Raw genomic sequence first — 55795 nt, forward strand, 5'->3', positions numbered from 1 at the left:
GCCGCGGTGTTTCAGGAAGATCGCGGTGTCTGGGTTTAGGGCGGCTTCGCCACCCAGCGCGGGGCAAGCCCGCTCACTACACGTTGAGTTCTACCTCACCCAGCCGCCCACCATGGGGCCCAAAACTACGCTCCACCATCCGCCGAGTCCCGTCGGCATTCACAATCAACGCCGTACTCGCCCGCGTCCCATAACTGGGGCTGGCGATAAACACGCTGGATAAAAGACTCTCCGTCGCCAACCCCACGCCGGTATCGGGCAAGTCTGCAAACGGCGCTGTCTGCGGATCACTTAAAAGCCCCAGCAACGCCTCCGGTTGCGGGTCATCCAGCACCGCACTCAACGCCGCCTTGGCCTTGAGCAACTTGGGCCACGGCGTATCCAGCCCAGCGTTGGATAACCCATACACCCCGGCCTGCAACCGCGTCGGCTGGGTGTGATTGGCGTTGTAGTGCCACAACTCCTCCCGTGTGCCCAGCAGCAGGTTAAACCCGGCATATTCGATCGAACGGCCGTTAACGTCGGCCAAGTAGTCGTCAATCGGCAGGTTTCCATTGAGAAAGCGCGCCACCAGTTCCCCGCGGGACTTGCGCGCCGGTGGCTGGTGCGGATCGCGGATATTGGTCAGGGCGGCAAACCGCCCGTCGGCATTCACGCCCAGCCAGGTGCCGCCGGCTTCCTGATCGCGGCCGGCGTAGACCTCGGGTGCATCCGGCCACTGGGCCAGCGGCAGGCTGGGGCGGGCGTAGAACTCATCACGGTTGGCCGCGACGATCAGTGGCTGGGCATGGCCCGGCCGCCAGGCGAAGACAATCAGGCACATCAGGCGATCCCTTTTGTGTTTTTTGCCACTCTACGCACTCAAGCGCGGGCGTTCCATCGTCTCCAGTTGGGTCGCATGCCTTCCATCCGTTAACATGCCGGACTTGATTTGGGGGCTCCCATGGAATTTTTGCTGTATTTGGCGCTGGGCGCCTGTGCGGGTGTGCTGGCCGGGCTGTTCGGGGTGGGCGGCGGGATTATCATCGTGCCGGTGCTGGTGTTCAGCTTCACCTTGCAGGGCTTCGACCCCCAGGTGCTGACCCACCTGGCCGTGGGCACCTCACTGGCGACCATCATTTTTACCTCGATCAACGCCGTGCGTGAGCACCACCGGCGTGGCGCGGTGCGCTGGCCGATCTTTGTGTGGATGACCGTGGGCATCCTGATCGGCGCCGGTTTTGGCGCACTGACCGCCGAAGCCATCTCCGGCCCGCACTTGCAGAAGGTCATCGGTGTGTTCGCCTTGGTGATCGCGCTGCAACTGGCCCTGGAGGTCAAGCCCAAGGCCAGTCGCACGGTGCCGGGCAAACTCGGCCTGACCCTGGCCGGCACGGTGATCGGCTGGGCGTCGGCGATTTTCGGCATCGGCGGCGGCTCGTTGACCGTACCGTTCTTGACCTGGCGCAGCGTGCCGATGCAGCAGGCGGTGGCCACCTCATCGGCGTGCGGCCTGCCGATTGCCCTGGCCAGTGCATTAAGTTTCATGATTCTGGGCTGGCATGACCCGCTGCTGCCCGCTCATAGTCTAGGGTTCGTGTATTTGCCGGCGCTGTTGGCATTGCCCTGACCAGCATGGTGTTTGCCCGTTTCGGCGCGCGCCTGGCGCACAAGCTGTCGCCGCGCTTGCTCAAGCGCCTGTTTGCCGGGTTGCTGTTTTGCGTCGGTTTGAATTTCTTGCTGTAACGCAGCCTTAATCGCGCCCCGGCATGGTCCGGGCGCTATAACGAATGATTTAACGAGGAGTCGCAATGCTGCCTTACCCGCAGATCGACCCGGTGGCCCTGGCCATCGGTCCGCTGAAAATCCACTGGTACGGGTTGATGTACCTGATCGGTATCGGCGGCGCCTGGCTGCTGGCTTCCCGGCGCCTGAACCGTTTCGACCCGACCTGGACCAAGGAGAAGCTCTCCGACATGGTCTTCTGGCTGTCGATGGGGGTGATCGTCGGCGGGCGCCTGGGCTACGTGTTGTTCTACGATCTGTCGGCGTACATCGCCAATCCGACGCTGATCTTCGAAGTGTGGAAGGGCGGCATGGCGTTCCACGGTGGGTTTGTCGGCGTGATGATCGCTGCCTGGTGGTTCGGCCGTCGCAACGGCAAGTCGTTCTTCGAACTGATGGACTTCGTCGCGCCGCTGGTACCGATTGGCCTGGGGGCCGGGCGCATCGGCAACTTCATCAACGCCGAGCTCTGGGGCAAGCCGACCGACGTGCCGTGGGCGATGGTGTTCCCGCCATTCAGCGACCCGGCGCAACTGCCGCGCCATCCGTCGCAGCTCTACCAGTTCGCGCTGGAAGGCGTGGCACTGTTCCTGATTCTCTACCTGTTCTCGCGCAAGCCGCGCCCAACCATGGCTGTGTCGGGCATGTTCGCGTTGTTCTACGGGATCTTCCGGTTCATCGTCGAATTCGTGCGCGTGCCGGATGCACAGTTGGGCTACCTGGCGTGGGGCTGGGTGACCATGGGTCAGATCCTCAGCCTGCCGATGATCCTCGCCGGCCTGGGCCTGCTGTGGTGGGCGTACAATCGCCCGCAGCCGCTGAAGAACACTGCGCTTTAAATTCGAATGCCGAGGCGGTTGCCCTGCCTCGGCTTCAACGATACGGGTAAAAAAATGAAGCAATATCTCGAACTACTGAACGACGTCGTGACCAATGGATTGACCAAGGGCGATCGCACCGGCACCGGCACCAAGGCCGTGTTTGCCCGTCAGTATCGGCATAACTTGGCCGACGGCTTTCCGCTGCTGACCACCAAGAAGCTTCACTTCAAAAGCATCGCCAACGAACTGATCTGGATGTTGAGCGGCAACACCAACATCAAGTGGCTGAATGAAAACGGCGTGAAGATCTGGGACGAATGGGCCACCGAAGACGGTGACCTGGGCCCGGTGTACGGCGAGCAGTGGACCGCCTGGCCGACCAAGGACGGTGGCACGATCAACCAGATCGACTACATGGTGCATACGCTCAAGACCAACCCCAACAGCCGCCGCATCCTGTTCCACGGTTGGAACGTCGAGTACCTGCCCGACGAGACCCTGAGCCCCCAGGAAAACGCGCGCAACGGCAAGCAAGCCCTGCCACCGTGCCACCTGCTGTACCAGGCCTTCGTGCATGACGGTCACCTGTCGATGCAGTTGTATATCCGCAGCTCCGACGTGTTCCTCGGCCTGCCGTACAACACCGCGGCGCTGGCGCTGCTCACCCATATGCTGGCGCAGCAGTGCGACCTGATCCCCCACGAGATCATCGTCACCACTGGCGACACCCATGCGTACAGTAACCATATGGAACAGATCCAGACCCAGCTGGCGCGTACGCCGAAGAAGCTGCCGGAGTTGGTGATCAAGCGTAAGCCTGCGTCGATCTATGACTACAAGTTCGAAGACTTTGAAATTGTGGGTTACGACGCCGATCCGAGCATCAAGGCTGATGTCGCCATCTGATCAATGTGGGATCTAGCTTGTGTGGGAGCGGGCTTGCTCGCGAAAGCGGTGGATCAGCTTGCAGATGTGTTAGCTGACACACCGCATTCGCGAGCAAGCCCGCTCCCACATTTAGTCCGTATTCACTTGAGTTAGTGGCCGTGGCTTCTGCCCACATGGGAAGGCTCAGCCTCACTGGCCGCCACACTTCCGCTGACTTCAAGCCGCTGCAAAATCCCGCACTGCTCCCCACCGCCACAACGCTGGCGCAGGTCCAGCAACTGTTCCTGCAACGCCAACAGCCCGTCGATCCGCGCTTTCACATGGTGGATATGCTCGTCGATCAACGCATTCACGCTTTCGCACTGGTCCTGCGGACTGTCGCGCAAATCCAGCAGGCTGCGGATCTCCTCCAGGGTCATGTCCAGGCTGCGGCAATTGCGGATAAAGATCAGCCGCTCGGTGTGCGCCTGGGTGTACACGCGGTAATTGGCCTCGGTGCGCGCCGGCGGTGGCAGCAGGCCTTCCTTCTCGTAATAGCGGATGGTTTCCACGGGGCAGTCGGTCAGTTTCGCCAGTTCGCCGATCTTCATCGCAGCAATCTCCAAATGGGTGCTTGACCCTATAGTGGCTACAGGGTCTTTACTTGGCAACAGGCACCTTACGGACGCGACCTGATGAGCGATTCCATCCACACCCCGCATAAACACAAGCACGACCATGATCATGGCGAGCATAAACTCACGCCTGTGCATAACCACGGCCACGGCGATTCCTGCTGTTCCGCCAGCTCGGCTGCGGCAAAGGTGACGCTGAACGAGGCGCCCACCGCCGGCTCGCGCTTGAGCACGTTCCGCATCGAAGCCATGGACTGCCCCACCGAGCAGACGCTGATCCAGAACAAACTGGGCAAGCTCGCCGGCATCCAGCAGTTGGAATTCAACCTGATCAACCGCATCCTCGGCGTCACCCACGACCTGCCGAGCACCGCGCCGATCATCGCCGCGATCAAATCCATCGGCATGCAGGCCGACCCCATCGAGGAAGGCACCCCGGCTGCCGCACCACCCGCCAAGAAACACTGGTGGCCGCTGGCATTGTCCGGCGTCGGTGCATTGGGCGCTGAAGTGCTGCACTTCACTAACGCCGCGCCGACCTGGGTGATTGCCCTGGTGGCGCTGGTGTCGATCCTCAGCGGCGGCCTTACCACCTACAAAAAGGGCTGGATCGCCCTGAAAAACCTCAACCTGAACATCAACGCGCTGATGAGCATCGCGGTGACCGGCGCAATCCTGATCGGCCAGTGGCCGGAAGCGGCCATGGTGATGTTCCTGTTTACCGTCGCCGAACTGATCGAAGCCAAATCCCTGGACCGTGCGCGCAACGCTATCAGCGGCCTGATGCAGATGACCCCCGAACAGGCCACGGTGCGGCAGGCCGACGGTTCGTGGGCTGAACAAGAGGTCAAAAGCATCGATCTTGGGGCTATCGTGCGGGTCAAGCCTGGCGAGCGCATCGGCCTGGACGGCGAAGTCACTGCGGGCCAATCGACCATTGACCAAGCGCCGATCACCGGCGAAAGCCTGCCCATTGAAAAGACCGTGGGCGACAAGGTCTTCGCCGGCACCATCAACCAGGCCGGCGCTCTGGAATACAAAGTCACCGCAGCGGCCAACAACTCCACCTTGGCGCGGATCATTCACGCCGTGGAACAGGCCCAAGGCGCCCGCGCGCCGACCCAGCGCTTTGTCGACAGTTTCTCCAGGGTCTACACCCCGGCGGTATTCCTGTTTGCCCTCGGCGTAGCCCTGATCCCGCCGCTGTTCATGGCCGGCGTGTGGTTCGACTGGATCTACCGCGCCCTCGTGCTGCTGGTGGTGGCGTGCCCGTGTGCGCTGGTGATCTCCACGCCCGTGACCATCGTCAGCGGCCTCGCGGCGGCGGCGCGCAAAGGCATCCTGATCAAGGGTGGCGTCTACCTGGAGGGCGGCTACAAACTCGACTACCTGGCCCTCGACAAGACCGGCACCATCACCCACGGCAAGCCGGTGCAAACCGATTACCTGGCGCTGTTCCCCAACGTCGAAGCCAGCGCACCGGCGTTAGCCGCGAGTTTGGCCGGGCGTTCCGACCACCCGGTGTCCCTCGCCATCGCCAATGCGGCTGTGGATAAAAACCTGGCGCTGCACGCTGTGGATAACTTTGCGGCGCTGGCGGGCCGTGGCGTGCGCGGCGACATCAACGGCGAAACCTATCACCTGGGCAACCACCGCCTGGTGGAGGACCTTGGCCTGTGCTCGCCGGAGCTGGAAGAAAAACTCTTCGCCCTGGAAAAACAAGGCAAGTCCGTGGTGCTGCTGCTCGACAAGTCCGGCCCGCTGGCGCTGTTTGCCGTGGCCGACACGGTCAAGGACAGCAGCCGTGAAGCCATCCAGCAACTGCACGCGCTGGGCATCAAGACCCTGATGCTCACCGGCGACAACACCCACACCGCCCAGGCGATTGGCGCCCAGGTCGGCATCGATCAGGCCCGTGGCGACCTGCTGCCCACCGATAAACTGCAAGCCATCGAAACCCTCTATGGCCAAGGCCATCGCGTCGGCATGGTCGGCGACGGCATCAACGATGCCCCGGCCCTGGCCCGTGCCGAGATCGGTTTCGCCATGGCCGCAGCCGGCACCGACACCGCCATCGAGACGGCCGACGTGGCCCTGATGGACGATGATCTGCGCAAGATTCCCGCATTCATTCGGTTGTCGCGGCAAACCTCGAGTATCCTGCGGCAGAACATCGCCCTGGCGCTGGTGATCAAGGCGATCTTCCTCGCAGTCACGTTCCTGGGCATGGCCACCATGTGGATGGCGGTGTTTGCCGACATGGGCGTCAGCCTGCTGGTGGTGTTCAATGGCCTGCGCCTGTTGCGCAAATAATGGATGTGAGGGTGGCGTGCTGAGTGCCGAGTTGAAGGCTTTTTATATGGTCGCGCGCCTGGGCAGCATTACCCAGGCGGCGAAAAAACTCGGCCTCAGCCAGCCCACGGTCACCACCCAGATCCGCAACCTCGAAAGCCAATACGGTGTTGAGTTGTTCTACCGTGGCGGCCGGCGTCTGACCGTCAGCGATGAAGGCGCGCGGCTGCTGCCGATGGTCAAGGCGCTGTTGCAGCAAGAAGCGGACATCGAGTTTTTCCTGCGCAACAACGGCCAGGTCCAGGGCGCATTGCGGATTGCCGCGACGGCGCCGTATTACATCCTCGACCTGGTCAAAGCCTTTCGCGAACGCCTGCCGCAGGTGGACGTGTCGGTGGAAATCGGCAACTCCCAACAGGTGCTCGAAGCGCTGGACGATTACCGCGTCGATGTCGCCGCGTCCTCGCAGTTGGTGGAAGACCCACGCCTGATCCGCCGGGTATTGGGCACCGACCCGCTGGTGCTGGCGGTGCATCGCGACCATCCCCTGGCCAAGCTCGACCATGTACCCCTCAGTGCCCTGGCCGGGCATACTTTGTTGATGCGTGAAGCGGGCTCGACCACACGGCGGCTGACGGAAGAGATGTTGCAGGGCGCTAGCGTGAGCTACGGGCCGCTGCTGGAAATCGGCAGCCGCGAGTCGATCCGCGAGGCGGTGTTGCGCAATATCGGCATCAGCATCATTGCGCGCCAGGAAGTGCCCCATGACCCGCAACTGCGGGTGCTGACCATCGAGCATGCGCCGCAGATTCCGGAGTATTTGTACTGCCTCAAGGAAAGAAAAAGCGCACGGTTGCCAGCGGCGTTTCTGGGCTTGGCGCAGGAAATGTCGCCCCTCTGAGTTCTATGGTGGTCTTGAGGGCCTCTTCGCGGGCAAGCCCGCTCCCACATTTTGACCGTGTGAACCCGATCAAGTGTGGGAGCGGGCTTGCCCGCGAAAGCGGCAGTGCAGGCACCACACCCCTTTGACCCCTACCCAAATCCACCAATACCACTATCACCACCTTTTGCCTTCCTGCCACACGCGCGACGCATTGCCTACCTAGCATGACCCTCATCCGTTTGATGAGGTGCCACGCATGAACACTGCCCTGAGCCAACCCGGCGCGCCGATGAAGGTGCGCAATATCCAGAAACGCTTCGGCGCCTTCACTGCGCTCGACAACGTATCCCTGGACGTCGCCGCCGGTGAGTTGGTGTGCCTGTTGGGCCCGTCCGGCTGTGGCAAGACCACCTTGCTGCGCTGCATCGCCGGGCTCGAGCGCCAGGACAGCGGCGAACTTTACCTGGGCAACCGCGACGTTTCCCTGCTGCCACCCCAGGCACGGGACTACGGCATTCTGTTCCAGTCCTACGCCCTGTTTCCCAACCTGACCGTCGAAGCGAACATCGGCTACGGCCTCACCGGCAGCGGCCGCGATGAAGTGCGCAAGCGTGTCGCTCAGATGTTGGAACTGGTCGGCCTGGTCGGCAGTGAAAAGAAATACCCCGGCCAACTCTCCGGCGGCCAGCAACAACGCGTGGCTCTAGCCCGGGCGCTGGCGCCTGCGCCGTCGTTATTGCTGCTGGATGAGCCGATGTCCGCCCTCGACGCCCGTGTGCGCGAGCATCTGTGCACCGAACTGCGCCAACTGCAACGGCGCCTGGGCATCACCACGCTGATGGTCACCCACAACCAGGACGAAGCCATGCTGATGGCCGACCGCATCGCCGTGATGAACAACGGCAAGGTCGAGCAGTACGCCACGCCCCAGGAAATCTACGACCGCCCGGCCACGTCGTTCGTGGCGGAATTTGTCGGCCAGGGCAATTGGCTGCCATTCAGCCGCAACAGCGCCAGCCACGCCCAGGTCGGCGGGATGAACATGCGCTTGGCCGATGATGCCGGCGTGGCCAAGTCCGGCCGCCTGTTCTGCCGCCCGGAAGCCATCAGCGTCAACCCGCCGGTGCATGAAGAAAACCTGTTCCCGGCCAAGGTCCGCGAGGTCACGTTCCTCGGCAACCGCTGCCGCATGAGCTTTGAGCTCGAGCAGTTACCCGGCCATGCGCTGCTCGCCGAACTGGCCCCGGAAGCCATGCCGCGCCTGGGCGCCCAGGACATCTGGGTGGCCTTGCCGCCGCGCAGCCTGCAGGTGTTTGCCTGAGATGGCCGTTGTCATGACCTTGCCCGCCGTGCGCCAGGCTTCCCGTGCCGAACTGGGCGACCGCCTGTTTGTGGTCGGCGGCAAACTGCTCTGGCTGTGCTTGCTGGGCGTCGCCGTGTTGCTGCCGTTGCTGGCGATCTTCTGGCGTGGTTTCAGCAGCGAAGCGGGGCAGGGCGGCGGTCTGGTCGCGGCTAAAGCACTGATCACCAGCGCCAACTTCCACTGGTTGCTTGGCAACAGTCTGAAAGTTTCCCTCAGCGTCGCGGCCATCGTCGTACCGCTGGCCTACCTGTTTGCCTACGCCCTGCAACGCACGCTGATTCCCGGCAAGGCGATCTGGCGCGGCCTGTCCCTGTTGCCGTTGATGGCACCGTCGATGCTGCCGGGGATTGCGCTGGTTTATCTATTCGGCAACCAGGGTATGTTGCGCGGCTTGCTCTCGGAGAATATCTACGGTTTCTGGGGCATCGTTCTGGGCGAAGTGATCTACACCTTCCCACACGCCTTGATGATCCTGCTGTCGGCGCTGTCCCTGGCGGATGCGCGCCTGTTCGACGCGGCCTCCAGCATGGGGGCGAGCCCGGCCCGGGCGTTTCGCAGCATCACCTGGCCGGCCACGCGCCAGGCGGTGTTCGCCGCATTCTGTCTGGTGTTTACCTTGACCATCACCGACTTCGGCGTGCCCGTGGTGGTCGGCGGCGATTATCAGGTGCTGGCGCTGGAGGCGTACAAGGCGGTGGTCGGCCAGCAACAGTTCGGTCGCGGCGCGTTGATCGGCATGGTGTTGCTGCTGCCGGCGCTGTTCAGCTTCGGCGTGGATGCGTGGTTGCGCCGCCGTCATGGCGACTCTATGAGCGGCCGCGCCCAAGTGTTCCAACCGCTGCCATCGCGTTCGAGGGACGGCTGCTACCTGGCCATCGTCCTACTGATCTGCGCCGTTTTGCTGCTGGTGTTCGGCATGGCGGTGTACTCCTCGCTGGTGAAATTCTGGCCGTACAACCTGTCGCTGTCGCTGAACCACTACCAGTTCGAAGACACCGCCGGCGGCGGCTGGCTGGCCTATCGCAACAGCCTGACCCTGGCCTTGTGCACCGCGTTGATCGGCAGCGTGCTGATCTTCAGCGGCGCCTACCTGATGGAAAAGACCAAGGGCCAGAAGGGCCTGAACCTCGCGCTGCGCCTGCTCAGTTTTGTGCCGATGGCCGTGCCGGGGTTGGTGCTGGGCCTGGGCTACGTGTTCTTTTTCAACCTCAACGGCAACCCGCTGCATGTGTTCTACGGAACCATGACCCTGCTGGTGGTGTGCACCATTGCGCATTATTTGACCACCGCGCAGATGACCGCCACCACGGCGTTGCGCCAGCTGGACGCCGAGTTCGAAGCCGCCGCGCTGTCCCTCAAGGCGCCGCTGTATCGCCATTACCTGAAAGTCACCGTGCCGATCTGCCTGCCGGCGCTGCTGGACATCGTGCGCTACCTGTTTGTATCGGCGATGACCACCGTATCCGCCGCGATTTTCCTCTACAGCCCCGACACCATCCTCGCCGCCGTCGCCGTGTTGAACATGGACGATGCCGGCAACGTGGGCGGCGCGGCGGCCATGTCGACCCTGATCCTGTTCACCTCGGCCGGCGTCTCGCTGTTGCTGGCGTGGGCCTCACGTGGCGCGTTGCGTCGCTCCCAAGCCTGGCGCCAGAGCGCGCCGGGCCAATAATCCCGATAGGAGGTGTTCCATGTTCAAACCCCTGGCACTGGTCGCTGCCGTACTGTCTGCATTCAGCCTGAATGCCTTCGCCAAGACCGACCTTACGGTGTACACGGCCCTCGAAGCCGAGCAGTTGAAGACCTACAAGCAAGCCTTCGAAAAGGCCAACCCGGACATCGAAATCAAGTGGGTGCGCGACTCCACCGGCATCATCACCGCCAAGCTGCTGGCCGAGAAAGACCGCCCGCAAGCCGACGCGGTCTGGGGCCTGGCCGCGTCGAGCCTGGCGATCCTCGACCAGCAAGGCATGTTGGACAACTACGCACCCAAGGACCTGGACAAGATCGGCAAAAACTACCGCGACCCGGCCAACCCGCCGGCTTGGGTGGGCATGGACGTCTGGGCCGCGACCATTTGCTTCAACACCGTCGAAGCTGAGAAGCAAGGCCTGAGCAAGCCGGTGAGCTGGCAAGACCTGACCAAGCCTGAGTACAAGGGCAAGATCGTGATGCCCAACCCGGCCTCGTCCGGCACCGGTTTCCTGGATGTGAGCGCGTGGTTGCAGACCTATGGCGAGAAGCAGGGCTGGCAGTACATGGACGACCTGCACCAGAACATCGGCCAGTACGTTCACTCGGGCTCCAAGCCGTGCAAGCTGGCGGCGTCTGGTGAATTCCCGATCGGGATTTCCTTTGAATACCCGGCCGTGCAGTTGAAGCGCCAGGGCGCGCCGCTGGACATCATCCTGCCGAAAGAAGGCCTGGGTTGGGACATTGAAGCGACGGCCGTGATGAAGGGCACGGCCCACGCCGACGCGGCGAAAAAACTCGCCGACTTTTCCGCCAGCCCAGCGGCGATGGCGCTGTACAAGGACAACTTCGCCGTGCTCGCCCAGCCGGGGATTGCCAAGCCGCAGACCGAATTGCCGGCCGATTATGAGCAGCGGCTGATCAAGAACGACTTTGCCTGGGCGTCGAAGAATCGCGACAGCATCCTGACTGAGTGGCGCAAGCGCTATGACGGGAAGTCGGAGAAGGTGGCGGGTCAGTAATTTTTTCGTTAGGGCTGCTGGCCGCTTCGCGAGCAAGCCCGCTCCCACATTTTGATTTGTGAACACATTCAAATGTGGGAGCGGGCTTGCTCGCGAAGGCGGCCTTGAATTCAGGACATCATTCCATGACACACCCCACCGACCTTTTAATTGTCGGCGCCGGCATCCTCGGCCTGTCCCACGCCTTCGCCGCCGCCCAGCGCGGCCTCAAGGTCAAGGTCTTCGAACGCAGCGTCACGCCCCTGGGCGCCTCGGTACGCAACTTCGGCCAGGCCCTGGTCACCGGCCAGCCGCCAGGCACGATGCTCGACCTGGCGCGGCAAAGCCGTGACATCTGGGGCCACTGGGCCCAGGCCGCGGGCCTGCAGCTCAAGCGCAACGGCGCCTACCTGTTCGCCCGCAACGAAGCCGAAGAGCATCTGCTCGAAGCCTTCTGCGCCGGCCGCGCCAAGGAACACGGCTACCACGTCGAATTGCTGCAAGGCGCAGCGATGAAGGATTTGTATGGCGGCCAGTTCCGTCATCACCGTGCCGCGTTGCACGGCAAGGACGACCAGCAACTGTATTCGCGCGAAGCGCTCCCGGCGTTGATCAACTACCTTCGCGACGGATTGAACGTGGAGTTTCATTTCTCCACCCTGGTACGCGATGTGGAACCGGGCCTGCTGCACAGTACGGCGGGCAGCTTTCGCGGCGAGCAGATCATCGTCTGCTCCGGTCACGACTACCAAACCCTGCTGGCCGACGCGATGGCCGAACTCAACCCAAGTATCTGTCGCCTGCAAATGCTGCGCGCACGGCCAGCGGTCAATCTCAACCTGCAACACGCCTTGCTCACCGGACTCAGTTGCGTGCACTACGGCGCCTTCGCCGACCTGCCCGAGGCGGCGACGGTGCGGGCGCAGATCCTGCGCGATGTGCCGCACCTGCACGAGCACGGCATCCACCTGCTGATCAGCCCGACACCCTATGGCGAGCTGATCATCGGCGACTCCCATGCCTACGGCAGCGATGCCTCGCCGTTCAACGCCGAGCAGGTCGACGACTGGATGATCGAACTGGCCGAGCAGACCCTGGGTTGCAGGCTCCAGGTGGTGGAGCGCTGGCAGGGCGTATACGGGGCACGGGGGCCGGGGCCGTTCTCGTTCCTGCGGGCGGCACCGGGGGTGAGCGCAGCGTTGATGCATACCGGCGTGGGCATGAGCGTCGGGCCGGCGCTGGCCGAGCGCAATATCAGTGCGTTGTGGGGGAGTGTGTGATGAGCCCGGAACAGGCGATTGCCGAGGTCTTTGGCCTGTACGAGCGACACGGCGCGGCGGATTACATCGGCGAGCCGGTGTCGCAGATCGAGCACATGTCCCAGGCCGCGCAGCTTGCCATGTTGGAAGGGTTTGACGATGAAGTGGTGCTGGCGGCGTTTTTCCACGACATCGGGCATCTGTGCGGCCAAGGCGGCGCGGACATGGGTGGCTACGGCGTGGTCAGCCACGAAAGGCTGGGCGCGGATTACCTGCGCCGCGCCGGGTTCAGCGAACGCTTGGCCAGGCTCGTGGAATATCACGTGCAAGCCAAGCGCTACCTGACGTTCAACCAACCGGGCTACTACGCCCGATTGAGCGCAGCCAGCCGTCGCACCCTGGGCTATCAGGGCGGGATGATGACCGCCGAAGAAGCCCAGGCCTTTGAGCAGGACCCGCTCTGCGCGGTCAGCCTGCGCATGCGTCATTGGGACGAGCAGGCCAAGCAGATGCATGTGCCGCTGCTCGACCTTGAGGTGCTCAAGGCCAAGGCGCGGCAGGTGTTGGCGGCTTAGGTTTCGTCGAGGCGCTGGGCGAGTGCTTCGACCTGCTCCTGGCGTTCGGCCTGGCTGAGTTTGGCGTGGGGGTTGAGCGACGACCATTGCGGATGGGCACGGGCTTTGTGCAGCGCGTCCGGCAATTTGCCCTCGCGCCAGCTTTTGTCCTGGGGCGTGTTGACCTTGATGCTGTGCATCGCCGCATGCCCACGCAGGTTCAGGGCCTTGAGCAACTGACGTTGGCGCAGCGCGAGCAGGCGCAGCACGCTGTCGTCCACGGTCAGTTCGCGTTGGCCTTTGATCTTGCCCAGCAGCCGGCTGCCATAACTGCGTGCGGTTTGCAGCGCACCACCGGCAATCGCCCCGGCCAGGGTGGCGGCGCCGAGGGTCAGGCCGCCGACCAGCAGATCCACACCGGCCCCGGCGGCGGCCCCGGCGGCGATCCCGCCACCGACGCGCACCCCGAGTTGCTTGAGGGTTTCCGGGTTGAACAGGTCATCGCCCCAGCGCCCGTCGAGCAGCGGCAAATCGCTGGCGGCGGCGTCTTGCGGGCGAAACCCGAACAGTTTGAGCAGCGCTTCCACGCATTTCTGTTCGCGCTGGCGCACGGCCTTGCGCAGCTCGTTGATGGCGTGCGGCTCATCTTCGGTGACCACGCTGCGACGGCACGCGGCACAGTCGATCAGCAGCTCGGCGATCAACCGCGCTGCGCTTTGCTGACGGGCCTGGCGCTGGGCCTGCTGGTCAAGAATCAGGCGCTCCAACTGCGGCCGGGCGTTTTCCAGCAATAGGGCGAGGCTTTCGTACAGGCGGCGCTCGCCGTCTTCCGGCGGTGCGACGCTGTCGAACCGCACCAGTGCATGCAGGCCCAGGCGGGCCAGGGCTTCACGCCAGTCCGGTTCGCGATGGTCGCTGCTGCTGACAAAGTTGAGCACCGGCAGTAACGGCTTGCCGCAACTGGCCAGCACTTGCAGCTCGTCGCGGTACTTGGCCAGCACCGGCTCGCGGGCGTCGATCACATACAGGCCGGCGTCCGAGGCCAGCAGTTGGCGCAGCACCTTGGCTTCCTGTTCGAAACGCTGGCGCGCTTCGCTGCCTTCGAGGAACCGCGCCAGCCGGGCCGGGCCGTCGAGGCGTTCACCCGGGCGGTCCAGGCGCTCCAGGTAGTCGAGCAGGGCGATGGCGTCTTCCAGGCCGGGAGTGTCGTACAACTCCAGCAGGGCTTCGCCGTCCACCGACAAGCGCGCACCTTCGACATGCCGTGTGGTGCTGGGGCGGTGGGAGACTTCGCCGAAGCCCACGTCGCGGGTCAGGGTGCGCAGCAGCGAGGTTTTGCCGACATTGGTGTGGCCGACCACGGCGAGTTTCAGCGGTTTAGTCATGACCGGTCTCCAGCCAGTTCAGCGGCGCGCAGTCGGCGAAGGGCAGCTCTAGCTGTTGCAGCGCGCTGTGCCAGTCGCCCAGGCGTTCGGCGTCCAGCGCCTGGCCGGGCGGTGCTTGCAGCAGCCACACACGGGTGGCGGCGGCGCTACGGGCGAGTTCGGCGATCAGCGCGAGGCTGCCGCGATCCGGCGAACGTCGTGGGTCGCAGGCGATGGCCAGGCGGGCGGGCGGGAAGCGCGTGAGTTGTTCCAGCAGTTTGTGGCGCGATTCGCGGCTGTCGAGGATGCCGGCATCGTTGACGTTGGCAGGCAGCTTGGGCGGCCATGGATGCTGGTCGTCCAGTTCGATGGCCACCAGCAGGGCGCCGTCGCTGTGCAGGTCGCTGACGCCGCCGCTGACAGGGGGCAACTGCTCCGGTGCGGCGTCGTTGACGCCGAGGCGTTCGCTGCTTGGCATCAGGCGTTCACGCAGCTGGCTGTAGCCCGGCAGGTTGAGGTCCAGGCGCAGGGCGGCGCGCCCGCGTTGCCAGCGCCACAGGCAGAGCAGGGCGAGGAGCAGGCGCGGCAGCAGGCCGTAGACCAGCAGCACGCCTACCAACCAAGCGGCCCAGGTTTGGCGGGCGCGTTCGATGTTCAGCGCGGAATCGCCGCTGGCGCGGATCATCTCGACGGTTGGTACGTTGAAGCCCAGCAGCGCGGGCAGGCTGCCCAACGTTTGGGTTGCGGCGACGAAGGTGTCGGCGCTGAGGATGGTGGTTTCCCACACGAAGCCGTAGCGGCGGGTGGCGAGCAGCGTCAGCAGGATCGCCAGGGCGCTGAGCATGGCCAGCAGCCACAGGCCGTTGACCAGCACGCCGACGGCCCAGCGATTGAGTTTCTGGCGTTGCAGCAACAGCAACAACGCCGGTGCCAATTGTGCGGCCTTGGCGTCGCGGGCGAGTTTTTCGCTGAGCCACAACCACAGCCGCCCCAGGCTGGCGCCGTGTTCGCCGGCAAACAGCAGGCCCAGGGCCCAACTGATCAGCAGGATCAGATTTAAACCGAGCAGGCTGCCCAAGGCCCAGAACACATTCACCGGGCCCAGGCCGTTGCCCAGCGCGGCGAAGGCCAGGCCGGCGCCGCTGATCAGCGCGACGATGGCCAGCAGCACCAGCGCCAGGCGCGCACCTTGCAGCCAGCGGGTGAGGGCGGCGCTCAGGCCATCGCGTTCGGCCAGGTGCAGGGCGCGGCGCTGGATACGCGTCGGCAAATCGCCACCGGCCGCGCGGGCCAGGCGGTTGGCTTCCTGGTCGTCCAAGGGGCCTGCGTGTTCTTCGCGCAGGCGCACGGTTTCTGTCAGCCAGAGTTTTTGCAGCGGGGTCAGTGCAGTCACGCGCCGTCCTGTTGTGTTTGTGAGCCTGGAGCATAACCCCTGACTCGGGGCTCTGGTATTCTCGTCGCCATGAAAAAAACTCTCCCTTTAAGCCTGATCGCAGCCCTCGGTGAAAACCGCGTGATCGGCGTCGACAACAGCATGCCCTGGCATTTGCCGGGGGATTTCAAATATTTCAAGGCCACCACGCTCGGCAAGCCGATCATCATGGGGCGCAAGACCTGGGATTCCCTGGGCCGACCGTTGCCGGGGCGCTTGAACCTTGTGGTCAGCCGTCAGACCGATCTGGTGCTGGAAGGTGCCGAGGTTTTTCCGTCGCTGGATGCTGCGGTTGAGCGCGCCGAAGCGTGGGCGCTGGAGCAGGGCGTGGATGAGCTGATGCTGATCGGCGGTGCGCAGTTGTATGCGCAGGGGCTGGAACAGGCCGATCGCCTGTATTTGACACGGGTGGCGTTGAGCCCGCAGGGGGATGCGTGGTTTCCGGAGTTTGATTTGAACCAGTGGAAGCTGGTTTCCAACCAAGAAAATCCGGCTGAAGGTGACAAGCCTGCCTACAACTTCGAAGTCTGGAAAAAAGCCTGACAACCTGTAGTGAGCGGGCTTGCCCCGCGCTGGGCGGCGAAGCCGCCGCAACAGGTACGCCGCGGTGTTTCAGGAAAAACGCGGTGTCTGGTTTTGGGGCGGCTTCGCCGCCCAGCGCGGGGCAAGCCCGCTCACTACAAGTTTAGGCTTGGGCTAGTTCGGCGTGCTCATCGGCATCCAATACGGCTTTATCCGTCTGCCCCATGATCTGGCTGGTAATCGCCCCGGCCGTCATCGAGCCGTTCACGTTCAACGCCGTGCGGCCCATGTCGATCAGTGGCTCCACGGAAATCAGCAACGCCACCAATGACACCGGCAAGCCCATCGCCGGCAGCACGATCAGCGCGGCAAACGTCGCGCCGCCGCCCACGCCCGCCACACCGGCCGAACTCAGGGTCACAATCGCCACCAGCGTCGCGATCCACAGCGGGTCGAGCGGGTTGATGCCCACGGTCGGCGCCACCATCACCGCCAACATCGCCGGGTAAAGACCCGCGCAACCATTCTGGCCGATGGTCGCGCCAAACGAGGCGGCGAAACCGGCGATGGAGTGCGGGATGCCCAGGCGACGGGTCTGCGCCTCGATGCTCAATGGGATCGCCGCCGCGCTGGAGCGGCTGGTGAAGGCAAATGTCAGCACCGGCCAGACCTTGCGGAAAAAGCGCAGCGGGTTGATCCCGGCCAGGGACAGCAGCAGGCCGTGCACCACGAACATCAGGCCCAGGGCCAGGTACGACACCACCACGAAACTGCCGAGCTTGATGATGTCTTGCAGGTTGGAACCGGCGACCACCTTGGTCATCAGCGCCAATACGCCGTACGGCGTCAATTTCATCACCAGGCGCACCAGGCGCATCACCCAGGCTTGCAGGGTGTCGATGGCGTTGAGCACTTTCTGGCCTTTTTCCACGTCATCCTTGAGCAGTTGCAGCGCGGCAACCCCCAGGAACGCGGCGAAAATCACCACGCTGATGATCGACGTCGGCTTGGCCCGCGCCAGGTCGGCGAACGGGTTCGACGGCACGAACGACAGCAGCAACTGCGGGATATTCAGGTCGGCGACCTTGCCCGCGTAATCACTCTGGATCACCTGCAGGCGCGCCATTTCCTGGGTGCCGGCCACCAGGCCTTCGGCGGTGAGGCCGAACAGGTTGGTCAGGCCGATACCGATCAACGCCGCGATCGCGGTGGTGAACAACAGTGTGCCGATGGTCAGGAAGCTGATCTTGCCCAGGGACGCGGCGTTGTGTAACCGCGCCACGGCGCTGAGGATCGAAGCAAATACCAGCGGGATCACGATCATTTGCAGCAATTGCACATAACCGTTGCCGACCAGGTCGAACCAGCCGATGGAAGCCTTGAGCACCGGGTTGCCGGCGCCGTAAATGCTATGCAGTGCCACACCGAACGCCACGCCCAGGGCCAGGGCGAACAACACCTTCTTGGCCAGGCTCCAGTTTGTGCGGCGGGTTTGTGCCAGGCCCAGTAACAGGACCACGAACACCAGTAAGTTGAGAATCAGAGGCAGATTCATTGAAGCTCCGTCAGAGGCTGCCAATCGCGTGAGCCTGCGATTGCGAACCGGAAATCCTAACAGCTTGAAATATATTGATTTAATACCGATATCGAATGGTGACTGTCGCTTTTGGAATAAGCCTTTGACGCTCAGGTATATGGCGTTGGCGGAATCAGGACGCAAGCGGTCGTGCTCGGGCGCTAACTGTCACAGGGATTTGTTAGCGTCGATGTCTTTCACTCAGGGAGAAAACGCATATGAAGCTCGCTTCGAGAATGTTTGCCGCCGCGCTGTGCCTGGGCCTTGCTGGCCACGCCATGGCCGCCACCGAGTTGAAACACTGGCCGGCCCCGGCCGCCGAGCAACTGAACAAAATGATCGCCGCCAACGCCAACAAGGGCAATTTCGCGGTGTTCGACATGGACAACACCAGCTACCGCTACGACCTCGAAGAGTCCCTGTTGCCCTACATGGAAAACAAGGGCCTGATCACCCGCGACAGCCTTGATCCGTCGCTCAAGCTTATGCCGTTCAAAGACACTGCCGACCATAAGGAAAGTCTGTTCAGTTACTACTATCGCCTCTGCGAAGTGGACGACATGGTCTGCTACCCGTGGGTCGCCCAGGTGTTTTCGGGGTTCACCCTCAAGGAACTCAAGGTCCAGGTCGACGAACTGATGGCCTCCGGCAAGCCGGTGCCTGTCAGCTATTTCGAAGGCGACGTGGTGAAAAAATCCGAAGTGCAGCCGCCGAAAGTCTTCACCGGCCAGCAGGAGCTGTACAACAAGCTGATGGAAAACGGCATCGACGTGTATGTGATGACCGCTGCCTCGGAAGAACTGGTGCGCATGGTCGCCGCCGATCCGAAGTACGGCTACAACGTCAAACCCGAGAACGTCATCGGCGTGACCACCCTGCTCAAGGACCGCAAGACCGGCGAGCTGACCACCGCACGCAAACAGATCAGCGCCGGCAAATATGACGAGAAAGCCAACCTCGGCCTCGAACTCACCCCTTACCTGTGGACCCCGGCCACCTGGATGGCCGGTAAACACGCGGCGATCCTGACCTACATCGACGAGTGGAAAAAACCGGTGCTGGTGGGCGGCGACACGCCAACGAGCGATGGCTACATGCTGTTCCACGATGTGGACGTGGCCAAGGGCGGCGTGCATTTGTGGATCAACCGCAAGGACAAATACATGACCCAGCTCAACGGCATGATGGCCAAGCACGCGGCGGCGCAGGCCAAGGAAGGGCTGGCGGTGACGGCGGACAAGAATTGGGTGATCGTCAAACCGGATGACATTCAGTAACACCGAGTCGCCTGCATTCGCGAGCAAGCCCGCTCCCACATTTTGACCGCATTCTCATGTTGAAACGCGGTCAACTGTGGGAGCGGGCTTGCTCGCGAAGACGGCCTCAAAAACACCGCATGACCCCCAGCAAAAAATAGATTTCAATTGCGAACAAATCTCATCCTCTGCTAGCGTGCGCACCTCCTGAACCCCTCGTTCACCTCAAGGTAGTGCCGTGCTCTCCTGGAATTCGCAGATCGCGCGCCTGTTCGCGGAGCAGAAGAAAGCCCTCGAAGCCTTCGTCACCCGCCGCACCGGCAGCGCCCAGGTAGCCGCCGACCTGACCCAGGAATCGTTCCTGCGCCTGGCCCGGTTGGACTCCGGTGAGAAGATCGACAACCTCCCGGCCTTCCTCTTCACCATCGCCAGTAACCTGGTGCGCGATCACCAGCGCCAGGCCATTCGCCGTGAGCGCCTGGACGCCGGCGAGCCCAGCGAAGAACTGCCGTGCAGCAACCCCGGCGCCGATGAACAATTGGCCGCCTACCAGCAGGAGCAACTGATGCAGGACGCGATCCTGGCGTTGCCCGAGGCGACTCGGCAGATCTTCCTGCTCTATCATGTCGACGAACTTTCCTACCGCCAGATTGGCGAACGCCTGTCGATCACCCCGCGCAGCGTGGAATACCAATTGCGTCGCGCCTTGATTGAATGCCGCGCCTACATCAAGACGCGGCTTGCCTGCGATGCACAAGGACGTCGGACATGACTGCGTTACCCACTGCCGACGCGTTGTTCGAAGAAGCGTGCGCCTGGTACTTCCGCTTGCAGGCCGAGGACGTGACCCCGGCCGAGATGGACGCCTTCGCCGCCTGGCTCGGCCAGGGCAATGCCCAGGATGAAGCCTGGCAGGAAGTGCAGGCGATGCTCGGCGGTTTGCGTGAACCGGCACGGTTGATCCGCCGCGCCGAGCAGGCCGCGTGGCGCAAACCCGCGCGGCGCTGGGCTTATGCCGCTGCCGTGCTGCTGGCGGTTGGGTTGACCGTACAGAACACGCCCTGGCTCGACCGCCTGCGCGCGGACTACGCCACCGGCACCGGCGAATCGCGCACCGTCGAATTGGCCGATGGCTCTCAGTTGCAACTCAACACCGACAGCGCGATTCAAGTGCGCATGAGCGGCGGCGAGCGTCAGATTCGTCTGCTGCGTGGCGAAGGTTTTTTCAGCGTGACCAAGGACCCGGCGCGGCCGTTCGTGGTGCAGTCCGGTGAGGGCTGGGTCAAGGTGGTCGGCACCCAGTTCAGCGTGGCGCGGCGCGATGCGCAGACGCGGGTGCAGGTGGCCGAGGGCAAGGTGCAGGTCAGTGCGGGCATGGGCGAGCCGGTCTACCTGGAGCCGGGACGGGCGGTGGAATATCAGGACCAGCGCCTCGCCGACGTGCACGCTTTCGATCCCGCCAGCGGTTTCGCCTGGCGCCAGCGCCAACTGGTGTTCCGCCAACAGCCGCTGTCGGAAGTGGTCAACGAGTTGAACCGTTACTGGCCCGGCAAGACCTTGGTGCTTGGCGACGCGTTGCGCAATCGCGTGGTTTCCGGCGTGTTTGAGATCGACAAACCCGATGCCGTAATCAAGGCGCTGGAATACACCCTCAACCTGCATGCCGAGCGCTACACCCCGTATTTGCTGGTGTTGCGCGAAGGCAAAGCGTCCTGACGGCAACTTTTTCAAAATATTTTCAGGGTTTCCCGGTGGGGCATCGTCCTTGATCACTGAGGCGTAAATAGTAAGCACTCTCAAGTAGTGCGGCGCCGATCACCGACTTTTTTGCACCGGGGAGCACCATCTATGGCACACCGATACGCCGCACGGCCCTTGCTGGCACTGGCCATTTCCTTGGCCAGCGGCACTGGGCCGCTGTATTTGCAGGCTGCTGAGACCATCCAGGCCCAGACTTACCGCTTCGATATTCCAGGGCAAAGCCTGGACGGTGCGCTGGCGGCATTTTCGGCGCTGACGCGGGTGCAGGTGTTGGTGAATGGTGAGTTGACCCAGGGGGTGGTGTCGCCGGGGGTGAAGGGCAACCTGGGGCAGCGTGAAGCCTTGGGGCAACTGCTCGGCGGCACGGGCTTGAGCGCAGCGTTTATCAATGCCGATACCGTCACCCTGGAAAAGCGTGTGGACGCCGGTGGCGCCCTCGAAGTCGGCGCCACCACCATCAGTGCCGAGCGCCTGGGCGTCACCACCGAAGGTACCGGCTCCTACACCACGGGTGCCGTGACCATCGGCAAGGGCGAGCAGAAACTCAAGGACATCCCGCAGTCGGTCAGCGTCATGACCCGCAAGCAGATGGACGACCAGAACACCACCAAGCTGTCCGACGTGGTCAAGCGCACGCCCGGCCTGACGGCGACCAAATCTCCTGGCCCTGGCATGTTCATCTTCTCCCGTGGTTTCGAAGTGGGCACGCTGCAATACGACGGCGTGGGCATCCCGCGTAACACCTACACGCTGGGCAGCTACCTCACCGAAAACATGGCGATCTACGACCGCGTCGAAACCCTGCGCGGCCCGGCCGCCTTGCTGCAAGGCGCCAACAGCCCCGGCGGCACCATGAATCTGGTGCGCAAGCGTGGCCAGCAGGCGCCCACAGTGACCATCACCGCCAAGGCCGGCTCGTGGGACCACTACGGCACCCAAGTCGATGCCGGTGGCCCGCTCAACCCGGAAGGCACCTTGCGCGGCCGGTTTGTGGCGGATTACGACACCACCAACTCCTTCGTCGATTACGCGGGCGGCTGGAACCAGACCGTCTACGGCGCCGTCGACTATGACTTCACGCCAGACACTACCGTGGGCGTCGGCATCAGTAACCAGAAAGGCCACTCACGCCCCAATTTCATGTCGTTGCCCCGCTACGCCAATGGCAGTGATATCGGCCTGCCGCGTTCGACCTTTGTCGGCGCCAGCTGGAACCGTGCCGTCAACAACCAGACCCAGGTGTTCGCCGACCTGGAGCATCGTTTCAACGATGACTGGAAAGTGAAGGCTGCGCTGGTGGCAATGGACGAGCATAACGACGCGACGTACCAGGCGACGTGGGATACCGTCCCCAACCCCGGTGATACGGGCAATGTGCGCTACATCGACTGGGTGACCGACTTCAATACCAAAAGTCGTGGCGCGGACGTGTATGTCAACGGCAAGTTCGACGGCCTGGGTTTCCAACAGGAAATGGTCCTGGGCGCCAACTATTCCAAACTCACCACCGACGACCAGTGGGCGCGGGCGGCAACGAATGGCGCGGATATTTTCAACATCGACCACAACCGTGTGCAGCGCGACAAATACCAGTTGTTCCAGGCGGGGAACGCCTCGAAGAGCTGGTATGACATTCGCCAGAAAGGCATCTACGGCACCTGGCGCGTCAAGGTGCTGGACCCGCTCACGCTGATCCTCGGCGCGCGCACCAGTTGGTATGAGTACTCCTACATCGGCCAGAACGGTCGCCAGGGCGTGTACGGCGCTGCCGAGGAAAGCACCACGCAAACCTCCGGCAAGGTCACCCCGTATGCAGGCCTGGTCTATGCCCTGAACGATCAATGGTCGGCCTACGCCAGCTACGCCGATGCGTTCGAGCCGCAAACCAACCTGACCACCTCCGGCTCGCTGCTCAAGCCTATCGAGGGCAAGAACTACGAGCTGGGCATCAAGGGTGAACTGGCCGATGGCCGCCTCAACACCTCGTTTGCGATCTTCCGCTACGACCAGGAAAACCGTGGCGTCCAGGACCTGCAAGGGCCGATGAACTGCAATGGCTGGTACTGCTCGGTGGCCTCGGGGAAGGTTCGCAGCCAGGGCTTTGAAGCCACATTGGGCGGTGAAGTGCTGCCGGGTCTGCAACTGGTCTCCAGCTACACCTACAACACCACCAAGTTCCTCAAGGACGACACCTACGAAGGCAAGGTCTTCAGCACTTGGACGCCCAAGCACCTGCTCAAGGTGTGGGGCGACTACCAATTGCCGGGGGACTGGCAGAAGTTCAGCGTCGGTGCTGGCGTGACGGCGCAAAGCAGCACCGTCGCCTACGATCGCACCTTCAGCGTGCCGGGCAATGCACTGTGGGATTCGCGGGTGGCCTACAAGATCAACCAGGAGTTCACCGTCGCGGCGAACCTGAACAATATGTTCGACAAGAAGTACTACATCCCGGCGTACAACGCGAACTGGGGCAGTAACTACTATGGCGACCCGCGCAATGTGATGTTCACCATGACCTACACCCCACAGTTCTGATTTCAGCCGGATAAAAAATGCCCGGCTCTTGGCGGGCACTTTTTATGCGCGGCGTTTCAGCCTGACGACTTATCCTGTATCGGCGCTCCAGTTGCCGGGACTGTATCGCAACTTTCTTCACGCAAAGTGGCACGGTATAGAGGTGCTGCAGGATTAAGCAGGTTCGGGCGACAGAATGAAGCGTGAATCTCTTGATACCGCAGCCCCTTGTTATTCACCTCCGTCAGGGCATCCTGCAAAGTGATGGCTATGTTCCTCAAGGCGAGTGAAGGGGTTTTCCGGTTGCGTACAGTCAGCACGTCGAAGTCCGAGTTGTTCACGGTATACCGAATGTTGTTGTAAGAGTCCTCCGGGTATTTGCCGAGCAGATAATTTCGGACGTCTTCACCAGGGCGCGTTTTCTCGTAAATATTCACGGTTTCTCGGGCTACGCCACCCAGGGTGGGGTCTTGCAGTGAATGGCCATCCGGGCCATAAAAAACAAGAGACGTGTTCTCTGGCACTTTCAAGTTCATACCCGGAAGGTAGGCGCCATGGGCGCTGATGACCAGTTTTCTGGGAGACTGCTGTGTCGGGCCTTGGAATAGGTAGAAATGTTCACCAAGGGCCGTTGCCCCGTTTGGCGGCAGGTTTGCTTTGTGTTGTGGAGGATGCTGGAGTTGCGGGGCAACAGTGAAAGAAGGTGCAGGCGCGATTCTGGGCATGAGCGTTACCTGTTAGAAAACTGAAACCATGAACGGGCATTTGCAGTGCTGAGTTCGGTAGGGTCAGTTTGTTTATCGGTAGCTGATGACATTTAGTTCCAGCGAGGGGGCAAAAAAATGCCCCGAAGATCGGGGCATTTTTGAGGCGCTGAGGGGGGTTATAGCCCGTCAAGCATCGCCTTGTTACGCACGGCACCCTTGTCGGCACTGGTGGCCAGCAGGGCATAGGCTTTCAACGCGGTGGTGACTTTGCGCGGACGCTTCTCCACCGGCTTCCACCCCTTCTTGTCCTGCTCGACCCGGCGTGCCGCCAGTTCTTCATCGCTGATCAACAGGTTGATCGAGCGGTTCGGAATGTCGATCAGCACCTTGTCGCCATCCTGCACCAGGCCGATCGCGCCGCCGGCTGCGGCTTCCGGCGAAGCGTGGCCGATGGACAGGCCCGAGGTGCCGCCGGAGAAACGGCCGTCGGTCAGCAAGGCGCAGGCTTTGCCCAGGCCCTTGGATTTCAGGTAGGAGGTCGGGTAGAGCATTTCCTGCATACCCGGGCCGCCTTTCGGGCCTTCGTAGCGGATGATCACGATGTCGCCTTCCTTCACTTCGTCGGCGAGGATGCCGCGAACCGAGCTGTCCTGGCTTTCGTAGATCTTGGCGCGGCCTTCGAAGACGTGGATGGATTCATCCACACCGGCGGTTTTCACCACGCAGCCATCCAGAGCGATGTTGCCGTACAGCACGGCCAGGCCGCCTTCTTTTGAGTAGGCGTGCTCGACGCTGCGGATGCAGCCGTTTTCACGGTCGTCATCCAGCGTGTCCCAACGGGTCGACTGGCTGAACGCGGTTTGCGTCGGGATGCCGGCCGGGCCAGCCTTGAAGAAGTGGTGCACCGCTTCGTCGTCTGTCTGGGTGATGTCCCACTTGGCGATGGCTTCTTCCATGCTGCGGCTGTGCACGGTCGGCAGGTCGGTGTGCAGCAGGCCGCCACGGGCCAGGGAGCCGAGGATCGAGAAGATCCCGCCGGCGCGGTGCACGTCTTCCATGTGGTACTTCTGGATGTTCGGCGCGACTTTGCACAGCTGCGGCACGTGGCGGGACAGGCGGTCGATGTCGCGCAGGTCGAAATCGATCTCGGCTTCCTGGGCCGCGGCCAGCAAGTGCAGGATGGTGTTGGTGGAACCGCCCATGGCGATGTCCAGGGTCATGGCGTTTTCGAACGCCTTGAAGTTGGCAATGTTGCGCGGCAACACCGAGTCATCGTTCTCGCCGTAGTAACGCTTGCACAGCTCGACGATGGTGCGGCCGGCCTGCAGGAACAGCTGCTCGCGGTCGCTGTGGGTGGCCAGTGTCGAACCGTTGCCCGGCAAGGCCAGGCCCAGGGCTTCCACCAGGCAGTTCATCGAGTTGGCGGTGAACATGCCGGAGCACGAGCCGCACGTAGGGCAAGCGCTGCGCTCGTATTCCGCGACCTTCTCGTCAGAAGCGCTGGAATCGGCGGCGATGACCATGGCGTCTACCAGGTCGAGGCCGTGGGAGGCGAGCTTGGTCTTGCCGGCTTCCATCGGGCCGCCGGAGACGAAGATCACCGGGATGTTCAGGCGCAGGGCGGCCATCAACATGCCGGGGGTGATCTTGTCGCAGTTGGAGATGCACACGATGGCGTCGGCGCAGTGGGCGTTGACCATGTATTCCACGGAGTCGGCGATGATCTCGCGGCTCGGCAGGGAATACAGCATGCCGTCATGGCCCATGGCGATGCCGTCGTCGACGGCGATGGTGTTGAATTCTTTCGCCACACCGCCGGCGCGTTCGATCTCGCGGGCGACCAGTTGGCCCAGGTCCTTGAGGTGGACATGGCCGGGTACGAACTGGGTGAACGAGTTGGCAATCGCGATGATCGGCTTCTTGAAGTCGTCATCTTTCATCCCCGTGGCACGCCACAGTGCGCGCGCGCCGGCCATGTTGCGGCCGTGGGTGGATGTTTTCGAGCGGTAATCAGGCATTGGAGCACTCCGGGCGGCTAATCAAGTACTAAAGGGGAGTGAGCTTCTATTTCACTACTGGAACACCCGAAAAATGGCCGTGTGTCCGGAAGTTGCCACTCGCGTCGCGGGATCGCCGCGTGCTTGGGCCTCGAGCTCATAAACCCGCCGGGGGATGACTGGCGATGAATAGGGCCGATTCTACACCGCTGGCGGCTGGAGGGAACGGGGCAATACAGGGCCTGCGGCTTTGTTTAGACTGGCGGCCTTTTTTGTCCCTCTCCACTCCAAAGGAACTGGAATGCCCGGTATCAATCGTTTTCTTGGGTTCTACCTGCTGATCGGCCTGGTCCAGGGAATCGCCTTCTATTACTCCGACCAGCTGTATCGCTTGAACGAAGCGCTGTTTTTTGTCACCTACACCCTGGTCCTGGTGGGCGGCACCACGTTGCAGTTGCTCGGGGAAAAAGTCCGGCACTGGCGTTCGCTGTTGCCGACGCTGCTGTTCACCCTGCTGATGGGCGGCATGACGCTGTGGGTGTGTTATGGCGTCGAGCATATCGGCGACAACCGTTGGGCGATCAACTCGTGGTTTATCAGTGTGGTGGTGCTGAGCTACGTCTGCGCCAGCTTCCTGTTTGCCTGGCCCTCGGCCAAAGGCCAGCGCTGGCGCTATGAAGACCTGTTCCAGCAAGCCTGGAACAGCGTGTTCATCGTGCTCTACGCGTTGATCCTGGTGGGGCTGTTCATGGCGTTGCTCAAGCTGTGGGGCCGGCTGTTCCTGATGTTGGGCATCGAGTTCTTCGAGCATCATTTCTGGAGTGAGTTGTTCCTGTGTTTCGCCCTGCCACTGGTGTTCGCGCTCGGCATGTACTTGGCGGCCCGCAGTGAAAAAGTCATCGGCCAGATGCGCGGCATGCTGTTCAGCGCGTGTGGTTTGCTACTGCCGTTGATTGCGCTGATCAGCGTGCTGTTTACCCTGGCCCTGCCGTTTACCGGGCTTGGGCGGATATGGGCGACGGGCTATTCCACACCGATTTTGCTGGTGCTGGCCGGGGCTCAGCTGTTTCTGCTCAACGGGGTGTTCCAGGATGGCGCGCAGCCTCGGCCGTATCCAAAGTGGCTGACGCGGTTTATCGAGTTGAGCCTGTTGTGCCTGCCGGTGCTCGCGGCGCTGGCGTTTTATTCGAGCTGGCTGCGGGTCGAGCAATACGCCTTGTCGCCGCAACGGTTCATTGCGCTGGCGGCGGCATCACTGTGTGGTTTGTACGGCCTGGCGGCGGTGTGGGCGGTGGTGCTGCGTAAACCGGTGTGGCTGGGCAACTTGCGTGTGACCAACCCGGCACTGGCGTTGCTGTTTTGTGCGCTGGTGGTGTTGATCAACACGCCGCTGCTCAACCCGGTACAGATCAGTGTGAATGATCAGGTGCAACGCTTGCTGGACGGGCGCACCAAGGCCGAGGCCTTTGATGCGCACTACCTGCGTTTTGGCCTGGAGAAGGCCGGCGAGGAGGCTTACGCCAAGTTGCAGGAGGATCTGGATAAAGAGCGCATTCTTGACGCGGATTCGCGTCGTGCCTTGCGCGAGCGCATGGACGACACGGCGCTGAGTTTCAGCGAACAGTATGAAAAGGAGCGCGCCCGCCGGCCCAAGCCCGAACTCGAATGGATCGGTCCCAAGCCCAAGGGCAGCGAGCAGTTTGCCGAACTGAGCCTGGCTACCGACTCACCGTGCGAGTCCAACTGTGTGTTGTGGGCGGTGGATCTGGACCTGGACGGCCAGCCCGAAGTGCTGGCGATTCCAAACACCGGCTACCGCCAAGACTCCAAGCCACCGCGCATCTTTGCCCTGGATGAGAAAGGCCAATGGGACGATCGCGGCCCACTGGTCTGGACGCAACTGCCGGACGGCTATGTGGACACCGAAACGCTGATCCACGACATCCGCATCGGCAGGATCGAACTGGTCAAGCCGCGTTACCGGCAATTGCAGACCAGTGACATGCTGCTCACGCCGGTAATGCGCGAGCCGTAGTCTGCCGGTTGGTCACCAGCCCCCATAGGCTGAGCACGATAAAATTGAGGGCGCTGATCAGCATCGGGATCAGCAAGGTCACCGTGGTGATGGCGTGCATGCCGACAATCAATGTCAGCAGCACCCCGGCGACACTCAGCAAGCCGAGGCCGATGTTTATCTGCCGCGACAGCGTGATGCGTTTTTGCAAATACGACGCCACGACGCCGCCGAGCAGGTAGGCCACGCCGTACACCATCAGCACCAGCGCGTATTGGTATTCGGAAAGCTGCAGCGTGTCCATGAAGATCAGCGGTGTCATGCTGATCAGCGCGAAGTAGCAGGCGAACACCAGCGCGGCGATCCACCAATAACGTAGGAAGTCGCGATTTTTAGCCACGGCTTTCAGCGTATCGATGATGGAAACGGCGGCACGGTGCGGGCTGGCGGCCTTCGACGACAGGATGCAGGCCGCGTGGATCAACATGCCCAGCGCCATCAGGGCAAAGCCGTAGAAACTGCCTTGCCAGTCGAAGGTGGTTTGCAGCCAAGAGCCGATCAGCGGTGACAGCGCGACAAACGAGCCGCTCAAGGTCATGTAATACAGGCGCACGCGGGCGCGGTCTTGTTCGTCGAACAGGTCTTCCACCAGCGCGTGGCCCAGCACGAAAAATCCACAGCCCATGGCCTGGACACTGCGAAACAGCAGGAAGCTCAGGTAATCCGGCGCCCATGCGCAACCGATGGCGCCGAGGATCGACAGGCTGATGCAGCCGATCAGCACTTCCTTGCGCCCCCATTTATCCGACAGCGGGCCGGCCACCAGTTGGGAGATCGCAAAGACCAGCGTGAACAGGCTGATGGACAGCGCGACGTCAGCGGTGGGCGTATCGAAGTGGGCGGACAGGGCGGGGAAGGAGGGCAGCAGGATATTGATCGGAAAGAAGCTGATCAGGGAAATGCAGGTGATCAGGATGAAGCGCGAGAGGGCGGGCCCAGACATTGTTTTTGTTTTCCCGGAGTAGAACCAGAAATCGATACTAGTCTGCGGAAAATGGAATTCAATCAAAAAAAGTGGCTTGTAGAAGTCGGAACAATGTTTCTGGCACTGCGCAAAAAAGTGTGGGAGCGGGCTTGCTCGCGAATGCGGTGTGTCAGTTAACAACTTTGTAACTGATCCACCGCATTCGCGAGCAAGCCCGCTCCCACATTTTGTTCTGCGTTCTAACTCTACTTAGCTGTTAGGCAGCAACCGGCACGTGATGCTCTTGATGTAGCGCGTCTCGGCAATCGCCGGATGCACCGGGTGATCCGGGCCTTGGCCGCCGCGTTCGAGCATCTGGATGTTGCGGTCCAGATGGCGGGCGCTGGTCAGCAGGATGTTTTGCAGGTCGTCTTCCGGCAGGTGCATGGAGCACGAAGCGCTGACGAGGATGCCGTCCTTGCTGAGCAGGCGCATGGCTTGCTCGTTGAGGCGGCGGTAGGCGCCTTCGCCGTTCTTCATGTCTTTTTTGCGTTTGATGAACGCCGGTGGGTCGGCGACGATCACGTCGAAGCGTTCCTCGCTGGCTTTCAGTTCTTTCAAGGCTTCAAACACGTCGCCTTCGATGCAGGTCATTTTCTCGGCAAAGCCGTTCAGCGCGGCGTTGCGCTCCACGCCGTCGAGGGCGAAGGCCGAGGCGTCGACGCAGAACACTTCACTGGCGCCAAAGGCCGCGGCTTGCACGCCCCAGCCGCCGATGTAGCTGTACAGGTCGAGCACGCGTTTGCCTTTGGCATACGGAGCCAGGCGGGCGCGGTTCATGCGGTGGTCGTAGAACCAGCCGGTTTTCTGGCCCTGGATCACCGGGGCTTCGAATTTCACGCCGTTTTCTTCCAGCGCCACCCACTCCGGCACCAGGCCGAACACGGTTTCGACGTAGCGGTTGAGGCCTTCGGCGTCGCGTGCGGCGGAGTCGTTCTTGAACAGGATGCCGCTGGGCTTGAGCACTTGGGTCAGGGCGGCGATCACGTCTTCTTTATGGGCTTCCATGGTCGCCGAGGCGATCTGTACCACCAGGATGTCGCCGAAACGGTCGACCACCAGGCCTGGCAACAGGTCGGAATCGCCGTAGACCAGGCGGTAGAACGGCTTGTCGAACAGGCGGTCACGCAGGGACAGGGCGACGTTCAGGCGGTGCACCAGCAGCGACTTGTCCAGCGGCAACTTGATGTCGCGCGACAGCAGGCGGGCGCAGATCAGGTTGTTCGGGCTCATGGCCACGATGCCCAGGGTCTTGCCGCCGGCCGCTTCCAGGATAGCCTGGTCGCCTGCCTGGAAGCCGTGGAGTGGGGTGGCGGCCACGTCGATTTCGTTGCTGTAGACCCACAGGTGGCCGTTGCGCAAACGACGATCGGCGTTGGCTTTGAGACGCAGGCTTGGCAGGGACATGACGTCGCTCCGGAAAAAAGAGCGGGAGTATACCTGTTGCACGCCGTTTCATGTGGGAGCTGGCTTGCCTGCGATGCAGGCGGCGCGGTGTATCTGACGTACGGCGGTGAGGCCATCGCAGGCAAGCCAGCTCCCACATTGGATCGGGTTTCAGTTCCGGTTTTTGAGGTGTCGGTCAGGTTCCCATAGAGGTTAGAATCCCCGCCTAGCCCAGAGTAAGTACTTATGTCCCAAGAGCTATCCGCCGAACAGATCCAGCAGGCCCTGCAAGGCATCAGTGTGCCGCCTCAACCGCAGATCATGGTGGATCTGCAGATGGAGCAGTACATGCCTGACCCGGACCTGGAAGTGATCGCCCGGCTGATCGCCCAGGACCCGGGCCTGTCCGGGGCGTTGCTGAAGATCGTCAACTCGTCGTATTACGGCTTGAGCAACAAGATCGCCTCGATCCAGCGCGCCGTGAACCTGCTGGGCAGCCGTTCGATCATCAACCTGATCAACGCCCTGTCGATCAAGGGCGAGATGAGCGACGACACCATCGTCACCCTCAACCGCTTCTGGGACACTGCCCAAGACGTGGCCATGACCTGCCTGACCCTGGCCAAGCGCATCGGTGCCCAGGCGGTGGACGAGGCCTACGCCCTCGGCCTGTTCCACGATTGCGGCGTGCCGCTGATGCTCAAGCGCTTCCCCAACTACATGACGGTGCTCGAAGAGGCCTATGCCAACGCCGGCCCCGACTGCCGCGTGGTCGACACCGAGAACAACGCGTTCAACACCAACCACGCGGTGGTCGGCTACTACACCGCCAAATCCTGGCGCCTGCCGGAGCATGTGACCGACGCCATCGCCAACCACCACAACGCCCTGGCGATCTTCAGCGATGAATCGTCGCGCAATCCGCAGCTGAAAAACCTGCTGGCGATCCTCAAAATGGCCGAGCACATCGGCTCGTCGTACCGCGTGCTGGGCAACCAGACTGTCGATCATGAGTGGAATGCCATCGGCCATCTGGTGCTGGACTACGTGGGCCTGTCGGACTACGACTTCGAAAGCATGAAGTTGTCGATCCGCGAACTGGGCGCCCACTGACCCTTCTTTCACGAGGTACGCATGCCCGAGTTACCTGAAGTCGAAACCACCCGGCGCGGGATCGCGCCGCACCTGGAAGGCCAACGCGTCAGCCGTGTGGTGGTCCGTGAGCGGCGCCTGCGCTGGCCGATCCCGGAAGACCTGGATGTGCGCCTGTCCGGGCAGCGCATCGTGCTGGTGGAGCGGCGCGCCAAGTACCTGTTGATCAATGCCGAAGTGGGCACCTTGATCAGCCACCTGGGCATGTCGGGCAACCTGCGCCTGGTGGAGGTCGGCATGCCAGCGGCCAAGCATGAGCATGTGGACATCGAGCTGGAGTCTGGCCTGGCCCTGCGCTACACCGACCCGCGGCGCTTTGGCGCGATGCTCTGGAGCCAGGACCCGCACAACCACGAGCTGCTGCTGCGCCTGGGGCCGGAGCCGTTGACCGACCTGTTCGACGGTGAGCGTTTGTTTCAACTGTCTCGCGGCAAGTCGATGGCGGTGAAGCCGTTCATCATGGACAACGCGGTGGTGGTTGGTGTGGGCAACATCTATGCGACCGAGGCGTTGTTTGCGGCGGGGATTGATCCGCGTCGTGCGGCGGGCGGTATTTCCCGTGGGCGCTATTTGAAGCTGGCGATCGAGATCAAGCGCATCCTGGCCGCTGCGATCGAGCGGGGCGGTACGACATTGCGCGACTTTATCGGTGGGGACGGGCAGCCGGGGTACTTCCAGCAGGAGCTGTTTGTCTATGGCCGGGGGAACGAGGCGTGCAAGGTGTGCGGGACTGAGTTGCGCAATGTGGTACTGGGGCAGCGGGCGAGTGTGTTTTGCCCAAGGTGTCAAAGCTGATTGCGGTGTGAGGGCTGATGCCGCCATCGCGGGCAAGCCCGCTCCCACACTTGATCGGGTTCACACGGTCAAAATGTGGGAGCGGGCTTGCCCGCGATGAGGCCCTTGCAGGCACTGAAAATCTTCAGGCCTTGCCAGTAATCTTGCGGTACTTCTCCATCAACTGCTCTTCCGTCTCCGGATGGGCTTCATCCAGCGGAATGCAATCCACCGGGCAGACCTGCTGGCACTGAGGTTCGTCATAGTGGCCGACGCACTGTGTGCACAGGTTCGGATCGATCACGTAGATCTCTTCACCTTGGGAAATGGCAGCGTTCGGGCACTCGGGTTCGCAGACGTCGCAGTTGATGCAATCGTCGGTGATGATCAGGGACATGGAAACTCCTGCCAGGGCTGTCAGCCAGGGCATCTGAAAACTAATGCGCGCAATTGTGCCGCATTGGCGCCCGCAGTGCGAGCAGCTCTGACCTATGGCTGTAGTGAGCGGGCTGCCCCGCGCTGCGATCGACCAGGCGCCTCAAGCTAACCTGACACACCGCGGGCGCGGGCAAGCCCGCTCACTACGGGCCAAGTTACTTTTTGAAGCGCAGGGTCAGTGCATCGGCGACGGCCGGGTGGACGAACTTGGTGATATCTCCACCCAACGCGGCGATTTCACGAACCAACGTCGAGGAAATGAACGAATAACGTTCCGACGGCGTGAGAAACAGGCTCTCCACGTCCGGCGCCAGTTGGCGGTTCATGTTGGCCAGCTGGAATTCGTATTCGAAGTCCGACACCGCGCGCAGGCCGCGCAGGAACACATTGGCGTTCTGCTCTTTGGCGAAATGCGCCAGCAGCGTCGAGAAGCCCACCACTTCCACATTGGGCAGGTGCTTGGTGACTTCACGCGCCAGCTCCACGCGCTGTTCCAGGGGGAACAGCGGGTTTTTCTTGGGGCTGGCTGCGACCGCGATGATCACATGGTCGAACAAGCGTGAGGCGCGTTCGACCAGATCGCCATGGCCTTTGGTAATCGGGTCGAAAGTACCTGGGTACAACACTCGGTTCATCGCGTCGTCCTGGCGGAGTCCGTTGGGGAACCGGATGGTATCGCAGCCATCCCGGTCGGCCAAGTCGACTTATGTAGATAGAGGCCGCTTATCCGACGTTTTTTCACGCTGTTTTCAGACGTTCGGCCAAGGCAGTGGCCAATTGCGCGGTCAATCCATACACCGACAATTGCGGGTTTGCCCCAATGCTGGTGGGGAATAGCGAGCCATCGTGGATCGACAGGTTGCGTAATTGGTGATGGCGCCCGAGGCTGTCGGCCACCGCATTTTTCGGCTCTTCGCCCATGGCGCAACCGCCCATCACATGGGCGCTGCCCAGGCAGGTGCGGTGCAGTTCCAGCTTCAGGCCTTCGATCAGGGTACGGGCTTCGGCCAGGGTTTTGACGTAGCGCGCATCGTGATGCAGCGGCTTGACCGACTTGGCGCCCGCCGCGAACTGAATCTCGGCCATGCTGTGGAATGCCCGGCGCAGGCCGTCCCAGGCGTAGTCCGAGACCTGATAGTCGAGCACCGGCGTACCGTCGCCGCGCAACTCCACGTTGCCACCGGGGCTGTCGGGGTGAAAGCCATCGCGCAGCAGGGCGAGCATCGCGTGGGTATTGGGCAGTTGGCTCATGTCCAGGGCGTTTTGCGTGCCGTAGCCACCGAGCAGGGTACTGGCCAGCGCCGGGTGCAGGGGCGGCGCCTCAAGCTTGTACGACATTTTGCCGGTGGTGCCGTCCTGCCATTGGAAATGGTCGGAGTAGATCGACTGCGGTGCGCCGTAGAACGGGTTGATCACCTCGTCGAACAGCCCGGCGGAAAAATTCACCAGGTGCAAAAAGGTCCGCTTGCCCAGGCGCGAGTGCGGGTCGGGCGCGTCCGAGCGCATCAGTAGGGCCGGGCTGTTGATGCCGCCGCCAGACAGCACGTAGTGCTTGGCCTTCACGCTGATCCTGCGCCCTGTGGGCGCCACGCACAGGGCGTCCATCGCCACGCATTCCAGGCTGCTGATGGTGTCGCCGGTGAATTTCAGGCGTTCGGCGCGGGCGAGGTAGAGCAGCTCACCGCCTTTTTCCAGGGTGGACGGGATCGTGGTCACCAGCATCGATTGCTTGGCGTTGACCGGGCACCCCATGCCGCAATACCCCAGGTTGAAGCAGCCGCGCACGTTGCGCGGGATCACGTGCCAGCTGTAGCCGAGCTTCTCGCAGCCTTTGCGGATCACCTCGTTGTTGGCATTCGGCGGCATGGCCCAGGGGGCGATGCCCAGGCGCTGCTCCATTTTTTCAAACCACGGCGCCATCTCGGCGCTGCTGTGGCCCTTCACCGCGTATTCGCTGGCCCAGTGGGAAAGGGTGGCGTCTGGTGTGCGAAAGCTCGATGTCCAGTTGATCAGCGTGGTGCCGCCTACCGCCCGACCTTGCAGGATGGTGATCGCGCCGTCCTTGCTCATGCGGCCGATGCCTTCCTGGTACAGGCTGGTGTAGGCCTCGTCTTCGAGCAGCTTGAAGTCGCTGCTGGTCTTGAGCGGGCCCTCCTCGATCAGCAACACTTTGTAGCCGGCGGCACTGAGGATTTCGGCGGTGGTACCGCCCCCGGCGCCGCTGCCGATGATGGCTACGTCGGCTTCCAGGGTCAGGTCGCTGTCGAGGGCAGCGCCATTGTGGGTTTTCCAGCCACGGGCCAGGCCATCACGGAACAGATCGGGTACGGGCATAGACATGCACTCTTGTTGTTATAGGTGTCGGTCGCTACGAAGTTGCAATCAAAATGTGGGAGCGGGCTTGCTCGCGAAGGCGGTACATCAGTGAAGAATGTATTGGCTGACACACCGCTTTCGCGAGCAAGCCCGCTCCCACATTTTGGGTTGGGTTATCAAGGCTTAGATCTTTGGTGGGCCGGGATAGCCGCAGTGGGCCCACGACGCCGGCTGGAAGTACCACGCCATGATCACCAGCTTGAGCAGCGAGCCCTGGCCCATGCGCAACAGGTTCAGGTAACTGTTCTCCCAGCGGTGCAGGAAGTTGCGGATCTGCTCGCTGCTGGCGTTTTCCCAACTGCCCCAGATCCCGGTCAACGGTCCGCGGGTGATGCCCATGCCCAGCACGTCGAACAGTTGCTGGGTGAGCTTGAACATCTCCGGCGACAGGCGTTGCAGGCTGAAGTCGAGCTTTTTCAGCGTGTCTTCCATTGTGCTGGCAACTTCCTGGGCGCTGGCCACGCCTTCAAGCAGTACCGGGATGACGGCGCGCAGGAACGGCAAATCACTGCTGCGCAACATCACAAAACCGCTGGCCGGCGTGCTGCTGGAGCAGCCGCTGAGGCTGGCGCCAAGCCCGGCGGTGGCCAGGAAGGCGCTGGCGCACAGGCCGATTTTCAAGACGCCGCGCCGTGACAGCGCGGGTGTTTCAGTCAGGCTGGGGTTCATTGTTATTGTTATCCCGAGAGTGGCGTGATCAGCGGATAAACAGCTTCTGGATCAACTTCTGGATGGATTTTCCGTACGGCGGGTAGATCAATTTCGCGGCGTTCAGGCGCTGTTTCACCAGCACGCCCTTGGCCTTGCTGAAGGTGAGAAAGCCTTCGTGACCGTGGTAGTGGCCCATGCCCGAGGGGCCGATGCCGCCAAATGGCATGTCGTCCTGGGCCACGTGCAGCAAGGTGTCGTTCAGGCACACGCCGCCGGAATGGGTCTCGTGCAGCACACGCTCCTGTTCGCGCTTGTTGTAGCCGAAGTAATACAGGGCCAGCGGGCGAGGGCGCTGGTTGATGTAGGCGAAGGCCTGGTCGAGGCCGCGATAGGGCACGATGGGCAGCAGCGGGCCGAAGATCTCGTCCTGCATCACCGTCATGTCGTCGCTGACATTCAGCAGCAGGCTGTGGGCCATGCGCCGTGCCTGGCCTTGCTCATACAGCGGGATCAGGGTGGCGCCTTTGTCGGTGGCGTCCTTGGTGTAGGCATTGAGCCGCGCCAATTGCCGTTCGTTGATGATGGCGGTGTAGTCCGGGTTGTCTGCCAGGGTCGGATAAAACCCGCGAATGGCTTGGGTGTAGGCCTCGACGAACCCTTCCACACGATCTTCCGGGACCAGCACGTAGTCCGGCGCCACGCAGGTCTGCCCGGCGTTCAAGGCTTTGCCGAAGGCGATGCGTTCGGCGGCGTCCTTGAGCGGCACATCGGCGGACACGATGGCCGGCGACTTGCCGCCCAGCTCCAGGGTGACCGGCGTGAGGTGCTCGGCCGCCGCGCGCATCACGTGTTTGCCGATGCTGGTGGCGCCGGTGAACAGCAGGTGGTCGAAACGCAGCCTGGAAAACGCCATGCCCACCTCTGCCTCGCCCAGCACCACGCACACCAGGTCCTCGGGAAAGATCTTCGCCAGCAGCGTCTTGAGCAGTTCGCCGGTGGCCGGGGTGGATTCGCTGAGCTTGAGCATCACCCGGTTGCCGGCGGCCAATGCACCGACCAGCGGGCCGATGGCCAGGTACAACGGGTAATTCCAAGGCACGATCACCCCGACCACGCCCAGCGGTTGATAGATGACTTTGGCTGACGCGGGCTGGAAGGCCAGGCCTACGGCGCGGCGCGAAGGCTTCATCCAGCCCTTGAGGTGTTTGCTGGCGTAGTGAATGCCATGCAGGCTGGGCATCAGTTCGGCGAACAGGGTTTCGTCGGCGCTGCGGTGGCTGAAGTCCTGGCTGATCGCGTTGATCAACGCCTGGCGTTCGTCGCTGAGCACGTCGCGCAAGGCCTTGAGCCACTGCTGGCGTTGCGCCGCCGGCGGCATCGGGTTGGCGGCATAGGCGCGCTGTTGGGCGTCGAACAGGTCCTGGAGTTGGTCCAGCGCCTGGGAATCTTGCAGGTAGGCAACGTTGGCAGACATGGCGCAGTTCCCGGTTGTTATAGGTCTGCCTGGATTTTTAGAGTCATTGCTCTAAATTGTCAAATAACATTGCAGCAACATGCAGATTTATCCTGGCCGGGATAGGCCGTAAGATGCCCCATCACGTGTATAGAAGCTGATTCCCCTATGGCACCACGAGTAAAGACCAGCGAGCGCATTGTGCAAACCAGCCTGGAGCTTTTTAACCAGCAGGGCGAGCGCAGTATCAGCACCAACCACATCGCCGCCCACATGGAAATTTCGCCGGGCAACCTGTACTACCACTTCCCCAACAAGCAGGCGATCATCGCCGTGCTGTTCCGTGAATACGAAGCCCTGGTAGACAGTTTTCTGCGCCCGCCCCAGGGGCGCGCCGCCACCGTTGAAGACAAGCGCTTCTACTTGCAGGCCCTGCTGGCCGGCATGTGGCGCTATCGTTTCCTGCACCGCGACCTTGAACATTTGCTGGAAAGCGACCCGGAACTGGCCACTGGCTATCGGCGGTTTTCCCAGCGCTGCCTGACCCAGGGCAACGCCATCTACCGGGGGTTTGTCGATGCCGGCATCCTCAATATGGACCCGATCCAAACCGAAGCCCTGACCCTCAATGCGTGGATTATCCTTACCTCGTGGGTGCGTTTCCTGTGCACCACCAATGAAAACTCCGCCCATTTGAGCGCCGAGGCGATCAAGCGCGGGGTGTATCAAGTGCTGGTGCTGGAGGCGGGGTTTGTCACACCCCAAGCCAAGGATGCGGTGGATGCGTTGTTCAAAGAGTTTTACGTGCCGTTGAATCAGGCACTGGAAGAAGTGAAGTAGGACCTTTCCCGAATCTGTTTACAGGAGTCCGTCATGCCGCTTGCCCAACTGATCAGTCCCTCCCAATTGGCCGAGCGCCAGAAGTCGCCCGGGCTGGTGATCCTGGATTGCCGTTTTGCTCTCGAAGACCCGGATTACGGGCGTTGCAGCTACGCCGAGGGGCATATCGAGGGCGCGCAGTACGCTGACCTAGAGCGCCACCTCAGTGGCCCGGTGATTAAAGGTGTGACCGGCCGTCATCCACTGCCGGCGGCGGACGTTCTGCTTCAACAACTGCAGGCGTGGGGCATCAATGCCGACACCGACGTGGTGCTGTATGACGACGGCCCCGGCGCATACGCCGCCCGGGCGTGGTGGTTGCTGGCCTGGTTGGGCAAGCGCGATGGTGTGTTTATCCTCGATGGTGGCCTCAAGGCCTGGCATGCCGCCGGTTTCCCGTTGAGCCTGGATGCGCCGCTGGTTGCGTCTGGCACCTTTGTCGGCACGCCGGACTACGGTTTGCTGCTGGATGCCGAGCACTTGCAAAAACGCTTGGGCCAGCCAGGTTTGACCCTGATCGATGCCCGCGCACAGGCGCGGTTTCGTGGTGAGGTTGAGCCGATCGACCCGGTTGCCGGGCATATTCCGGGGGCGCAGTGCGCGGCGTTCAGTGAAAACCTGGGCAGCGATGGGCGTTTCCTGCCGGTTGAGCAGCTCAAGCAACGGTTTGCTGAGCAGTTGCAAGGCCGCTCACCGGACGAGTTGGTGGCCTATTGCGGTTCGGGGGTGACGGCGTGTCATAACCTGTTCGCCCTGAGCCTGGCGGGGTACCCATTGGGTAAGTTGTATGCGGGGTCTTGGAGTGAGTGGATTACTGATCCGGCGCGGGCTATTGCAACCGGCGATTGAGCTATCCGGGATGTAAGCCCGCTCCCACATTTTTACCGATGTTGTGTCAGTAGCCATTGTGGGATGCGGCGTTCGAGGTAGTAGCCCGGGTGCTTGAGTGAGCCGTCGACAAATCCCACATGCCCACCTTTGGCGGTCAATTCGAACTCCGTGCAATCCGACAACTCAGCGGCCTCAGGCAAGCTGTGGGCAAACACGAACGGATCATCCGCCGCCTGGATAATCAGCGTCGGCGTGCGGATTTCCCCCAAGTAGTAGCGACTCGACGCCCGTCGGTAATAGTCCTCGGCACTGAGGAAGCCATGCAGTGGCGCAGTCACCCGCCCGTCGAAATCCCAGAACGTGCGCATCTTCTCCAGCGAGCCCAAGGCCTCCAGGGTCTTCAGCCCGTCCGCGCGGCCGTCCTGTAGGAAGCGGCTCTGCTTGACGCGGATATACGCGAGCATCTCGCGCATGAAGTGCTTCTGGTACACCCGCGAAAACCCCAGCCCGATGCGGTCGGCGCATTGATCCAGGCGAAAGGGCACCGACACCGCCGCCGCGCCTTGCAGCCCGCAGGCGCCGCCGGTTTCACCGAGGTGCTTGAGCAGCACGTTGCCACCCAGCGAATACCCCACCGCATACAGCGGCGCCAACGGTCGCTTGGCACGCAGGTGGGCAATTGCGGCGGCCAGGTCTTCGCTGGCGCCTGAGTGATAGCTGCGCGCCAGTAGATTGGGCTCTCCCGAACAGCCACGCCAGTTCAGCGCTGCGCTGGCCCAGCCTTGGCTGGCGAGGGCTTTTTGCAGGCCGGCGACGTAGGGCGAGTTGGATGAACCGGTCAGCCCGTGCAGCACCAGCACCAGCGGCGCTTGGGCGTCGTGGGGGCCGTGCCAGTCGAGGTCGAGGAAGTCACCGTCGTCCAGCCACAGGCGTTCGCGTTGGCGTTCGAGATGGGTAGTGGGGCGCCACAGCGGCCCCCACAGCGTTTGCAGGTGGGGGTTGCCGAGGCCGAAGGCGGGTTTGAACCGGTCTGAAGAGGGAGTCATGAGAATCTCGGTAGCAGGCGAACTCAATGGTGGTGAGCGGGCTCGCCCCGCGCCGGCGGTGTGTCAGGTTAGCTTGAGGCGCCTGGTTGATCGCAGCGCGGGCAAGCCCGCTCACTACAGAGTCCTGCTAGGCGGCGCTTTCGACCAGGCGGTGCCACAACGCGTAATACACCCGACCGGACTTCTGCTCCCGGTGCAGGCGCCAGGCGCCCGGCAGACCCAGTGTGGAAGGTGCGGTCTCGCTTTCAGTGTAGATCCACGCATCGGGAGCCAGCCATTGGCGCTCTTCCAGCAGTGTGCACACGGTCGGCAGCAGGTTCTGGTTGAACGGCGGGTCGAGGAACACCACGTCGTACTCGCTGGCTGGTTGGGTTTCCAGGTAGCGCAGGGCATCGGCAGTCTGCACCTGGCCGTTGGTGCAGCGCAGGGTGCCCAGGTGTTCCTTGAGGCTGGAGACCGCCACGTTGCTCGCGTCCAGCGCCTGGGCCTGGGCGGCGCCACGGGACAGCGCCTCCAGGAACAGCGCACCGCTGCCTGCGAACGGGTCCAGTACCTTGGCACCGCCGATGTACGGCGCGAGCCAGTTGAACAGGGTTTCACGCACGCGATCCGGCGTTGGGCGCAGGCCCACGACATCGGGGAAGCTCAGCTTGCGGCTGCCCCATTCACCGCCAATGATGCGCAGTTGGCCCACACCGTTGTGGACGTTGTGGACAGGTTTTTTCGGGCGAGATGAACTGGCCATTAATGCTCCGGAACCCCGAGCGGCTGCTCGGCGGGTTTATCAGTGGGGGGCGGTAGTGGCTTTTGCGCAGTCGTCGGGCCGGCGGTCACGATGACCATCTTGTCGGCGCTCAAGTGTTTGTTCATTGCAGCCTTGACCTGCTCTACGGTCAGGGCCTGGGATTGTTTCATGAAATCTTCCAGATAGCTCAGCGGCAGGTTGTAGAAACCCATCGCACCCAGCTGCCCGACGATATCGGCGTTGCTCGCGGTAGACAGAGGGAAGCTGCCGGCCAGTTCGCGCTTGGCGTCATCCAGTTCCTTTTGTGTCGGGCCGGTCTTGAGGTAGTCGGCGACAACATCCTCGACCAGGCGCAGGGTGCCGCCGCTCATTTCGGCTCGGGTCTGCAGGTTGATCATGAACGGGCCGCGCGCCTGCATCGGGGAGAAGCCGGAGTAGACGCCGTAGGTCAGGCCGCGTTTTTCGCGCACTTCGCTCATCAGGCGCGTGCCGAAACCGCCGCCGCCGAGGATCTGGTTGCCCAGGGACAAGGCTGCGTAGTCCGGGTCGGTGCGATCGATGCCGAGCTGGGCGAACAATAGGTGTGTCTGCTTGGACGGAAACTCGATATGGCTCAGGCCGGCTTTAGGTTCGCTCGGCTGGGCGATCTTCGCCAGTGCCGGGCCTTTGGGCAGCGATGCGGACACCTTGGCGGTCATGGCTTCGGCTTCGGCGCGGGTGAGGTCGCCTACGACTGCAATCACGGCGTTACCCGCTGCGTATGCCTTGGCGTGGAACGCCTGCAACTGCGCCAGGCTGATCTTCGGAACGCTCTCGGGAGTGCCTTCGCTCGGGTGTGCGTAAGGGTGGTCGCCATAAAGACGCTTGAACAGCTCAAGGCTGGCCAGCTTGGCCGGGTTTTGCTTCTGGTATTCGAAGCCCGCGAGGATCTGGTTCTTGATCCGGGCCAGGGAGTCGGCCGGGAACGTCGGCTTGCCGATCACCTCGTCAAACAGCGACAGCGCGGCGTCGCGCTTGTCGCTGGCGCTCAGGCTGCGCAGCGACACCAGCGCCATGTCGCGGAAGGCGCCATTGCCGAAGTCTGCGCCCAGGCCTTCAAAGTCGCGGGCGATCTGGCTGACATCCTTGCCCGGCACGCCTTCGTTGAGCATGGCGTTGGTCATCAACGCCAGGCCCGGCACGTTGCCGTCCTGGCTGCTGCCGGCGGCGAACAGGATGCGCATGTCGAACATCGGCAGTTCATGGGCTTCGACGAACAGTACTTTGGCGCCCTCGGCGGTGGTCCAGGTTTGTACGTCGAGCTTGCGGTTGGTCGGCGCCTTGCCGTCCAGCTCCGCAAGGGATTGCAGCTTGTTGGCCGATTGGGCTTTTTCCAGCGCCGGGCTGGCGATGGATTCGCTCGGGCGCAGGAAATACACGGCGCCGGCGGCGACCAGGGTGACGGCGATCAGGCCGGGCAGGATCAGGCGGCTGCTTTTGCGATCACTCATGAGCGGTCTCCTCAGGCAGTACGTGGGCGACGCTGAGACGTTCGCGGGTGAAGTAGGTGCGGGCGGCTTTCTGGATGTCTTGCGGGGTCACGCTTTGCAGTTCGGCAAGCTCGGTGTCCATCAGCTTCCAGGACAGGCCGACGGTTTCCAGCGAGCCGATGGCCGTGGCCTGGCTGGTGATGGAGTCACGCTGGTAGACCAGGCCGGCGATGACCTGGGCGCGGATGCGTTCCAGTTCTGCGGCGGTTGGCGGCTTGGCCTTGAGTTCATCCAGCAGGCGCCACAGGCCGGCTTCGGCTTGGGCAATGGTCTTTTTCTTCTGCTGGTTCGGCGTGGCCGAGAGGGTGAACAGGCTGTCGCCACGGGTGTAGGCGTCGTAGTTGGTGGAGGCGGCGGAGACCAGCTCTTCACCACGCTCCAGCTGTTCGGAGATGCGTGCGCTGTAGCCGCCGTCCAGCAGCGCCGAGATCAGGCGCAGGGCCTGGACCGAGCGTTTGTCTTCGGCGGTGGCCAGGCCCGGCACGTTGAAGCCGAGGATCACGCTGGGCAGTTGGGTCTGCACTTTCATGGTCAGCAGGCGCTCGCCGGGCTCGGCCAGTTCCATCGGCACCTTGGCCGGTGGCACGTCACGCTTGGGGATCGGGCCGAAGTAGCGCTGGGCAAGGGTCTTGACCTCGTCCGGGGTCACATCGCCGACCACCACCAGGGTGGCGTTGTTCGGCACGTACCAGGCCTGATACCAGTGGCGCAGTTCTTCGACCTTCATGCGGTCCAGGTCAGCCATCCAGCCGATGGTCGGCGTGTGATAGCCGCTGGCCGGGAAGGCCATGGCCTTGAAGCGTTCGTAGGCCTTGGACATCGGGTTGTCGTCGGTGCGCAGGCGGCGTTCTTCCTTGATGACCTCGATTTCGCGGCTGAACTCGTCGGCCGGCAGGCGCAGGCTGGCCATGCGGTCGGCTTCCAGTTCGAAGGCGACGCCCAGGCGGTCACGGGCCAGTACCTGGTAGTAGGCGGTGTAGTCGTCGCTGGTAAAGGCGTTCTCTTCGGCGCCCAGGTCACGCAGGATCAGCGAGGCTTCGCCGGGGCCGACCTTGGCGCTGCCCTTGAACATCATGTGTTCCAAGGCATGGGACAAACCGGTCTGGCCCGGGGTTTCGTAGCTCGAGCCCACCTTGTACCAGACCTGGGACACCACCACTGGCGCACGATGGTCTTCGCGCACGACGACTTTGAGGCCGTTATCCAGGGTGAATTCGTGGGTGGGTTGTGGGTCGGCAGCCAAGGCTGAAAGGGGCAGACAAACTGTGCTGAGCAGCAGGCCTGCGGCGCGGCGGGCTAGAGCATTCATTCGTTTTTAAACCTGTTGGGCTGCCCGCTTGGTCTTAGCGTCGGCGGGCGAGGAGGTGCTAGGATACTGATCCGATTTAGGGACGGCCACTGCGGCAGTCATCTTGTCCCGGATCAAGTCGTAGGAATGTTGGAATAGACCCTCGGTTTCCCCGACGATCTTCCACTTTTCGCCGATTTTATCGCTTCAGTCCTATATTGAATCGATTTGTAGAGGCCTTTATTTACGCCTTACAAAATGTTGCGCATGAACAAGCGAGCCTTAAAGCAGTCTGTTCTGCATCGAATTTATTTACCGAGGCGCCCTGGCGCATCGCTACCTTGAGATAGCCGTCCTCCATGTTTGGTTCCAACGACGACAAGAAGAGCCCAGCTGCGGCTGGCGAGAAAAAAGGCCTGTTCGGATGGCTGCGCAAAAAGCCGCAGGAAACCGTCGTCGAACAGCCACAGGTCCAGCCTGAGCCGATTCCAGCGCCCATCGTGGACGCCGAGCCGATGGTCGAAACCCCTGCGCCGGTGGTACTGCCGCTGGTTGAGCCGGTGTTGCAGCCGGTCGTGGAGGCCGCGCCAGAACCCGAGCCAGAACCCGAGCATAAGCCTTGGCCGGAACTGCCAGTCGCCGAAGAGCCGGTGGCGTTGGTTGAAGACGTTCAGGCCGAACACGTAGCACCACCGATTCCTGCTGTGGTTGAACCCGTGGAAGACGTGGTGGTGCAGGCGCCGCCAGTTGTCGAAGTCGCAGCGCCTGTTGCTGTGGTCGCGGCCGCTGTGCCTGCGGTTGTCGAGCCAGAGCCGGTCGTCGCAGCCGTTGCCGAAACCAGCAAGACCGGCTTTTTCGCCCGCCTCAAGCAAGGCCTGAGCAAGACCAGCGCCAGCATCGGCGAAGGCATGGCCAGTCTGTTCCTCGGCAAGAAAGTCATCGACGACGAGCTGCTGGAAGACATCGAGACCCGTCTGCTCACCGCCGACGTGGGTGTCGAAGCCACCGCCGTGATCATCCAGAGCCTGACCCAGAAGGTCGCGCGCAAGCAACTGACCGACGCCGACGCCCTCTACAAATCGCTGCAGGCCGAGCTGGCCGCGATGCTCAAGCCGGTGGAAGCACCGTTGGTGATCACGCCGAACAAGCCGTTCGTGATCCTGGTGGTTGGCGTCAATGGCGCCGGCAAGACCACCACCATCGGCAAGCTGGCCAAGAAGCTGCAGTCCGAAGGCAAGAAAGTCATGCTGGCAGCGGGCGACACCTTCCGTGCCGCGGCCGTGGAACAGCTGCAAGTGTGGGGCGAGCGCAACAAGATCCCGGTGATCGCCCAGCACACGGGTGCCGATTCCGCTTCGGTGATCTTTGATGCCGTGCAGGCCGCCAAGGCCCGCAACATCGATGTGTTGATCGCCGATACCGCCGGCCGCCTGCACACCAAAGACAATTTGATGGAAGAGCTGAAGAAGGTCCGCCGCGTGATCGGCAAGCTCGACGCAGACGCACCGCACGAAGTACTGCTGGTGCTGGATGCTGGCACCGGCCAGAACGCCATCAGCCAGGCCAAACAATTCAACCAGACGGTGCAACTGACCGGCCTGGCATTGACTAAGCTCGACGGCACGGCCAAGGGCGGCGTGATCTTTGCCCTGGCCAAACAGTTCGGGTTGCCGATTCGTTATATCGGTGTCGGTGAAGGCATCGACGACCTGCGCACCTTTGAAGCCGAACCCTTTGTACAGGCACTTTTCGCCGAGCGGGAGCGTTCATGATTCGATTCGAACAGGTCGGTAAACGCTATGCCAACGGGCATGTGGGCTTGCATGAGCTGAGCTTTCGAGTGCGTCGCGGCGAATTCTTGTTTGTCACCGGTCATTCCGGTGCCGGTAAAAGTACCTTGCTGCGCCTGTTGCTGGCCATGGAGCGTCCGACCACGGGCAAACTGCTGCTGGCCGGCCAGGACCTGGCCACCATCAGCAATGCACAGATTCCGTACCTGCGCCGTCAGATCGGCGTGGTGTTCCAGAACCACCAGTTGCTGTTCGATCGCACGGTGTTCAACAACGTTGCGCTGCCCTTGCAGATCCTCGGGCTGTCCAAGGCCGAGATCGTCAAGCGCGTGGACTCGGCCCTGGAGCGCGTGGCGCTGTCGGACAAGACCGACCTCTACCCCGGCGACCTGTCCACCGGCCAGCAACAGCGCGTCGGCATCGCCCGCGCCATCGTCCACCGCCCGGCCTTGCTGCTGGCGGACGAACCCACCGGTAACCTCGACCCACGCCTGGCGGCCGAGATCATGGGCGTGTTCGAAGACATCAACCGCCTGGGCACCAGCGTGCTGATTGCCAGTCACGACCTGGCGCTGATCGCCCGCATGCGCCATCGCATGCTGACCCTGCAACGCGGCCGCCTGATCGGTGACGGGGAGGCTGGCGTATGAGTGCTACCCGCAGCCCCAAGGTTTCCGAACGCGTGGCGCCGAAAGCCGCCGACCCGCAACCGCAGAAAAAGAAAAAACACGACGATGACGACGGCCCGGACTTCGGCACGCTGCTGCGCGCCTGGATCGAAAGCCATCGCGCCAGCCTGCTCGACAGCCTGCGTCGCCTGGGCAAGCAGCCGATTGGCAGCTTTTTCACCTGCCTGGTGATGGCCGTGGCCTTGAGCCTGCCGATGGGCTTGTCGCTGCTGCTTAATAATGTGGAGCGCCTGGGCGGTTCCTGGCAGCGTGCGGCGCAGATTTCGCTGTACCTGAATATCGACGCCAGCAGTAAAGAGGGCGAAGCGCTGCGCGACCAGATCAAGAACATCCCGGGCGTGGCAGAGGCCGAGTACATCAGCCGCGATCAGGCGCTTGAGGAGTTCCAGCAGCAATCCGGCCTGGGCGAGGCGCTCAAGGAACTGCCGCAGAACCCGCTGCCGGGTGTGGTGCTGGTGACGCCAAACGAAGTCGACAAGCCAACCCTGGAGGCCCTGCGACAAAAACTCGCAGAGATGCCCAAGGTGCAACAGGCGCAACTTGATCTAGTCTGGGTGGAGCGCCTGGCGGCAATCCTCAAGCTGGGCGATCGTTTTGTGTTCGGTCTGACGGTGCTGTTGGTGTCTGCATTACTTTTGGTGATAGGTAATACCATTCGTCTTCATATTGAAAACCGTCGCACCGAGATAGAAGTGATTAAACTGGTCGGCGGCACGGACAGCTATGTGCGTCGTCCTTTTCTGTACATGGGCGCGCTTTATGGCTTCGGTGCCGGGATTTTCTCCTGGGGGCTGTTGGCGTTTGGCCTGGACTGGCTGAACGACGCGGTTGTCGGGCTGGCCGGTTTGTACGGCAGCGATTTTGCCTTGGCCGGGGTGCCGGTAGCCGATGGTCTGAGCCTCTTGCTTGGCGCGGTATTGTTGGGGTATATCGGTGCGTGGATTGCGGTCGCTCGTCATTTACGTGAGCTGGCACCGAAGTAGTTAATGTCAGATTAATGTGGTTTCGTTTGTATTGACCGTATCAGTGGTTTAGGGAACTTGTCCTACGGTTCCCGGTCAATTTTCGCAGTGCTGAACTGCACGAGTTATGTAAGTCGGAGGTTTCGTATGACCACTTCTTTGCAACCTGCTTATGCTCTGGTCCCAGGTGCGAACCTGGAGGCGTATGTGCACACGGTCAACAGCATTCCATTGCTGACGCCCGAGCAGGAGCGTGAACTGGCCGAGAGTCTCTACTATGAGCAGGATTTGGGGGCGGCTCGGCAGATGGTGCTCGCCCACCTGCGTTTTGTCGTACATATCGCCCGTAGCTATAGCGGCTACGGCCTGGCGCAGGCTGACCTGATCCAGGAAGGCAACGTCGGCCTGATGAAGGCTGTAAAGCGCTTCAACCCGGAAATGGGCGTGCGCCTGGTGTCGTTTGCCGTGCACTGGATCAAGGCGGAAATCCACGAGTTCATCCTGCGCAACTGGCGCATCGTGAAAGTCGCGACCACCAAGGCCCAGCGCAAACTGTTCTTCAACCTGCGCAGCCAGAAAAAACGCCTGGCGTGGCTGAACAACGAGGAAGTCCACCGCGTGGCTGAAAGCCTCGGCGTGGAGCCTCGTGAAGTACGCGAGATGGAAAGCCGCCTGACCGGCCATGACATGGCCTTCGACCCGGCTGCCGAAGCAGACGACGACAGCGCCTTCCAATCGCCGGCCAACTACCTGGAAGACCACCGGTACGACCCGGCGCGTCAACTGGAGGATGCGGACTGGAGCGACAACTCCAACCACAACCTGCACGAAGCCCTGGAAGTGCTGGACGACCGCAGCCGTGACATTCTCTACCAGCGCTGGCTGGCAGAAGACAAAGCCACGCTGCACGACCTGGCGCAGAAGTACAACGTATCGGCCGAGCGGATTCGTCAGCTTGAAAAAAGCGCGATGAACAAGCTGAAACTGTCCATCGCCGCCTAAAGCGCGGGTTTCGAAACCAACACGATCGAATGTGGGAGCGGGCTTGCCCGCGAAAGCGGAGTGTCAGTCGCCAGAGATGCTGGCTGATACACCGCATTCGCGGGCAAGCCCGCTCCCACATTTTTTTGTGTTGTGTCAGTCGGACCAGGGGGCTTTTCGGGAGCTGTTCAGCTCGAGCAGGTAGCCATCGCCGCCCAACTGGCCCATCTGCTGGCGAATCCACGCCGCGCGCCGCGCCACGTACGCCGTCGGATGGCTGGCACTCCACACTCGCGGGTTCGGCAACACCGCAGCCAGATAGCTGGCCTGCTGTCGCGACAGGGCCTTGGCACTCACCCCAAAGTGATGCCGCGCCGCCGCTTCTGCGCCAAACACACCCTCATCCCATTCCACGCTATTGAGGTACACCTCAAGAATCCGCTGCTTGGGCCACAACACCTCGATCAGCCCGGTAAACCAGGCCTCCAGGCCTTTGCGCAGATAACTGCGGCCGGCCCACAAGAACAGGTTTTTCGACACCTGCTGGCTCAAGGTACTGGCGCCGCGAATCGAGCCGCCGCGCTCGTTGTGCAGGAGCGCCGCCTGGATCGCGCCGAAATCGAAACCCCAGTGCTGCGGGAAACGCTGGTCTTCGCCGGCCATCACCGCCACTTTGAGTTCGTCGGAGATCTCCTCCCACGGCACCCAGCTGCGTTGCAGGTCAATGGGTTCGCCATCGATCCAGGATTCGATCTTGCGCTCGACCATCAACGCGGTGAACGGAGGCGGAACGATACGGAACAGCAGCACGAGCAAAACGCTGCCGATCGCAAACCATTTCACGACTTTGAGAAAACGACTGAAGAGGACACGCAGCATAGAGATGGCTTGGCCGAACCCGTTGAGCGGGCCATTATACAGACCCTGCCCCTTGTGACTGGAGTTCCTCATGCTGCGTGGCTTTCTGATGTTGGCTGCCTTTTTTGGCTTTACGGGTGTCGCCCTTGGCGCGTTCGCCGCTCACGGCCTGAAAAACCGCCTGAGCGCCGAGTACCTGGCGATCTTCCACACCGGCGTGACCTACCAGTTGGTGCACACCCTGGCCCTGTTCGGCGTGGCACTGCTGGCGGCGCACCTGCCTGGTCGCCTGGTGACCTGGGCAGGCGTTTCGTTTGTGGTCGGTATCCTCTTGTTCTCCGGCAGTCTGTACGTGCTGACGATGACCGGCATCAGCAAGCTCGGCATCATCACCCCGTTTGGCGGCCTGGCATTCCTGCTCGGCTGGTTCCTGCTGGGGCTGGCTGCATGGCGCTTGCAGCTGTGACCGCTTGACGCTTGGTGCTGACCTTCCGGTCTCAATCACGCTAGAATGCGGGCCCCTAAAAACGATGGCGGCCCGTGGCATGCGCATTCAGTTGAACGGCGAATCCTTTGAACTGCCCGACGGTGAAACCGTTGCGGCCCTGCTGACCCGTCTGGACTTGACCGGACGTCGTGTCGCAGTGGAACTCAACCTGGATATTGTCCCGCGTAGCCTGCACGCCGAGACCGCGCTCACCGAAGGTGACCAGGTCGAAGTGGTCCACGCCATCGGTGGCGGCTAGTCGCCGGCCCGAATTCTGCAGAACCTCACCCCATTACGAGGATTTCCCATGAGCATCGTTCGTAGCGACAAGCCCTTCGTCCTGGCCGGTCGTACCTACCAGTCCCGTCTGCTGGTCGGCACCGGCAAGTACCGCGACATGGAAGAAACCCGCCTGGCCATCGAAGCCTCGGGCGCCGAGATCGTGACTTTCGCCGTACGCCGTACCAACCTCGGCCAGATCGAAGGCGAACCGAACCTGCTCGAAGTCCTGTCGCCGGATCGCTACACCTTCCTGCCGAACACCGCCGGTTGCTACGACGCCATCGAAGCCGTGCGCACCTGCCGCCTGGCGCGTGAGCTGCTCGACGGCCACAACCTGGTGAAGCTGGAAGTGCTGGCCGACCAGAAAACCCTGTTCCCCAACGTGATCGAAACCCTCAAGGCCGCCGAAACCCTGGTCAAGGAAGGTTTCGACGTGATGGTCTACACCAGCGATGACCCGATCATCGCGCGCCAACTGGCAGAAATCGGCTGCATCGCCGTGATGCCGTTGGCCGGACTGATCGGTTCCGGCCTGGGTATCTGCAATCCGTACAACCTGCAGATCATCCTTGAAGAAGCCAAGATCCCGGTGCTGGTGGATGCGGGCGTGGGCACCGCCTCCGACGCAACCATCGCCATGGAACTGGGCTGCGACGCGGTGCTGATGAACTCGGCCATCGCCCATGCCCAGCAGCCGATCCTGATGGCCGAAGCCATGAACCACGCGATCGTCGCGGGCCGCCTGGCCTACCTCGCCGGCCGCATGCCGAAAAAACTCTACGCCAGCGCCTCTTCGCCGCTGGATGGTCTGATCAAGTAAGAGCCATTGATGACTGAATCAAACGAAACGCCGAACACCCTGGAAGAAGGCGACGAGTCCAAGCACCGCCGCATCAAGAGCTTTGTGATGCGCGCCGGTCGCATGACCGAAGGCCAGCAAAAGGGCCTGGAACAGGGGACGCCGCTGTTCGTGTTGCCCCTGGCCGACGCGCCGGTGGACTACGACCAAGTGTTCGGCCGTTCGGCCCCGCGCTCCCTGGAAATCGGCTTCGGCATGGGGCACTCCCTGCTGGAAATGGCTGCGGCCTCGCCGGAGCAGGATTTCATCGGCGTTGAAGTGCACCGTCCGGGTGTCGGCGCGCTGCTCAATGGCGTGCTGACCCAGGGCCTGACCAACCTGCGCGTGTACGACTGCGACGCGATCGAGGTGCTCAACCGTTGTATCGCCGATAACAGCCTCGACCGCCTGATGCTGTTCTTCCCGGACCCATGGCACAAAGCCCGTCACCACAAGCGTCGCATCGTCCAGGCCTCCTTCGCGGAACTGGTGCGCAGCAAGCTGAAAGTGGGCGGCGTCCTGCACATGGCTACCGACTGGGAACCGTATGCGGAATACATGCTGGAAGTGATGGATGTCGCGCCTGGCTATCGCAACCTGGCCGAAGACGGCAAATGCGTGCCGCGCCCGGCCGAGCGGCCGATCACCAAGTTCGAACGTCGCGGTGAGCGACTCGGGCATGGCGTGTGGGATTTGAAGTTCGAGAAAATCGACTGACAGACTTCCAGCCTGGAATGCGGTCAAAAATGTGGGAGCGGGCTTGCTCGCGAATGCGGTGGATCAGTCGACATCTTCAGTGACTGAAAGTCCGCATTCGCGAGCAAGCCCGCTCCCACATTTGTTTCTCGGTGTGCTCGGGACTAGCGGCGGTCGGCGACTACGCCGATCAACACCAATACGACCACCAATACCGGCGCCAGGCTGTAGTTATTGAACTGGCTCAACCCCCGCACAATCCACGGCGTGGCGTAGATCAACGCCGCACCGCTGCCAATCATGCACAGCAACGCCATCAACGGTACGCGCAACGCACCGGCCACGCTGCCCAGGCGGGCTTCGACCCAGCCTTTGATGTCGGCGCCAAACAGCACCAGCAAACAACCGACGAGGGCCAGGGAGATTTCCGATAGGTTGCTACGGCTCCAGCGGGATACGGTGGCGAGCAGGTCGAGTACCAAATCCATTCGATTTCCTTAAGAGCTTCAGCTCAAAAACGTCTGCAACAGGTCATTGAGAAAGAGTTGCCCGCGGTCGGTCGCCGCCAGGCGTGACGGTTCGACCTGCATCAGGCCACTTTGTTCGGCCTCACGGCGGCCTTCGTTGAGGCTGGCCAGGTCCAGCCCGGTACGCTCGGCGTAGAGCCTGGCTTCGACACCTTCGGTGAGGCGCAGGGCGTTCATCAGGAACTCGAACGGCAACTCTTCGTTGGTCAGCTCTTTCGCTCCGGCCTGGAAGTTTTTGGCCGGGTTGAGGTAGTCCTTCGGTGCACGGGTCTTCCAGGTGCGCACAATGCGCCCGTCCGGATGGCTGAGCTTGCCGTGGGCACCGGCGCCGATGCCGATAAAGTCGCCAAAGCTCCAGTAGTTCAGGTTATGCCGCGCCGGGCGACCCGGTTGGGCATAGGCCGACACTTCATATTGCGCGTAACCATGCTCGGCAAGCAGGGCCTGGCCGGCTTCCTGGATGTCCCATAGCGTGTCGTCTTCCGGCAACGCCGGCGGCTGGTTCCAGAACACCGTGTTGGGCTCCAGGGTCAGCTGATACCACGACAAATGCGTGGGCTTGAGCGCGATGGCCTGGCGCAGGTCGCTCAGAGCATCATCCAGGGACTGGTTGGGCAAACCGTGCATCAGGTCGAGGTTGAAGTTGTCGAACCCGGCCTGGCGCGCCATGCCCGCAGCCCGAACGGCTTCATCGCCATTGTGGATACGCCCCAGGGCCTCAAGCTTTTCCTGCTGGAAGCTCTGGATGCCAATCGACAGGCGATTGATCCCCAGCTTGCGGTACGCCACGAACTTCTCTTGCTCGAAGGTACCGGGGTTGGCTTCCAGGGTGATCTCGATGTCGCCGGCAAACGGGATGCGCGCTTCCACGCCCTTGAGCAGGCGGCCCAATGCTGCGGCGCTGAACAGGCTTGGCGTGCCGCCGCCGAAGAAGATCGAACTCAGCTCGCGCCCATACACGGCATGCAGGTCCTTATCGAGGTCGGCGAGCAAGGCGTCCACATAATCTTCTTCCGGCAGCACTTTGCTGGCGGTGTGGGAGTTGAAGTCGCAATACGGGCATTTGCGCACACACCACGGGATGTGGATGTACAGCGCCAGGGGCGGCAGCAGGGGCAGGGCCGCCCGAGGGGTTTGCGCGCCGCCGTGGATCAGCGGCTGCGCAGAGGTGTTCTGGGTCATTTCAGGCTCAAGCGTTGGCGCAGCAAATCCATTGCGCGGGCGCGGTGGCTGATCTGGTTCTTGTCGGCCGGGCTCAGCTCGGCGCTGGAGACATTACGCTCTGGCACCCAGAACAGTGGGTCATACCCAAAGCCATGTTCGCCGCTGGCCGCATGCAGGATGCGCCCGTGCCACAGGCCTTCGCAGAGGATCGGCAATGGATCGTCCGCATGGCGCACCAGGGCCAGCACGCAGACGAACTGTGCGCCGCGCAGCGCGTCCGGTACGTCCTTGAGGGCGTCCAGCAGCTTGGCGTTGTTGGCCGCGTCGCCTTTGCCATCGGCATACCGCGCCGAATAGATGCCGGGGGCGCCGCCGAGGAAGTCCACCGCCAGGCCCGAGTCGTCGGCCAGTGCCGGCAGGCCGGAGATGCGTGCGGCGTTGCGCGCCTTGAGGATGGCGTTCTCGACGAACGACAGGCCGGTTTCTTCCGGCTCTACCTGGCTGAACTCGCCAATCGAGCGCAATTGCACCGATTCGCCGAGCATGGCCTGCAGTTCCTTGAGTTTGCCGGCGTTATGGCTGGCCAGTACGAGTTGAGTCAGGTTCATTTGTCGGCCGGGAACAGTTCTTGGTTGAATTGGAAGCTATGGGCTTTGCCGCCGGTTTCAACGTTGATGGTAAACGTCTTGTATTCACGCTGCGTCACGGAGTAAGGCGCCAGGTAGTTGATCCCGCCTTTCTCGTTGATCTGCTTGAAGGTCAGGATCTCGCTCTTGCCGCCCAGGTCCTTGATGGTGCCGGTCACTTGCGCCGCCACTGGGGTCACGCCCTTGATCACGGTCACGTTGATCAAGCCTTTCTCCTTGCTGCGCACCACGCCGATGTTCTGGGCGGTTTCCGGTTGCAGGAAGCTGGAGGTGAAAGTGTTGTAGTGGACGGTGATGTCACCGAAGTCTTTCTTGCGGTTAGCGTCGATAGCGTCCGCTGCGATGGCGCTGGTGCCCAGGCATGCGGTCAGTAGAAAAATAGCCAAGCGACTCATGATCATCCCTCTTGAAAATGATTAGACGGCAATCTTGTGATCCGTCAGGCCAGGACTGCTGACCCGGTAAATGCCGATTTCGCCCAACAGGTTGGGCCATAGCTTGCTTGCCCAGCCGTGGCGGTGCTGTTGATCGACCGCAAGGCGGTTGATCACCTTGGCTTCACGCTCACCGCACAAGGCTTCGAAGTCTTCGAAGGTGCAGAAGTGGATGTTTGGCGTGTTGTACCACGTGTATGGGAGGAAATCCGAGACCGGCATACGGCCCTTGGTGGCCAGGTACCAACGGCAACGCCAATGCCCGAAATTCGGGAAGGTGATGATGCACTGGCGGCCCACGCGCAGCATTTCGTCGAGGATGCGGTCCGGGTAGTGCACCGCTTGCAGGGCTTGGGTCATCACCACGATGTCGAAGCTGTTGCTGGCAAAGTTGCCCAGGCCCTTGTCCAGGTCCTGCTCGATCACGTTGATGCCCTTGGCCACGCACTGGGCGATGTTGTCCGGGTCATTTTCCAGGCCGTAGCCGGTGACTTGCTTGTTGTCCCGCAGCCAGCTCAGCAGTTCGCCATCACCGCAGCCCAGGTCGAGCACGCGGCTGCCGGCGGGGATCCATTCTTGGATGATGTCCAGGTCGGCTCTCATGGCTTTCTCACAATACGATTCGGTTCATGTAGTTGCTGAACGCTTGCAGGTAGCGCGGGATCGGGATCAGGAAGGCATCGTGGCCTTGCGGAGCGTCGATCTCCAGGTAGCACACGTCTTTGCGCGCGGCCATCAGCGCGTCCACCAGTTCGCGCGAGCGCGCCGGCGAGAAGCGCCAGTCGGTGGTGAACGACATCACGCAGAACTTGGCCTTGGCGCCTTCGAAGGTTTTCGCCAGGTCGTCGTCAAAGTTGGCGGCCGGGTCGAAGTAGTCCAGGGCCTTGGTCATCAGCAGGTACGTATTGGCGTCGAAACGCCCGGAGAACTCCTCGCCCTGATAACGCAGGTAGCTTTCCACCTGGAACTCGACACTGTGGAAGTCGTAGTTGAGCTTTTCGCTCTTGAGGCCACGGCCGAATTTCTCGCCCATGGAGTCGTCGGACAGGTAGGTGATGTGCCCCACCATCCGCGCCAGCATCAGGCCGCGTTTGGGGATCACGCCCGCTTCCTGAAACGAACCACCGTGGAACTCGGGGTCGGTGAGGATGGCCTGGCGCGCCACTTCGTTGAAGGCGATGTTCTGCGCCGACAGCTTGGGGGCCGAGGCGATTGCCAGGCAATGGCGCACGCGATCCGGGTAGGTGATGGTCCATTGCAGCGCCTGCATGCCGCCGAGGCTGCCGCCGATCACCGCCGCCCACTGGTTGATGCCCAGCAGGTCGGCCAGGCGCGCCTGGCTGTGCACCCAGTCTTCCACGGTGAGCACCGGGAAGTCGGCGCCGAACGGCTTGCCGGTTTCCGGGTTGAGGCTGCTGGGGCCGGTGGAACCGTTGCAGCCGCCGAGGTTGTTCAGGCTGACCACAAAGAACTTGTTGGTGTCGATGGGTTTGCCGGGACCGATGCAACTGTCCCACCAGCCGGGCTTGCGCTCGTCGACCGAGTGGAAACCGGCCGCGTGATGATGTCCGGACAAGGCGTGGCAGATCAGCAC

52 protein-coding genes and 1 pseudogene (1 of these 53 cut by a window edge) are annotated in these 55795 nt (G+C 62.3%); 28 read left to right on the forward strand and 25 right to left on the reverse strand.

The annotated features are described in order from the left end of the window. Positions 1-76 precede the first annotated feature (76 nt). Positions 77-823, reverse strand: coding sequence for an NRDE family protein (locus OPU96_RS17790; RefSeq protein WP_192297878.1), 747 nt, complete (start codon positions 821-823; stop codon positions 77-79). Between the two features lie 120 nt (positions 824-943). Here OPU96_RS17790 and OPU96_RS17795 point away from each other — a divergent pair. From OPU96_RS17795 to OPU96_RS17805, 3 genes and pseudogenes are all read left to right on the forward strand, one after another. Beyond that, positions 944-1725, forward strand: a pseudogene (locus OPU96_RS17795) (sulfite exporter TauE/SafE family protein). A gap of 65 nt (positions 1726-1790) precedes the next feature. Continuing rightward, the gene (gene lgt, locus OPU96_RS17800; RefSeq protein ID WP_192297876.1) at positions 1791-2603 is read left to right on the forward strand and encodes a prolipoprotein diacylglyceryl transferase; all 813 of its coding nucleotides are present in this window, start codon (positions 1791-1793) and stop codon (positions 2601-2603) included. 54 nt (positions 2604-2657) lie between these two features. Further along, positions 2658-3491 (forward strand): thymidylate synthase, encoded by an 834-nt coding sequence (locus OPU96_RS17805; RefSeq protein ID WP_226454589.1) that lies wholly within the window; start codon positions 2658-2660, stop codon positions 3489-3491. A gap of 131 nt (positions 3492-3622) precedes the next feature. Here OPU96_RS17805 and cadR read toward each other — a convergent pair whose 3' ends face one another. Further along, positions 3623-4063 carry a Cd(II)/Pb(II)-responsive transcriptional regulator gene (cadR, locus tag OPU96_RS17810; RefSeq protein WP_226454588.1) on the reverse strand — a complete coding sequence of 147 codons (441 nt, stop codon included), beginning with the start codon at positions 4061-4063 and terminating at the stop codon, positions 3623-3625. Positions 4064-4147: 84 nt separating this feature from the next. Here cadR and OPU96_RS17815 point away from each other — a divergent pair, with 84 nt between their 5' ends. The 7 genes from OPU96_RS17815 (at position 4148) to OPU96_RS17845 (ending at position 13152) form a co-directional block, all read left to right on the forward strand. Then, positions 4148-6400 carry a heavy metal translocating P-type ATPase gene (locus OPU96_RS17815; RefSeq protein WP_226454587.1) on the forward strand — a complete coding sequence of 751 codons (2253 nt, stop codon included), beginning with the start codon at positions 4148-4150 and terminating at the stop codon, positions 6398-6400. Positions 6401-6416: 16 nt separating this feature from the next. Then, positions 6417-7280 carry a LysR family transcriptional regulator gene (locus OPU96_RS17820; RefSeq protein ID WP_226454586.1) on the forward strand — a complete coding sequence of 288 codons (864 nt, stop codon included), beginning with the start codon at positions 6417-6419 and terminating at the stop codon, positions 7278-7280. A 238-nt stretch (positions 7281-7518) separates the two neighbouring features. Continuing rightward, the gene (locus OPU96_RS17825) at positions 7519-8583 is read left to right on the forward strand and encodes a putative 2-aminoethylphosphonate ABC transporter ATP-binding protein (RefSeq protein ID WP_192297871.1); all 1065 of its coding nucleotides are present in this window, start codon (positions 7519-7521) and stop codon (positions 8581-8583) included. Position 8584: 1 nt separating this feature from the next. Then, entirely contained in the window at positions 8585-10297 is a 1713-nt protein-coding gene (locus OPU96_RS17830) for a putative 2-aminoethylphosphonate ABC transporter permease subunit (RefSeq protein ID WP_498559432.1), read from the forward strand. Between the two features lie 19 nt (positions 10298-10316). Beyond that, a complete protein-coding gene (locus OPU96_RS17835; protein WP_192297869.1) occupies positions 10317-11339 on the forward strand; it encodes a putative 2-aminoethylphosphonate ABC transporter substrate-binding protein in 1023 nt (340 codons plus the stop codon). Positions 11340-11464: 125 nt separating this feature from the next. Beyond that, positions 11465-12598, forward strand: a complete 1134-nt coding sequence (locus tag OPU96_RS17840) for a TIGR03364 family FAD-dependent oxidoreductase (RefSeq protein WP_498559433.1) — start codon at positions 11465-11467, stop codon at positions 12596-12598. Further along, positions 12598-13152 (forward strand): phosphonate degradation HD-domain oxygenase, encoded by a 555-nt coding sequence (locus tag OPU96_RS17845; protein WP_226454581.1) that lies wholly within the window; start codon positions 12598-12600, stop codon positions 13150-13152. Before OPU96_RS17840 ends, OPU96_RS17845 begins: the two co-directional genes overlap by 1 nt. Here the strand turns inward: OPU96_RS17845 and OPU96_RS17850 are convergent. Continuing rightward, positions 13149-14516 (reverse strand): DUF3482 domain-containing protein, encoded by a 1368-nt coding sequence (locus OPU96_RS17850; RefSeq protein ID WP_498559434.1) that lies wholly within the window; start codon positions 14514-14516, stop codon positions 13149-13151. The two genes, OPU96_RS17845 and OPU96_RS17850, sit on opposite strands and share 4 nt — an antisense overlap. Next, positions 14509-15888, reverse strand: a complete 1380-nt coding sequence (locus tag OPU96_RS17855) for a DUF2868 domain-containing protein (RefSeq protein WP_498559435.1) — start codon at positions 15886-15888, stop codon at positions 14509-14511. The genes OPU96_RS17850 and OPU96_RS17855 overlap by 8 nt, the downstream gene beginning before the upstream one ends. Positions 15889-15957: 69 nt before the next feature. Here OPU96_RS17855 and OPU96_RS17860 point away from each other — a divergent pair, with 69 nt between their 5' ends. Further along, positions 15958-16470: a dihydrofolate reductase gene (locus tag OPU96_RS17860; RefSeq protein WP_192297864.1), complete on the forward strand. Its 513-nt coding sequence runs from the start codon at positions 15958-15960 to the stop codon at positions 16468-16470. A gap of 142 nt (positions 16471-16612) precedes the next feature. On the opposite strand, the gene OPU96_RS17865 is transcribed toward OPU96_RS17860, so the two are convergent. Next, complete coding sequence (locus OPU96_RS17865; protein WP_226454578.1) at positions 16613-18004, reverse strand: L-cystine transporter; 1392 nt, start codon at positions 18002-18004, stop codon at positions 16613-16615. 239 nt (positions 18005-18243) lie between these two features. Between OPU96_RS17865 and OPU96_RS17870 the strand changes: the two genes are divergently transcribed. From OPU96_RS17870 to OPU96_RS17885, 4 genes are all read left to right on the forward strand, one after another. Continuing rightward, positions 18244-19302, forward strand: a complete 1059-nt coding sequence (locus tag OPU96_RS17870) for an HAD family hydrolase (RefSeq protein ID WP_370694873.1) — start codon at positions 18244-18246, stop codon at positions 19300-19302. A gap of 217 nt (positions 19303-19519) precedes the next feature. Then, entirely contained in the window at positions 19520-20053 is a 534-nt protein-coding gene (locus tag OPU96_RS17875) for an RNA polymerase sigma factor (RefSeq protein WP_192297862.1), read from the forward strand. Continuing rightward, on the forward strand, positions 20050-20997 hold the full coding sequence (locus OPU96_RS17880) for a FecR family protein (RefSeq protein WP_498559436.1): 948 nt from the start codon (positions 20050-20052) through the stop codon (positions 20995-20997). The genes OPU96_RS17875 and OPU96_RS17880 overlap by 4 nt, the downstream gene beginning before the upstream one ends. Before the next feature lie 132 nt (positions 20998-21129). After that, positions 21130-23577, forward strand: a complete 2448-nt coding sequence (locus tag OPU96_RS17885; protein WP_498559437.1) for a TonB-dependent siderophore receptor — start codon at positions 21130-21132, stop codon at positions 23575-23577. Positions 23578-23633: 56 nt separating this feature from the next. Here the strand turns inward: OPU96_RS17885 and OPU96_RS17890 are convergent, their stop codons facing one another. Both OPU96_RS17890 and ilvD read right to left on the reverse strand, forming a co-directional pair. Next, on the reverse strand, positions 23634-24281 hold the full coding sequence (locus tag OPU96_RS17890; protein ID WP_498559438.1) for a putative adhesin: 648 nt from the start codon (positions 24279-24281) through the stop codon (positions 23634-23636). A gap of 158 nt (positions 24282-24439) precedes the next feature. Then, positions 24440-26281 carry a dihydroxy-acid dehydratase gene (ilvD, locus tag OPU96_RS17895; protein ID WP_192297858.1) on the reverse strand — a complete coding sequence of 614 codons (1842 nt, stop codon included), beginning with the start codon at positions 26279-26281 and terminating at the stop codon, positions 24440-24442. A gap of 280 nt (positions 26282-26561) precedes the next feature. Between ilvD and OPU96_RS17900 the strand changes: the two genes are divergently transcribed. Continuing rightward, positions 26562-28295, forward strand: coding sequence for a DUF4153 domain-containing protein (locus tag OPU96_RS17900; protein WP_226454574.1), 1734 nt, complete (start codon positions 26562-26564; stop codon positions 28293-28295). Here OPU96_RS17900 and OPU96_RS17905 read toward each other — a convergent pair. Both OPU96_RS17905 and OPU96_RS17910 read right to left on the reverse strand, forming a co-directional pair. Further along, a complete protein-coding gene (locus tag OPU96_RS17905) occupies positions 28270-29277 on the reverse strand; it encodes an MFS transporter (RefSeq protein WP_498559439.1) in 1008 nt (335 codons plus the stop codon). The genes OPU96_RS17900 and OPU96_RS17905 overlap by 26 nt on opposite strands. 231 nt (positions 29278-29508) lie before the next feature. Continuing rightward, a complete protein-coding gene (locus OPU96_RS17910) occupies positions 29509-30705 on the reverse strand; it encodes a class I SAM-dependent rRNA methyltransferase (RefSeq protein ID WP_003195152.1) in 1197 nt (398 codons plus the stop codon). A gap of 279 nt (positions 30706-30984) precedes the next feature. On the opposite strand from OPU96_RS17910, the gene OPU96_RS17915 reads away from it, so the two are divergent. Further along, positions 30985-31797 (forward strand): HDOD domain-containing protein, encoded by an 813-nt coding sequence (locus tag OPU96_RS17915; RefSeq protein WP_192298234.1) that lies wholly within the window; start codon positions 30985-30987, stop codon positions 31795-31797. 21 nt (positions 31798-31818) lie between these two features. Further along, entirely contained in the window at positions 31819-32631 is an 813-nt protein-coding gene (mutM, locus tag OPU96_RS17920) for a bifunctional DNA-formamidopyrimidine glycosylase/DNA-(apurinic or apyrimidinic site) lyase (protein WP_305391688.1), read from the forward strand. A gap of 124 nt (positions 32632-32755) precedes the next feature. Here mutM and OPU96_RS17925 read toward each other — a convergent pair whose 3' ends face one another. From OPU96_RS17925 to OPU96_RS17945, 5 genes are all read right to left on the reverse strand, one after another. Continuing rightward, positions 32756-33007 carry a YfhL family 4Fe-4S dicluster ferredoxin gene (locus tag OPU96_RS17925; protein ID WP_003195146.1) on the reverse strand — a complete coding sequence of 84 codons (252 nt, stop codon included), beginning with the start codon at positions 33005-33007 and terminating at the stop codon, positions 32756-32758. A 196-nt stretch (positions 33008-33203) separates the two neighbouring features. Further along, the gene (gene coaD, locus OPU96_RS17930) at positions 33204-33683 is read right to left on the reverse strand and encodes a pantetheine-phosphate adenylyltransferase (protein ID WP_003176711.1); all 480 of its coding nucleotides are present in this window, start codon (positions 33681-33683) and stop codon (positions 33204-33206) included. 103 nt (positions 33684-33786) lie between these two features. Beyond that, positions 33787-35382 (reverse strand): GMC family oxidoreductase, encoded by a 1596-nt coding sequence (locus tag OPU96_RS17935; RefSeq protein ID WP_305391687.1) that lies wholly within the window; start codon positions 35380-35382, stop codon positions 33787-33789. 165 nt (positions 35383-35547) lie between these two features. Next, positions 35548-36093 (reverse strand): twin-arginine translocation pathway signal protein, encoded by a 546-nt coding sequence (locus OPU96_RS17940; protein ID WP_226454570.1) that lies wholly within the window; start codon positions 36091-36093, stop codon positions 35548-35550. A 28-nt stretch (positions 36094-36121) separates the two neighbouring features. Further along, on the reverse strand, positions 36122-37549 hold the full coding sequence (locus OPU96_RS17945) for a coniferyl aldehyde dehydrogenase (RefSeq protein ID WP_498559440.1): 1428 nt from the start codon (positions 37547-37549) through the stop codon (positions 36122-36124). A 147-nt stretch (positions 37550-37696) separates the two neighbouring features. Between OPU96_RS17945 and OPU96_RS17950 the strand changes: the two genes are divergently transcribed. Both OPU96_RS17950 and OPU96_RS17955 read left to right on the forward strand, forming a co-directional pair. Next, positions 37697-38368: a TetR/AcrR family transcriptional regulator gene (locus tag OPU96_RS17950; RefSeq protein ID WP_192297850.1), complete on the forward strand. Its 672-nt coding sequence runs from the start codon at positions 37697-37699 to the stop codon at positions 38366-38368. A 33-nt stretch (positions 38369-38401) separates the two neighbouring features. Then, positions 38402-39256, forward strand: a complete 855-nt coding sequence (locus tag OPU96_RS17955; protein ID WP_498559441.1) for a sulfurtransferase — start codon at positions 38402-38404, stop codon at positions 39254-39256. A gap of 32 nt (positions 39257-39288) precedes the next feature. On the opposite strand, the gene OPU96_RS17960 is transcribed toward OPU96_RS17955, so the two are convergent. The 4 genes from OPU96_RS17960 to OPU96_RS17975 form a co-directional block, all read right to left on the reverse strand. Next, positions 39289-40284: a hydrolase gene (locus OPU96_RS17960; RefSeq protein WP_498559442.1), complete on the reverse strand. Its 996-nt coding sequence runs from the start codon at positions 40282-40284 to the stop codon at positions 39289-39291. A 127-nt stretch (positions 40285-40411) separates the two neighbouring features. Then, positions 40412-41029, reverse strand: coding sequence for a 16S rRNA (guanine(966)-N(2))-methyltransferase RsmD (gene rsmD / locus OPU96_RS17965; protein ID WP_192301240.1), 618 nt, complete (start codon positions 41027-41029; stop codon positions 40412-40414). After that, positions 41029-42519: a M16 family metallopeptidase gene (locus OPU96_RS17970; protein ID WP_305391684.1), complete on the reverse strand. Its 1491-nt coding sequence runs from the start codon at positions 42517-42519 to the stop codon at positions 41029-41031. The genes rsmD and OPU96_RS17970 overlap by 1 nt, the downstream gene beginning before the upstream one ends. Then, the gene (locus OPU96_RS17975) at positions 42512-43867 is read right to left on the reverse strand and encodes a M16 family metallopeptidase (RefSeq protein ID WP_226454565.1); all 1356 of its coding nucleotides are present in this window, start codon (positions 43865-43867) and stop codon (positions 42512-42514) included. The genes OPU96_RS17970 and OPU96_RS17975 overlap by 8 nt, the downstream gene beginning before the upstream one ends. A 338-nt stretch (positions 43868-44205) precedes the next feature. Between OPU96_RS17975 and ftsY the strand changes: the two genes are divergently transcribed. From ftsY to rpoH, 4 genes are all read left to right on the forward strand, one after another. Then, a complete protein-coding gene (gene ftsY, locus OPU96_RS17980) occupies positions 44206-45618 on the forward strand; it encodes a signal recognition particle-docking protein FtsY (protein ID WP_226454564.1) in 1413 nt (470 codons plus the stop codon). Next, positions 45615-46286, forward strand: a complete 672-nt coding sequence (gene ftsE / locus OPU96_RS17985) for a cell division ATP-binding protein FtsE (RefSeq protein WP_135290290.1) — start codon at positions 45615-45617, stop codon at positions 46284-46286. Before ftsY ends, ftsE begins: the two co-directional genes overlap by 4 nt. Next, positions 46283-47308 (forward strand): permease-like cell division protein FtsX, encoded by a 1026-nt coding sequence (ftsX, locus tag OPU96_RS17990; protein WP_192301245.1) that lies wholly within the window; start codon positions 46283-46285, stop codon positions 47306-47308. The genes ftsE and ftsX overlap by 4 nt, the downstream gene beginning before the upstream one ends. Positions 47309-47434: 126 nt before the next feature. Further along, positions 47435-48289: an RNA polymerase sigma factor RpoH gene (gene rpoH, locus OPU96_RS17995; RefSeq protein WP_016972967.1), complete on the forward strand. Its 855-nt coding sequence runs from the start codon at positions 47435-47437 to the stop codon at positions 48287-48289. Positions 48290-48424: 135 nt separating this feature from the next. Here rpoH and mtgA read toward each other — a convergent pair whose 3' ends face one another. Continuing rightward, positions 48425-49147, reverse strand: coding sequence for a monofunctional biosynthetic peptidoglycan transglycosylase (mtgA, locus tag OPU96_RS18000; protein WP_192301246.1), 723 nt, complete (start codon positions 49145-49147; stop codon positions 48425-48427). Between the two features lie 70 nt (positions 49148-49217). Here mtgA and OPU96_RS18005 point away from each other — a divergent pair, with 70 nt between their 5' ends. The 4 genes from OPU96_RS18005 (at position 49218) to trmB (ending at position 51450) form a co-directional block, all read left to right on the forward strand. Further along, complete coding sequence (locus OPU96_RS18005; RefSeq protein ID WP_192301247.1) at positions 49218-49592, forward strand: DUF423 domain-containing protein; 375 nt, start codon at positions 49218-49220, stop codon at positions 49590-49592. Positions 49593-49671: 79 nt separating this feature from the next. After that, entirely contained in the window at positions 49672-49872 is a 201-nt protein-coding gene (thiS, locus tag OPU96_RS18010; RefSeq protein ID WP_015886354.1) for a sulfur carrier protein ThiS, read from the forward strand. Positions 49873-49920: 48 nt separating this feature from the next. Next, on the forward strand, positions 49921-50715 hold the full coding sequence (locus OPU96_RS18015) for a thiazole synthase (RefSeq protein ID WP_058426547.1): 795 nt from the start codon (positions 49921-49923) through the stop codon (positions 50713-50715). Positions 50716-50724: 9 nt separating this feature from the next. Further along, positions 50725-51450 (forward strand): tRNA (guanosine(46)-N7)-methyltransferase TrmB, encoded by a 726-nt coding sequence (trmB, locus tag OPU96_RS18020; protein WP_226454561.1) that lies wholly within the window; start codon positions 50725-50727, stop codon positions 51448-51450. A gap of 143 nt (positions 51451-51593) precedes the next feature. Here trmB and OPU96_RS18025 read toward each other — a convergent pair whose 3' ends face one another. The 6 genes in view from OPU96_RS18025 to metX are tightly spaced (at most 21 nt apart) and all read right to left on the reverse strand, a layout consistent with a single transcriptional unit that may run on beyond the window. Continuing rightward, positions 51594-51917: a DUF3392 domain-containing protein gene (locus tag OPU96_RS18025; RefSeq protein WP_010207241.1), complete on the reverse strand. Its 324-nt coding sequence runs from the start codon at positions 51915-51917 to the stop codon at positions 51594-51596. Positions 51918-51935: 18 nt separating this feature from the next. Next, positions 51936-53138, reverse strand: a complete 1203-nt coding sequence (hemW, locus tag OPU96_RS18030; protein WP_498559443.1) for a radical SAM family heme chaperone HemW — start codon at positions 53136-53138, stop codon at positions 51936-51938. Beyond that, positions 53135-53728, reverse strand: coding sequence for an RdgB/HAM1 family non-canonical purine NTP pyrophosphatase (rdgB, locus tag OPU96_RS18035; protein ID WP_101273418.1), 594 nt, complete (start codon positions 53726-53728; stop codon positions 53135-53137). Before rdgB ends, hemW begins: the two co-directional genes overlap by 4 nt. After that, on the reverse strand, positions 53725-54162 hold the full coding sequence (locus OPU96_RS18040) for a DUF4426 domain-containing protein (RefSeq protein ID WP_226454558.1): 438 nt from the start codon (positions 54160-54162) through the stop codon (positions 53725-53727). Before OPU96_RS18040 ends, rdgB begins: the two co-directional genes overlap by 4 nt. A 21-nt stretch (positions 54163-54183) precedes the next feature. Then, positions 54184-54804: a methionine biosynthesis protein MetW gene (gene metW, locus OPU96_RS18045; RefSeq protein WP_105521094.1), complete on the reverse strand. Its 621-nt coding sequence runs from the start codon at positions 54802-54804 to the stop codon at positions 54184-54186. Between the two features lie 7 nt (positions 54805-54811). Beyond that, positions 54812-55795: the 3' portion of a homoserine O-succinyltransferase MetX gene (metX, locus tag OPU96_RS18050; RefSeq protein WP_192301250.1), read on the reverse strand. The gene runs 156 nt beyond the window's last position; 984 of the gene's 1140 nt are visible here — the last part of the coding sequence; its start codon lies beyond the right edge, outside the window; its stop codon occupies positions 54812-54814.

The sequence above is a fragment of the Pseudomonas sp. RP-B7 genome, from assembly GCF_059803535.1.

What these genes read in the sequence shown, in the direction of transcription:
- OPU96_RS17955 (WP_498559441.1), top strand. Translation starts at nt 38,402, where the DNA reads ATGCCGCTTGCCCAACTGATCAGTCCCTCCCAATTGGCCGAGCGCCAG.
- rsmD (WP_192301240.1), bottom strand. Translation starts at nt 41,029, where the DNA reads ATGGCCAGTTCATCTCGCCCGAAAAAACCTGTCCACAACGTCCACAAC.
- OPU96_RS17790 (WP_192297878.1), bottom strand. Translation starts at nt 823, where the DNA reads ATGTGCCTGATTGTCTTCGCCTGGCGGCCGGGCCATGCCCAGCCACTG.
- thiS (WP_015886354.1), top strand. Translation starts at nt 49,672, where the DNA reads ATGCGCATTCAGTTGAACGGCGAATCCTTTGAACTGCCCGACGGTGAA.
- coaD (WP_003176711.1), bottom strand. Translation starts at nt 33,683, where the DNA reads ATGAACCGAGTGTTGTACCCAGGTACTTTCGACCCGATTACCAAAGGC.
- ftsY (WP_226454564.1), top strand. Translation starts at nt 44,206, where the DNA reads ATGTTTGGTTCCAACGACGACAAGAAGAGCCCAGCTGCGGCTGGCGAG.
- OPU96_RS17815 (WP_226454587.1), top strand. Translation starts at nt 4,148, where the DNA reads ATGAGCGATTCCATCCACACCCCGCATAAACACAAGCACGACCATGAT.
- ilvD (WP_192297858.1), bottom strand. Translation starts at nt 26,281, where the DNA reads ATGCCTGATTACCGCTCGAAAACATCCACCCACGGCCGCAACATGGCC.
- metW (WP_105521094.1), bottom strand. Translation starts at nt 54,804, where the DNA reads ATGAGAGCCGACCTGGACATCATCCAAGAATGGATCCCCGCCGGCAGC.
- mutM (WP_305391688.1), top strand. Translation starts at nt 31,819, where the DNA reads ATGCCCGAGTTACCTGAAGTCGAAACCACCCGGCGCGGGATCGCGCCG.
- OPU96_RS17835 (WP_192297869.1), top strand. Translation starts at nt 10,317, where the DNA reads ATGTTCAAACCCCTGGCACTGGTCGCTGCCGTACTGTCTGCATTCAGC.
- OPU96_RS17840 (WP_498559433.1), top strand. Translation starts at nt 11,465, where the DNA reads ATGACACACCCCACCGACCTTTTAATTGTCGGCGCCGGCATCCTCGGC.
- ftsX (WP_192301245.1), top strand. Translation starts at nt 46,283, where the DNA reads ATGAGTGCTACCCGCAGCCCCAAGGTTTCCGAACGCGTGGCGCCGAAA.
- OPU96_RS17900 (WP_226454574.1), top strand. Translation starts at nt 26,562, where the DNA reads ATGCCCGGTATCAATCGTTTTCTTGGGTTCTACCTGCTGATCGGCCTG.
- OPU96_RS17950 (WP_192297850.1), top strand. Translation starts at nt 37,697, where the DNA reads ATGGCACCACGAGTAAAGACCAGCGAGCGCATTGTGCAAACCAGCCTG.
- rdgB (WP_101273418.1), bottom strand. Translation starts at nt 53,728, where the DNA reads ATGAACCTGACTCAACTCGTACTGGCCAGCCATAACGCCGGCAAACTC.
- OPU96_RS17850 (WP_498559434.1), bottom strand. Translation starts at nt 14,516, where the DNA reads ATGACTAAACCGCTGAAACTCGCCGTGGTCGGCCACACCAATGTCGGC.
- mtgA (WP_192301246.1), bottom strand. Translation starts at nt 49,147, where the DNA reads ATGCTGCGTGTCCTCTTCAGTCGTTTTCTCAAAGTCGTGAAATGGTTT.
- OPU96_RS17860 (WP_192297864.1), top strand. Translation starts at nt 15,958, where the DNA reads ATGAAAAAAACTCTCCCTTTAAGCCTGATCGCAGCCCTCGGTGAAAAC.
- OPU96_RS18025 (WP_010207241.1), bottom strand. Translation starts at nt 51,917, where the DNA reads ATGGATTTGGTACTCGACCTGCTCGCCACCGTATCCCGCTGGAGCCGT.
- rpoH (WP_016972967.1), top strand. Translation starts at nt 47,435, where the DNA reads ATGACCACTTCTTTGCAACCTGCTTATGCTCTGGTCCCAGGTGCGAAC.
- OPU96_RS17905 (WP_498559439.1), bottom strand. Translation starts at nt 29,277, where the DNA reads ATGTCTGGGCCCGCCCTCTCGCGCTTCATCCTGATCACCTGCATTTCC.
- OPU96_RS17960 (WP_498559442.1), bottom strand. Translation starts at nt 40,284, where the DNA reads ATGACTCCCTCTTCAGACCGGTTCAAACCCGCCTTCGGCCTCGGCAAC.
- OPU96_RS18015 (WP_058426547.1), top strand. Translation starts at nt 49,921, where the DNA reads ATGAGCATCGTTCGTAGCGACAAGCCCTTCGTCCTGGCCGGTCGTACC.
- OPU96_RS17940 (WP_226454570.1), bottom strand. Translation starts at nt 36,093, where the DNA reads ATGAACCCCAGCCTGACTGAAACACCCGCGCTGTCACGGCGCGGCGTC.
- OPU96_RS17865 (WP_226454578.1), bottom strand. Translation starts at nt 18,004, where the DNA reads ATGAATCTGCCTCTGATTCTCAACTTACTGGTGTTCGTGGTCCTGTTA.
- OPU96_RS17890 (WP_498559438.1), bottom strand. Translation starts at nt 24,281, where the DNA reads ATGCCCAGAATCGCGCCTGCACCTTCTTTCACTGTTGCCCCGCAACTC.
- OPU96_RS17975 (WP_226454565.1), bottom strand. Translation starts at nt 43,867, where the DNA reads ATGAATGCTCTAGCCCGCCGCGCCGCAGGCCTGCTGCTCAGCACAGTT.
- OPU96_RS17845 (WP_226454581.1), top strand. Translation starts at nt 12,598, where the DNA reads ATGAGCCCGGAACAGGCGATTGCCGAGGTCTTTGGCCTGTACGAGCGA.
- OPU96_RS17935 (WP_305391687.1), bottom strand. Translation starts at nt 35,382, where the DNA reads ATGCCCGTACCCGATCTGTTCCGTGATGGCCTGGCCCGTGGCTGGAAA.
- hemW (WP_498559443.1), bottom strand. Translation starts at nt 53,138, where the DNA reads ATGACCCAGAACACCTCTGCGCAGCCGCTGATCCACGGCGGCGCGCAA.
- cadR (WP_226454588.1), bottom strand. Translation starts at nt 4,063, where the DNA reads ATGAAGATCGGCGAACTGGCGAAACTGACCGACTGCCCCGTGGAAACC.
- OPU96_RS17945 (WP_498559440.1), bottom strand. Translation starts at nt 37,549, where the DNA reads ATGTCTGCCAACGTTGCCTACCTGCAAGATTCCCAGGCGCTGGACCAA.
- OPU96_RS17910 (WP_003195152.1), bottom strand. Translation starts at nt 30,705, where the DNA reads ATGTCCCTGCCAAGCCTGCGTCTCAAAGCCAACGCCGATCGTCGTTTG.
- OPU96_RS17970 (WP_305391684.1), bottom strand. Translation starts at nt 42,519, where the DNA reads ATGAGTGATCGCAAAAGCAGCCGCCTGATCCTGCCCGGCCTGATCGCC.
- OPU96_RS17825 (WP_192297871.1), top strand. Translation starts at nt 7,519, where the DNA reads ATGAACACTGCCCTGAGCCAACCCGGCGCGCCGATGAAGGTGCGCAAT.
- trmB (WP_226454561.1), top strand. Translation starts at nt 50,725, where the DNA reads ATGACTGAATCAAACGAAACGCCGAACACCCTGGAAGAAGGCGACGAG.
- OPU96_RS17870 (WP_370694873.1), top strand. Translation starts at nt 18,244, where the DNA reads ATGAAGCTCGCTTCGAGAATGTTTGCCGCCGCGCTGTGCCTGGGCCTT.
- OPU96_RS17830 (WP_498559432.1), top strand. Translation starts at nt 8,585, where the DNA reads ATGGCCGTTGTCATGACCTTGCCCGCCGTGCGCCAGGCTTCCCGTGCC.
- OPU96_RS17880 (WP_498559436.1), top strand. Translation starts at nt 20,050, where the DNA reads ATGACTGCGTTACCCACTGCCGACGCGTTGTTCGAAGAAGCGTGCGCC.
- OPU96_RS17885 (WP_498559437.1), top strand. Translation starts at nt 21,130, where the DNA reads ATGGCACACCGATACGCCGCACGGCCCTTGCTGGCACTGGCCATTTCC.
- OPU96_RS17925 (WP_003195146.1), bottom strand. Translation starts at nt 33,007, where the DNA reads ATGTCCCTGATCATCACCGACGATTGCATCAACTGCGACGTCTGCGAA.
- lgt (WP_192297876.1), top strand. Translation starts at nt 1,791, where the DNA reads ATGCTGCCTTACCCGCAGATCGACCCGGTGGCCCTGGCCATCGGTCCG.
- OPU96_RS18040 (WP_226454558.1), bottom strand. Translation starts at nt 54,162, where the DNA reads ATGAGTCGCTTGGCTATTTTTCTACTGACCGCATGCCTGGGCACCAGC.
- ftsE (WP_135290290.1), top strand. Translation starts at nt 45,615, where the DNA reads ATGATTCGATTCGAACAGGTCGGTAAACGCTATGCCAACGGGCATGTG.
- OPU96_RS17805 (WP_226454589.1), top strand. Translation starts at nt 2,658, where the DNA reads ATGAAGCAATATCTCGAACTACTGAACGACGTCGTGACCAATGGATTG.
- OPU96_RS18005 (WP_192301247.1), top strand. Translation starts at nt 49,218, where the DNA reads ATGCTGCGTGGCTTTCTGATGTTGGCTGCCTTTTTTGGCTTTACGGGT.